This window comes from Paenibacillus antri, from assembly GCF_005765165.1.
Taxonomy (GTDB): Bacteria; Bacillota; Bacilli; order Paenibacillales; family YIM-B00363; genus Paenibacillus_AE; species Paenibacillus_AE antri.
Window position 1 is genome coordinate 1 of the sequence record NZ_VCIW01000027.1, and the last position, 57,387, is coordinate 57,387.

General features: G+C 56.7%; 59 protein-coding genes, 1 tRNA gene and 1 rRNA gene (1 of these 61 only partly in view). 39 read left to right on the forward strand and 22 right to left on the reverse strand.

Features of this window, described 5'->3' with window-relative positions; translation table 11 throughout:
- The 10 genes from FE782_RS28050 to dnaA form a co-directional block, all read right to left on the reverse strand.
- Nucleotides 1-287: ribosomal RNA gene (locus FE782_RS28050) — 16S ribosomal RNA — on the reverse strand; the annotation flags it as partial.
- 297 nt (nt 288-584) lie between these two features.
- Nucleotides 585-1,520, reverse strand: a complete 936-nt coding sequence (locus FE782_RS28055; protein WP_338016919.1) for an HD-GYP domain-containing protein — start codon at nt 1,518-1,520, stop codon at nt 585-587.
- 244 nt (nt 1,521-1,764) lie between these two features.
- The gene (gene gyrA, locus FE782_RS28060) at nt 1,765-4,245 is read right to left on the reverse strand and encodes a DNA gyrase subunit A (protein ID WP_138197670.1); all 2,481 of its coding nucleotides are present in this window, start codon (nt 4,243-4,245) and stop codon (nt 1,765-1,767) included.
- Nucleotides 4,246-4,481: 236 nt separating this feature from the next.
- Nucleotides 4,482-5,780 carry an arsenic transporter gene (locus tag FE782_RS28065; RefSeq protein WP_138197671.1) on the reverse strand — a complete coding sequence of 433 codons (1,299 nt, stop codon included), beginning with the start codon at nt 5,778-5,780 and terminating at the stop codon, nt 4,482-4,484.
- A gap of 127 nt (nt 5,781-5,907) precedes the next feature.
- Nucleotides 5,908-7,821, reverse strand: coding sequence for a DNA topoisomerase (ATP-hydrolyzing) subunit B (gene gyrB, locus FE782_RS28070; protein ID WP_138197672.1), 1,914 nt, complete (start codon nt 7,819-7,821; stop codon nt 5,908-5,910).
- Between the two features lie 88 nt (nt 7,822-7,909).
- Complete coding sequence (gene remB, locus FE782_RS28075) at nt 7,910-8,158, reverse strand: extracellular matrix regulator RemB (protein WP_138197673.1); 249 nt, start codon at nt 8,156-8,158, stop codon at nt 7,910-7,912.
- Nucleotides 8,159-8,188: 30 nt separating this feature from the next.
- On the reverse strand, nt 8,189-9,310 hold the full coding sequence (gene recF, locus FE782_RS28080) for a DNA replication/repair protein RecF (protein WP_138197674.1): 1,122 nt from the start codon (nt 9,308-9,310) through the stop codon (nt 8,189-8,191).
- Entirely contained in the window at nt 9,307-9,516 is a 210-nt protein-coding gene (gene yaaA / locus FE782_RS28085) for a S4 domain-containing protein YaaA (protein WP_138197675.1), read from the reverse strand. The genes recF and yaaA overlap by 4 nt, the downstream gene beginning before the upstream one ends.
- Before the next feature lie 28 nt (nt 9,517-9,544).
- Nucleotides 9,545-10,690 carry a DNA polymerase III subunit beta gene (dnaN, locus tag FE782_RS28090; RefSeq protein ID WP_138197676.1) on the reverse strand — a complete coding sequence of 382 codons (1,146 nt, stop codon included), beginning with the start codon at nt 10,688-10,690 and terminating at the stop codon, nt 9,545-9,547.
- Nucleotides 10,691-10,886: 196 nt separating this feature from the next.
- Nucleotides 10,887-12,248, reverse strand: a complete 1,362-nt coding sequence (gene dnaA / locus FE782_RS28095) for a chromosomal replication initiator protein DnaA (protein ID WP_138197677.1) — start codon at nt 12,246-12,248, stop codon at nt 10,887-10,889.
- A gap of 507 nt (nt 12,249-12,755) precedes the next feature.
- On the opposite strand from dnaA, the gene rpmH reads away from it, so the two are divergent.
- The 12 genes from rpmH to FE782_RS28155 all read left to right on the forward strand — a co-directional run bounded on the left by rpmH (nt 12,756) and on the right by FE782_RS28155 (nt 23,619).
- A complete protein-coding gene (gene rpmH / locus FE782_RS28100) occupies nt 12,756-12,890 on the forward strand; it encodes a 50S ribosomal protein L34 (RefSeq protein WP_138197678.1) in 135 nt (44 codons plus the stop codon).
- Nucleotides 12,891-12,991: 101 nt separating this feature from the next.
- Nucleotides 12,992-13,351, forward strand: coding sequence for a ribonuclease P protein component (gene rnpA, locus FE782_RS28105; protein ID WP_138197679.1), 360 nt, complete (start codon nt 12,992-12,994; stop codon nt 13,349-13,351).
- Between the two features lie 110 nt (nt 13,352-13,461).
- Nucleotides 13,462-14,265 (forward strand): YidC/Oxa1 family membrane protein insertase, encoded by an 804-nt coding sequence (locus FE782_RS28110; RefSeq protein WP_238392693.1) that lies wholly within the window; start codon nt 13,462-13,464, stop codon nt 14,263-14,265.
- Nucleotides 14,192-14,905, forward strand: a complete 714-nt coding sequence (gene jag, locus FE782_RS28115) for an RNA-binding cell elongation regulator Jag/EloR (protein WP_138197681.1) — start codon at nt 14,192-14,194, stop codon at nt 14,903-14,905. Before FE782_RS28110 ends, jag begins: the two co-directional genes overlap by 74 nt.
- An 84-nt stretch (nt 14,906-14,989) precedes the next feature.
- Nucleotides 14,990-16,366 (forward strand): tRNA uridine-5-carboxymethylaminomethyl(34) synthesis GTPase MnmE, encoded by a 1,377-nt coding sequence (gene mnmE / locus FE782_RS28120; protein WP_138197737.1) that lies wholly within the window; start codon nt 14,990-14,992, stop codon nt 16,364-16,366.
- A gap of 26 nt (nt 16,367-16,392) precedes the next feature.
- On the forward strand, nt 16,393-18,291 hold the full coding sequence (gene mnmG / locus FE782_RS28125) for a tRNA uridine-5-carboxymethylaminomethyl(34) synthesis enzyme MnmG (RefSeq protein WP_138197682.1): 1,899 nt from the start codon (nt 16,393-16,395) through the stop codon (nt 18,289-18,291).
- A 24-nt stretch (nt 18,292-18,315) separates the two neighbouring features.
- Nucleotides 18,316-19,047, forward strand: coding sequence for a 16S rRNA (guanine(527)-N(7))-methyltransferase RsmG (rsmG, locus tag FE782_RS28130; protein WP_138197683.1), 732 nt, complete (start codon nt 18,316-18,318; stop codon nt 19,045-19,047).
- Nucleotides 19,048-19,309: 262 nt separating this feature from the next.
- The gene (gene noc / locus FE782_RS28135; protein ID WP_138197684.1) at nt 19,310-20,134 is read left to right on the forward strand and encodes a nucleoid occlusion protein; all 825 of its coding nucleotides are present in this window, start codon (nt 19,310-19,312) and stop codon (nt 20,132-20,134) included.
- 108 nt (nt 20,135-20,242) lie between these two features.
- A complete protein-coding gene (locus FE782_RS28140) occupies nt 20,243-21,004 on the forward strand; it encodes a ParA family protein (RefSeq protein WP_138197685.1) in 762 nt (253 codons plus the stop codon).
- On the forward strand, nt 20,997-21,851 hold the full coding sequence (locus tag FE782_RS28145) for a ParB/RepB/Spo0J family partition protein (protein WP_138197686.1): 855 nt from the start codon (nt 20,997-20,999) through the stop codon (nt 21,849-21,851). Before FE782_RS28140 ends, FE782_RS28145 begins: the two co-directional genes overlap by 8 nt.
- Before the next feature lie 78 nt (nt 21,852-21,929).
- A complete protein-coding gene (locus tag FE782_RS28150; protein ID WP_138197687.1) occupies nt 21,930-23,093 on the forward strand; it encodes an aminotransferase class V-fold PLP-dependent enzyme in 1,164 nt (387 codons plus the stop codon).
- A 28-nt stretch (nt 23,094-23,121) separates the two neighbouring features.
- A complete protein-coding gene (locus tag FE782_RS28155) occupies nt 23,122-23,619 on the forward strand; it encodes a DUF4446 family protein (RefSeq protein ID WP_138197688.1) in 498 nt (165 codons plus the stop codon).
- Here the strand turns inward: FE782_RS28155 and yyaC are convergent.
- Nucleotides 23,594-24,211, reverse strand: a complete 618-nt coding sequence (gene yyaC / locus FE782_RS28160) for a spore protease YyaC (RefSeq protein ID WP_138197689.1) — start codon at nt 24,209-24,211, stop codon at nt 23,594-23,596. The genes FE782_RS28155 and yyaC overlap by 26 nt on opposite strands.
- A gap of 133 nt (nt 24,212-24,344) precedes the next feature.
- Between yyaC and FE782_RS28165 the strand changes: the two genes are divergently transcribed.
- From FE782_RS28165 to FE782_RS32460, 5 genes are all read left to right on the forward strand, one after another.
- Nucleotides 24,345-24,596 carry a putative Se/S carrier protein gene (locus FE782_RS28165; protein WP_138197690.1) on the forward strand — a complete coding sequence of 84 codons (252 nt, stop codon included), beginning with the start codon at nt 24,345-24,347 and terminating at the stop codon, nt 24,594-24,596.
- 18 nt (nt 24,597-24,614) lie between these two features.
- Nucleotides 24,615-25,493, forward strand: coding sequence for a mechanosensitive ion channel family protein (locus FE782_RS28170; protein ID WP_138197691.1), 879 nt, complete (start codon nt 24,615-24,617; stop codon nt 25,491-25,493).
- A 16-nt stretch (nt 25,494-25,509) separates the two neighbouring features.
- Nucleotides 25,510-25,734 carry a DUF951 domain-containing protein gene (locus FE782_RS28175; protein ID WP_138197692.1) on the forward strand — a complete coding sequence of 75 codons (225 nt, stop codon included), beginning with the start codon at nt 25,510-25,512 and terminating at the stop codon, nt 25,732-25,734.
- 64 nt (nt 25,735-25,798) lie between these two features.
- Nucleotides 25,799-25,889: transfer RNA gene (locus FE782_RS28180), tRNA-Ser, on the forward strand.
- A 139-nt stretch (nt 25,890-26,028) separates the two neighbouring features.
- A complete protein-coding gene (locus FE782_RS32460) occupies nt 26,029-26,178 on the forward strand; it encodes a hypothetical protein (protein WP_158299595.1) in 150 nt (49 codons plus the stop codon).
- Between the two features lie 281 nt (nt 26,179-26,459).
- Here the strand turns inward: FE782_RS32460 and FE782_RS28185 are convergent, their stop codons facing one another.
- Complete coding sequence (locus FE782_RS28185) at nt 26,460-26,654, reverse strand: YjzC family protein (protein ID WP_138197693.1); 195 nt, start codon at nt 26,652-26,654, stop codon at nt 26,460-26,462.
- A 195-nt stretch (nt 26,655-26,849) separates the two neighbouring features.
- On the opposite strand from FE782_RS28185, the gene rpsF reads away from it, so the two are divergent.
- The 16 genes from rpsF (at nt 26,850) to FE782_RS28265 (ending at nt 42,827) form a co-directional block, all read left to right on the forward strand.
- On the forward strand, nt 26,850-27,134 hold the full coding sequence (rpsF, locus tag FE782_RS28190) for a 30S ribosomal protein S6 (protein WP_138197694.1): 285 nt from the start codon (nt 26,850-26,852) through the stop codon (nt 27,132-27,134).
- A gap of 41 nt (nt 27,135-27,175) precedes the next feature.
- Nucleotides 27,176-27,679 (forward strand): single-stranded DNA-binding protein, encoded by a 504-nt coding sequence (gene ssb / locus FE782_RS28195; protein WP_138197695.1) that lies wholly within the window; start codon nt 27,176-27,178, stop codon nt 27,677-27,679.
- Nucleotides 27,680-27,740: 61 nt separating this feature from the next.
- Nucleotides 27,741-28,034 carry a 30S ribosomal protein S18 gene (gene rpsR / locus FE782_RS28200; RefSeq protein ID WP_138197696.1) on the forward strand — a complete coding sequence of 98 codons (294 nt, stop codon included), beginning with the start codon at nt 27,741-27,743 and terminating at the stop codon, nt 28,032-28,034.
- Nucleotides 28,035-28,189: 155 nt separating this feature from the next.
- Nucleotides 28,190-28,498 carry a MazG-like family protein gene (locus tag FE782_RS28205; protein ID WP_238392694.1) on the forward strand — a complete coding sequence of 103 codons (309 nt, stop codon included), beginning with the start codon at nt 28,190-28,192 and terminating at the stop codon, nt 28,496-28,498.
- On the forward strand, nt 28,499-29,431 hold the full coding sequence (locus FE782_RS28210) for a YybS family protein (protein WP_138197697.1): 933 nt from the start codon (nt 28,499-28,501) through the stop codon (nt 29,429-29,431).
- 23 nt (nt 29,432-29,454) lie between these two features.
- Nucleotides 29,455-31,422, forward strand: a complete 1,968-nt coding sequence (locus tag FE782_RS28215; protein WP_138197698.1) for a DHH family phosphoesterase — start codon at nt 29,455-29,457, stop codon at nt 31,420-31,422.
- Complete coding sequence (rplI, locus tag FE782_RS28220) at nt 31,419-31,865, forward strand: 50S ribosomal protein L9 (protein WP_138197699.1); 447 nt, start codon at nt 31,419-31,421, stop codon at nt 31,863-31,865. Before FE782_RS28215 ends, rplI begins: the two co-directional genes overlap by 4 nt.
- Nucleotides 31,866-31,870: 5 nt before the next feature.
- Nucleotides 31,871-33,244 (forward strand): replicative DNA helicase, encoded by a 1,374-nt coding sequence (dnaB, locus tag FE782_RS28225; protein ID WP_138197700.1) that lies wholly within the window; start codon nt 31,871-31,873, stop codon nt 33,242-33,244.
- 134 nt (nt 33,245-33,378) lie between these two features.
- Nucleotides 33,379-34,665, forward strand: coding sequence for an adenylosuccinate synthase (locus FE782_RS28230; protein WP_138197701.1), 1,287 nt, complete (start codon nt 33,379-33,381; stop codon nt 34,663-34,665).
- 122 nt (nt 34,666-34,787) lie between these two features.
- Nucleotides 34,788-35,378: a hypothetical protein gene (locus FE782_RS28235; RefSeq protein WP_138197702.1), complete on the forward strand. Its 591-nt coding sequence runs from the start codon at nt 34,788-34,790 to the stop codon at nt 35,376-35,378.
- Between the two features lie 225 nt (nt 35,379-35,603).
- Complete coding sequence (locus tag FE782_RS28240) at nt 35,604-37,181, forward strand: M23 family metallopeptidase (protein ID WP_138197703.1); 1,578 nt, start codon at nt 35,604-35,606, stop codon at nt 37,179-37,181.
- A 99-nt stretch (nt 37,182-37,280) separates the two neighbouring features.
- On the forward strand, nt 37,281-38,021 hold the full coding sequence (yycF, locus tag FE782_RS28245) for a response regulator YycF (RefSeq protein WP_138197704.1): 741 nt from the start codon (nt 37,281-37,283) through the stop codon (nt 38,019-38,021).
- Nucleotides 38,021-39,877, forward strand: coding sequence for a cell wall metabolism sensor histidine kinase WalK (walK, locus tag FE782_RS28250; RefSeq protein ID WP_138197705.1), 1,857 nt, complete (start codon nt 38,021-38,023; stop codon nt 39,875-39,877). Before yycF ends, walK begins: the two co-directional genes overlap by 1 nt.
- Entirely contained in the window at nt 39,874-41,181 is a 1,308-nt protein-coding gene (locus FE782_RS28255) for a YycH family regulatory protein (protein ID WP_138197706.1), read from the forward strand. The genes walK and FE782_RS28255 overlap by 4 nt, the downstream gene beginning before the upstream one ends.
- Nucleotide 41,182: 1 nt before the next feature.
- The gene (yycI, locus tag FE782_RS28260; protein ID WP_138197707.1) at nt 41,183-41,950 is read left to right on the forward strand and encodes a two-component system regulatory protein YycI; all 768 of its coding nucleotides are present in this window, start codon (nt 41,183-41,185) and stop codon (nt 41,948-41,950) included.
- A gap of 70 nt (nt 41,951-42,020) precedes the next feature.
- Nucleotides 42,021-42,827: an MBL fold metallo-hydrolase gene (locus FE782_RS28265; RefSeq protein ID WP_138197708.1), complete on the forward strand. Its 807-nt coding sequence runs from the start codon at nt 42,021-42,023 to the stop codon at nt 42,825-42,827.
- On the opposite strand, the gene FE782_RS28270 is transcribed toward FE782_RS28265, so the two are convergent.
- Nucleotides 42,785-43,033 (reverse strand): hypothetical protein, encoded by a 249-nt coding sequence (locus FE782_RS28270; RefSeq protein ID WP_138197709.1) that lies wholly within the window; start codon nt 43,031-43,033, stop codon nt 42,785-42,787. The two genes, FE782_RS28265 and FE782_RS28270, sit on opposite strands and share 43 nt — an antisense overlap.
- Nucleotides 43,034-43,223: 190 nt before the next feature.
- Between FE782_RS28270 and FE782_RS28275 the strand changes: the two genes are divergently transcribed.
- The 4 genes from FE782_RS28275 (at nt 43,224) to FE782_RS28290 (ending at nt 46,950) form a co-directional block, all read left to right on the forward strand.
- The gene (locus FE782_RS28275) at nt 43,224-44,468 is read left to right on the forward strand and encodes a S1C family serine protease (RefSeq protein WP_138197710.1); all 1,245 of its coding nucleotides are present in this window, start codon (nt 43,224-43,226) and stop codon (nt 44,466-44,468) included.
- 45 nt (nt 44,469-44,513) lie between these two features.
- Complete coding sequence (locus FE782_RS28280; RefSeq protein WP_138197711.1) at nt 44,514-44,681, forward strand: CxxH/CxxC protein; 168 nt, start codon at nt 44,514-44,516, stop codon at nt 44,679-44,681.
- Nucleotides 44,682-44,811: 130 nt separating this feature from the next.
- Entirely contained in the window at nt 44,812-45,291 is a 480-nt protein-coding gene (gene rlmH / locus FE782_RS28285; RefSeq protein WP_138197712.1) for a 23S rRNA (pseudouridine(1915)-N(3))-methyltransferase RlmH, read from the forward strand.
- A gap of 108 nt (nt 45,292-45,399) precedes the next feature.
- Nucleotides 45,400-46,950: an SAM-dependent methyltransferase gene (locus tag FE782_RS28290; protein WP_138197713.1), complete on the forward strand. Its 1,551-nt coding sequence runs from the start codon at nt 45,400-45,402 to the stop codon at nt 46,948-46,950.
- A 12-nt stretch (nt 46,951-46,962) separates the two neighbouring features.
- On the opposite strand, the gene FE782_RS28295 is transcribed toward FE782_RS28290, so the two are convergent.
- The 3 genes from FE782_RS28295 to FE782_RS28305 form a co-directional block, all read right to left on the reverse strand.
- Nucleotides 46,963-47,619, reverse strand: a complete 657-nt coding sequence (locus tag FE782_RS28295) for a hypothetical protein (RefSeq protein WP_138197714.1) — start codon at nt 47,617-47,619, stop codon at nt 46,963-46,965.
- Nucleotides 47,606-48,442: a hypothetical protein gene (locus FE782_RS28300; RefSeq protein WP_138197715.1), complete on the reverse strand. Its 837-nt coding sequence runs from the start codon at nt 48,440-48,442 to the stop codon at nt 47,606-47,608. Before FE782_RS28300 ends, FE782_RS28295 begins: the two co-directional genes overlap by 14 nt.
- 195 nt (nt 48,443-48,637) lie before the next feature.
- Nucleotides 48,638-49,012 carry an ATP-binding protein gene (locus FE782_RS28305; RefSeq protein WP_138197716.1) on the reverse strand — a complete coding sequence of 125 codons (375 nt, stop codon included), beginning with the start codon at nt 49,010-49,012 and terminating at the stop codon, nt 48,638-48,640.
- Between the two features lie 191 nt (nt 49,013-49,203).
- On the opposite strand from FE782_RS28305, the gene FE782_RS28310 reads away from it, so the two are divergent.
- Together FE782_RS28310 and FE782_RS28315 are read left to right on the forward strand one after the other, a co-directional pair.
- On the forward strand, nt 49,204-50,106 hold the full coding sequence (locus FE782_RS28310; protein ID WP_158299596.1) for an alpha/beta fold hydrolase: 903 nt from the start codon (nt 49,204-49,206) through the stop codon (nt 50,104-50,106).
- 182 nt (nt 50,107-50,288) lie between these two features.
- Entirely contained in the window at nt 50,289-51,848 is a 1,560-nt protein-coding gene (locus FE782_RS28315) for a glycine betaine uptake BCCT transporter (protein ID WP_138197718.1), read from the forward strand.
- Nucleotides 51,849-52,137: 289 nt separating this feature from the next.
- On the opposite strand, the gene FE782_RS28325 is transcribed toward FE782_RS28315, so the two are convergent.
- The 6 genes from FE782_RS28325 to FE782_RS28350 all read right to left on the reverse strand — a co-directional run.
- Nucleotides 52,138-52,827 (reverse strand): hypothetical protein, encoded by a 690-nt coding sequence (locus FE782_RS28325; protein WP_138197719.1) that lies wholly within the window; start codon nt 52,825-52,827, stop codon nt 52,138-52,140.
- 193 nt (nt 52,828-53,020) lie between these two features.
- Nucleotides 53,021-53,845, reverse strand: a complete 825-nt coding sequence (locus FE782_RS28330) for an ABC transporter ATP-binding protein (RefSeq protein WP_138197720.1) — start codon at nt 53,843-53,845, stop codon at nt 53,021-53,023.
- Complete coding sequence (locus FE782_RS28335; protein WP_138197721.1) at nt 53,845-54,876, reverse strand: FecCD family ABC transporter permease; 1,032 nt, start codon at nt 54,874-54,876, stop codon at nt 53,845-53,847. Before FE782_RS28335 ends, FE782_RS28330 begins: the two co-directional genes overlap by 1 nt.
- Nucleotides 54,873-55,913: a FecCD family ABC transporter permease gene (locus tag FE782_RS28340; RefSeq protein ID WP_138197722.1), complete on the reverse strand. Its 1,041-nt coding sequence runs from the start codon at nt 55,911-55,913 to the stop codon at nt 54,873-54,875. Before FE782_RS28340 ends, FE782_RS28335 begins: the two co-directional genes overlap by 4 nt.
- The gene (locus tag FE782_RS28345; RefSeq protein ID WP_238392695.1) at nt 55,906-57,018 is read right to left on the reverse strand and encodes an iron-siderophore ABC transporter substrate-binding protein; all 1,113 of its coding nucleotides are present in this window, start codon (nt 57,016-57,018) and stop codon (nt 55,906-55,908) included. Before FE782_RS28345 ends, FE782_RS28340 begins: the two co-directional genes overlap by 8 nt.
- Before the next feature lie 233 nt (nt 57,019-57,251).
- Nucleotides 57,252-57,387: the final stretch of an ABC transporter permease gene (locus FE782_RS28350; protein WP_138197724.1), read on the reverse strand. It continues 659 nt past the right edge of the window; 136 of the gene's 795 nt are visible here — the last part of the coding sequence; its start codon lies off the right edge, out of view; it ends in the stop codon at nt 57,252-57,254.

A 57,387-nucleotide genomic window follows, 5' to 3' on the forward strand; every position in this document is an offset into this window, starting at 1 on the left:
ACGCATCGTCGCCTTGGTGGGCCGTTACCCCGCCAACTAGCTAATGCGCCGCAGGCCCATCCACAAGCGATGCCGAAGCATCTTTCACGATTCGCTCAGGCGAGCGAATCGATTATCCGGTATTAGCAGGCGTTTCCGCCAGTTATCCCGGTCTTATGGGCAGGTTGCCTACGTGTTACTCACCCGTCCGCCGCTAAGTGAACCCCGAAGGGAACACTCCGCTCGACTTGCATGTATTAGGCACGCCGCCAGCGTTCGTCCTGAGCCAGGATCAAACTCTCCAAAAAGGGTAGTTCAATATACTGCGCTCATTACAAGCTAGCATTTCTTACTTAAGCATATGCGCTCATGTTCAGTTTTCAAGGAGCAAGCTTTTCTCGTTCATCGCCGTTTCAAATCAGCGACTTTCATATCCTATCACGTTCGCCCAACAAATGCAACAACTTTATTTCCTTGCCCGCCGCATTCGTTCGTTTCGACTGGCGGATGAATAATATATCACGTTTAAAACCGAGGGTAAAAAAACAATTTCTGGAAGCAGAAATAGAAGAAGGGCCCGGCCGAATCGCCGAACCCTTCGCAGCTTAATTCGAAATAACGTCCTGGATAAAACGGTCGCGCGCCACCGCCAAGTTGACGATCGTTCCGTTAATGTTGACCATCGGCCGCGTCGGATTGCTTCGATCGGTAAATACGATCTCCGCGACGGCTCCGTCGTTCAGGCGTACGACGGTCCCGTTATGGAACGACGTCAGCTTATTGATGAACGTCTGCACGAGCGTCGGCTCCAGACGGCCGAACGCTTCCTTCATGAGCTCCTCCAAGACGAGATAGGGGGAGGAGGCCTTTTTGTACTGCCGGCTCGTCGTCATCGCGTGAAATACGTCCGTGACGGCTACGAGCTTCGCATACGCGTGAATTTTGTCGCCTTTCACGCCGAGCGGGTATCCCGAACCGTCATGGCGTTCGTGATGCTGCAGCGCGCTCAGCTTGACGCCCTCGTTCAGACCCGCGATATTCTTCAGGATGTTGTACCCGATAATCGTGTGCTTCTTTAACTCCTCGAACTCCGCCGCCGTCAGCTTCGAAGGCTTCTGCAAGATCGCGTCGTCGATCCGCATCGTGCCGATATCGTGGAGAATGCCCGCGAATGCGATCGGAATCCAATCCTTCTGTTGATACCCTTGCCAACGGGCGAGCAGGTAGGAGGTGAGGCCGACCATAATCCCGTTATGAATTAAGTAATCGTCCGGACCGGACCTGCGCGCGGTGAACGTCAGCGGGTTATAGCAATCGATATATCCGAGCAATTGCTCCAACTGCGTCCGCATCTCGAGCAGCGGAAGCTTGTCGCTTCCCGCGCTGATGACGCGATACGCCTTCTTTAAAATTTGATAAAGTCCGTCGTACGCTTGATAAAATAAAGCCAATTCGTTCGAGACGAAATTGGAGGGAGGCGCATCGTCGGCCGATTCCTGACCGTTCTCGTCCAGCTTCGCTTCGATCGCAACGTATTTCACGAGAAATGCCTTTAATACTTCTAGGTCTCTAGTACTAATAACCTTTCCCTTTTCGAGCAAAAGGCCACCTAGCGACGTTCGAACTTCTTCCACTAGACGTTCTCCGGATTTCAGCACGGATACGGCTACCGTGACCATTAGACTTCCCTCGCTTGTTCCACCGACTTCAAGCCCCCGAAATTGGGGATGCACCCAATTATAAAGCAAAAAGGATTGGCATGAAAGCCCAATCCTTTAATAAATATTATTCTTCTGCCCCCGACATGCCAGTCTCGTCGAGATCTTGCTCGTCTTCGTCTTCGCCTCGTTCGACCTGCGTCACCGTTGCGACCTCGTCGTCCTCGCGCGTATGAATCAACCTTACGCCCTGAGTATTTCTACCCATGGTGGAGATCCCTTCCATACTCGTTCGAATGACGGTGCCGGATTCGGTAATAATCATCAAGTCCTGGTTTTCGCGTACGACCTTCAGACCGACGACCGTACCGTTCTTCGACGTGATGTTCAGCGTCTTGATGCCTTTGCCGCCGCGAGACTGGATACGATACTCGTTCATCGGCGTCCGCTTGCCGTAGCCCTTGGACGTAACGATCAACACGTCGTCATGCTCCTCGACGACGTCCATATCGATCACCTCGTCGTCTTCGGACAAGGTGATGCCCTTCACGCCGGTCGCGGCGCGCCCCATGGCGCGAACTTCCGCTTCCGGGAAGCGAATGGACATGCCTTGCTTCGTGCCCATGACGATCTGCCGTTCGCCGTCCGTCAGGCGCACGCCGACCAGCTCGTCGTCGTCGCGAAGCACAAGCGCGATGAGACCGACCTTCCGAATGTTCGAGAAGTCGCTGAGCGGCGTCTTCTTCACGATGCCGTGCTTCGTCGCGAAGAAGAGGTACTTATCGGACTCGCCGACGTCTTTGATCGGGATGACCGCGCTGACGCGTTCGCCTTGCTCGATCTGGATCAGATTGATGACCGGCGTGCCGCGGGCGGTGCGCCCGAGCTCCGGCACCTCGTACGCCTTCAGGCGATACGCCTTGCCCTTGTTCGTGACGAACAACAAGTAATTATGCGTATTCGTAACGAACAGATGCTCGACGAAGTCGTCGTCCTTCGTATCCATGCCGATGACGCCGCGGCCGCCGCGCTTCTGGCTGCGGTAGGCCGCTACCGGAATGCGCTTGATGTAGCCCGTATGCGAGATCGTGATCAGCACTTCGTCCTGCGGGATCAAGTCTTCGTCCAGAATCGCCTCTTCGCCGATCGTAATTTCGGTGCGGCGCTCGTCCGCGAACCGCTCCCGAATTTCGGTCAGCTCTTCCGCGATAATGTTCAGCACGAGCTGCTGGTCCGCCAGAATCGCCTCGTATTCGGCGATCTTCTTCACGAGCTCCGCGTATTCGTTCTCGATCTTCTCGCGCTCCAACCCCGTGAGGCGCTGGAGACGCATGTCGAGAATCGCCTGCGATTGCTCCTCGGACAAGCCGAAGCGCGACATCAACCCTTCGCGGGCTTCTTCCGTCGTACGGGAAGCGCGAATCAGGGCGATGACCTCGTCCAGATGATCGAGCGCGATGCGGAGACCTTCGAGAATGTGCGCCCTAGCGCGCGCCTTCTTGAGGTCGTACTCCGTCCGGCGGCGAATGACTTCGATCTGGTGCTGGATATAGTGATGCAGCGCGTCGCGAATGTTCAAGATCTTCGGTTCGCCGTTCACGAGCGCGAGCATGTTGATGCCGAAGTTCAGCTGCATCGACGTCTGCTTATACAAGTTGTTCAAGATGACTTTCGGATTGACGTCCTTGCGCAGCTCGATTACGATGCGCATGCCGTTGCGGTCCGATTCGTCGCGCAGGTCCGTGATGCCCTCGATGCGCTTCTCGCGCACGAGCTCCGCGATCTTCTCGATCAGCTTCGCCTTGATGACCTGGTACGGCAGCTCGCCGACGATGATGCGCGCCTTGCCGTTCACTTCCTCGATCTCGGCGCGCGCGCGCATCGTGACCGAGCCGCGGCCCGTCGCGTACGCCTGGCGAATGCCTTCTCGGCCCAAGATGAAACCGCCGGTAGGGAAGTCCGGGCCCTTGATGACGGACATCAAGTCCATCGGCGTCGCCTCCGGATTCCGGATGAGCATGAGCGCGCCGTCGATCACTTCGCCGAGATTATGCGGCGGGATGTTCGTCGCCATGCCGACCGCGATGCCGGACACCCCGTTGACGAGCAAGTTCGGGAACCGGGCGGGAAGCACCGTAGGCTCGATCTCCTCGCCGTCGTAGTTCGGCGCGAAGTCGATCGTCTCTTTATTGATATCGCGAAGCAGCTCCATCGCGATCTTCGACAGTCTGGCCTCCGTATACCGCATCGCAGCCGCCGCGTCGCCGTCGATCGAGCCGAAGTTGCCGTGGCCGTCGACGAGCATATAGCGAAGCGAGAAGTCCTGCGCCATGCGGACCATCGTCTCGTACACGGCGGAATCGCCGTGCGGGTGATACTTGCCGATGACTTCGCCGACGATCCGCGCGGATTTCTTGAACGGCTTGTCCGGCGACATGCCGAGCTCCGACATCGCGTACAGGATTCTTCTATGCACGGGCTTCAGCCCGTCTCGAACGTCAGGAAGGGCGCGGCTGACGATAATGCTCATCGCGTAGTCCATGAACGATGTGCGCATTTCCGTCCCGATATCGCGTTCTTGGATAGATTGTAATCTTTCGTCCGACATGCTGATCCTCCCGACACACTTTTCGCTTACTTAACCTATTTATTATAACATTACGTGAAACAATTTTCATAATTTTATGCCCGGGAAAATGAAAAAACGCGACTCGCCGCTTGTCGGCGAATCGCGGAACGACACGCTATTCGCCTTCTTGAACGAATCGGCGGATTCTCGCTTCGTAACGCGAGGATCGGAGATGACCGGAAATGTTTATGCCCGATTCGCGAATGACGAGCACTTTACCCGGAAATGAGCGCCAACCAAGCGTACAGCCCTAGCAGCGTTATCAATAACGTGGGCAAGGTGAGCAGGAATCCGACCTTGCAATAGTACACCCAGGAGATCGCGACGTCTTTCTTCGCGAGCACGTGCAGCCAGAGCAGCGTCGCAAGCGACCCGATCGGCGTGAACTTCGGCCCGAGGTCGGAGCCGATGACGTTCGCGTACACGAGCGCCTCCCGGATGACGCCGTCCGTCTCGGAAACTTGAATGGCGAGCGCGTCGATCATGACCGTCGGCAGGTTGTTCATGACGGAGGAGAGGAGAGCGGCGAGCACGCCCATCCCGACCGTCGCCGCGAGCAACCCGTAGCCGGCCATCCATTCGATCGCCCCCGCCAGCAGATCCATTAGCCCGGCGTTCCGCAGCCCATAGACGACTACATACATGCCTATGGAAAATACGACGATCGACCATGGCGCATTGTTCATGATTCGCATCGGGCGAACCGCTCGACTGCTTCGGGCCGCGATCAGAAATATCGCCGCCATCCCGCCGATGATGAGCGACGCGGGAAGACGAATGAATTCGCTGGCCAGGAATAATCCGAACAACGCGGCGAGAATGAACCATGACCAGTAGAATAAACGTTGATCCTTGATGGCGTCCGCCGGAGTCGTCAAGTCGTCGGCGTCGTAGGAGGGAGGAATCGACGTTCGGAAAAACAACACGAGCACGGCGAGGCTAGCCGCCAGCGAAACGAGATTGGGGACGAACATCCGACTCGCGTATTCGAGAAATCCGATGCCGAACACGTCCGCCGAGACGATGTTCACAAGATTGCTGATGATGAACGGCAGGGAAGTCGTATCGGAAATAAAACCGCTCGCCATGACGAACGGGATGACCATCTTCGCGTCGAATCGGAGCGCTCGCACCATCGCGAGCACGATCGGCGTCAAGATGAGCGCCGCGCCGTCGTTCGCGAAGAAGGCGGACACGGCAGCGCCCAACAAGACGATGTAGACGAACATGCGAAGCCCTCGGCCGCGCGCCAGCCGCGCCATGTGCAGGGCGGACCATTCGAAGAAGCCGACCTCGTCCAACAGCATCGAGATGACGATGATCGCGACGAACGCGAGCGTGGCGTTCCAGACGATGGCCGTCACTTCGCCTACGTCGCTCAGGCTGACGACGCCGGTCGCCAGGGCGAGCGCGGCTCCTCCCGCGGCGGACCATCCGATGCCAAGCCCTCTGGGCTGCCAGATGACGAAGAGAAGGGTGACTAGGAAAATAATAATTGCGGCAGCGGTAAGCATGCGGATTCGAAACCTCCGTTAATCGCAGCAAGCGGAATTTTGACGGCTTATTCATGGGGAGGATAACCGCAATAAAAAGGCCGCCTCCCGAAAGAATGCTCTTCGGGAAGCGACCTCGTCGATCAAGTTACACGTCCAAGTTCTTGACGTACTTCGCGTGCTGTTGGATGAAATCTCTGCGCGGTTCGACGGCGTCGCCCATCAGCGTATCGAAGATTTCGTCCGCGCGCGCGGCGTCCTGAATCGATACTTGCAGCAGCGTACGGCTGTCGGGATCCATCGTCGTCTCCCACAGCTGGCCCGGATTCATCTCGCCGAGACCCTTGTAGCGCTGCACGTTCGGCTTCGTGCCTTCGCCGAATTCGGCCAAAATTTGGTCCCGCTGCTTCTCGTTGTACGCGTAGCGGATCACTTTGTTTTTCTCGACCTTATACAGCGGCGGCTGCGCGATGTAGATGTAGCCGTTGTCGATGATCTGCCGCATGTACCGGTAGAAGAAGGTGAGCAGCAACGTTCGGATATGCGCGCCGTCGACGTCGGCGTCGGTCATGATGATGATCTTGTGGTACCGAGCTTTGGCGATGTCGAAATCTTCGCCGATGCCCGTGCCGAGCGCCGTTATGATCGCGCGGATTTCCGCGTTGCCGAGAATGCGGTCGAGCCGCGCCTTCTCGACGTTCAAGATTTTCCCGCGCAGCGGCAGGATCGCCTGGAAGTGCCGGTCCCGGCCCTGCTTCGCGGAGCCGCCGGCGGAGTCGCCCTCGACGATGTACAGCTCGGAGATGGAAGCGTCCTTCGACGAGCAGTCGGCGAGCTTGCCCGGCAGCGAGCTGACCTCGAGGGCTGATTTACGCCGCGTCAGCTCGCGCGCCTTGCGCGCCGCTTCGCGGGCGCGGGCCGCCTGCAGCGACTTCTCGACGACGCGCTTCGCCACGCTCGGGTTCTCGTTCATGAATTCGGTGAACTTCTCGGCGAACATCGATTCGACGATGCCGCGCACCTCGCTGTTGCCGAGCTTCGTCTTCGTCTGGCCTTCGAACTGCGGCTCCGGGATCTTCACGGAAATAATCGCCGTAATTCCTTCGCGCACGTCCTCGCCCGTCAGGTTCGACTCGCTCTCCTTCATGAGGCCCGTCCGGCGCGAATATTCGTTGATCACGCGCGTCAGGGCGCTCTTGAAGCCGGATTCGTGCGTCCCGCCCTCGTGCGTATTGATGTTGTTCGCGAACGAATACAACGTCTCGGTATAGCTGTCGTTATATTGCAGCGCGATCTCGACCTGAATCTGATCCTTGCGGCCTTCGACGAAGATCGGCACATGCAGCGGCTCCCGGTTGCGGTTGAGCCACTCGACGAACGTGGCGATGCCGCCTTCGGCATGGTACGTATTTTCGACGTCGGTCCGCTCGTCGCGCAGCACGATCTCGATGCCCGCGTTAAGGAACGCCAATTCTCTTAAACGAGATTGCAAGATATCGTACTCGTATTCCGTCGTCTCGGTGAAAATTTCCGGATCCGGCAAGAACGTAACGGTCGTGCCGTGCTCCTCGGTTTCCCCGATGACCTGCAGATCGTATTGCGGCACGCCTCTGCGGAACTCTTGGCGGTGGATTTTCCCTTCCCGCTTGGAGGTGACGATCACATGCGCCGACAACGCGTTCACGACGGAGATGCCGACGCCGTGAAGCCCGCCGGACACCTTATAACCGGAATCTTCCCCGCCGAATTTGCCGCCGGCGTGAAGCACGGTCAAGACGACCTCGAGCGTGGAGCGCTTCAGCTTCGGATGCTCGCCGACCGGAATGCCGCGGCCGTTGTCGATGACGGTAACGGAATTGTCCTTGTGGACGATGACCTCGATTTTATCGCAGACGCCGGCTAACGCCTCGTCGATACTGTTGTCGACGACTTCCCATACCAGATGGTGCAAACCGCGGCCGCTCGTCGAACCGATGTACATCCCCGGCCGCTTGCGCACCGCCTCCAAGCCCTCGAGCACCTGGATCTGGTTCTCGTCGTATGTGTGCTGGTTGACTGACATTGCTCATCACTCCATCGAGTTTGCTTCCGACGCAAAAGAGATATCTATATATGAATTCGATTGAATCGTAACGCTGCGGGACGGTTACCTATAACGCCAACGGCTGATGCGCCCGCTTCTTCAGCGTCGCGGAGGAGATAGGGGAATAGTAGACCTTGTCTACGGTGACGACGAGCGATTTCGGTTCTTCCTCGCCGATCGCTTCGGTCCGCTTGTCTTTCACGGCTTGCGCGACGAAGCCCTTGGAAATCTTAGAAGAAGCCTCGATCGACACGTCGAATATGGCGATCAGCTCCGAAGCGCGAATGATTTTCTCCCCGCCCAGATGAATGAACATCTCGTAACACCCCTCTCCCCAAGTAAACGACTAGCTCGGCTCCTCGCCGACGGCGCCCTCGCTCACATGGAACAGCTTGACGTCGTCCAGCGTCTCCATGCGAATGCCCTCGACGCCCGTCGTCGTGATGAACGTCTGCACCTTCGAGCGGAACGTCTCGATCAGCTGGGTCTGGCGATGACGGTCCAGCTCCGACAGTACGTCGTCAAGCAACAGCACCGGGTATTCTCCGGTTTCCTGTTGGATGAGCTCGATCTCCGCCAGCTTCAGGGACAAGGCCGTCGTTCGCTGCTGACCTTGCGATCCGAAGCTGTACGCGTCCTTCCCGTTAATGCGGAACGACAAATCGTCGCGATGAGGACCGACCAACGTCGCTCCCCTGCGCAGCTCCTGCTCCTTCGCCTGTGTTAACTTTATCATAAATCGATCGAATAAGACAGTTTCTTCTTCCATGCCCTGCATTTCCACGGAAGGCAAATACCCGATTTCGAGCCGCTCCGAGCCTCCGGTAATGCCCCGGTGGATCGATTCCGCCCACGTTTGGAGTTTTGCTATAAAGCCTTGCCTTCTTGTCATGATTTTAGAACCGTACGTCGCCAATTGTTCGTTCCACACGGCCATCAGCGGTTCGTTCGTCGACTTGTGCGCGTTGCCGCTCTTGAGGAAATTGTTCCGCTGCACCAACACTTTATGATATTGGTTCAGCGAATGGAGATAGGAGGGATGCACCTGAGCGATCTCCATATCTAGAAATCTTCTTCGAACGCCGGGGGAGCCTTTCACGATTTCCAAGTCTTCCGGCGCGAACAGCACGACGTTCAACGTGCCGATATATTCGCTCAGCTTCCGCTGCTCGAGCCCGTTCACGCGCGCCTTCTTGCCTTGGTTCGTAATATCGAGCTGAAGACGGCAATCGCCGTACTTGCGGACCGTCCCGGCCGAAAGCACGGCGTGAGTTTCGCCCCACCGGATCAGTTCCTTGTCCTTGGACGTCCGGTGGGATTTCGTCAGCGCGAGCATATAGATCGCTTCGAGCAGGTTGGTTTTGCCTTGGGCGTTCTGCCCGATGAAGACGTTCACGCGGTGATCGGTCGCGAGGTCCACCGCGGGATAATTCCGATAGTTCCGGAGGGAGAGGGTCGAAACCTTCATACGATTTCGAATTCCCCGTGCCCTTGGACGCGGACCCGATCGCCGCGGTACAGCTTTCGCCCGCGCCGGTTATCGGGTTCGCCGTTCACCAGAATGGTCGCCTCCGCGAGGAACGCTTTCGCCTGGCCGCCCGAGTCGATAATATCGCTCAGCTTCAGCATCTGCCCGAGCGTAATGTATTCCGTGCCGATCTGTACTTGTTTCATGTGCGGAAGATCTCCTCCGGATTTGCGATTAAGTCGTGGTGCGGTACGGCAGAATGAGGTGCAGAATGCCTCCGTCGTCCGCCGGACGCAAAATCATCGGGCTCATGGCGCCGGTAAAGCCGATCCGGATGGAATCGTCCTCGGTTACCTTGAGCACGTCGAGAATGTATTTCGAGTTGAACGAAATTTTGAGCGGTTCGCCGCTTAACGACTCCACCGGCAGCTGCTCGGTGACGCGTCCGAGCTCCGAAGAGCTCGATGAGATTTCGACCGAGCGCTCGTCTTCGGCCGTCGTCAATCGGACGATGTTCGTCTTCTCTTCGCGGGACAGCAAGTATGCGCGATCGATCGCGTCGGCGAGCGGCTTCGCGGCGAATACGGCCTCGGTCTTGTACGACTGAGGAATGATCTTCGACGTGTCCGGATACGTGCCGTCGAGAATCCGCGAGAAGAACAAGATGTTCCCGGTGCGGAACAGCACTTGGTTGTCCGCGACGACGATGTCGATGAGCGTGTTTTGCTCCGGCAAAATTTTGCCCAACTCGTTTAAGTTTTTTCCTGAAATCACAATATTATGAAATCTTAATTCCGGCGGGCAGTCGATCGGCCGTTCGATGCTGGACAAGCGGTGACGGTCCGTCGCGACGAACTTGAGCTTGCCCGAGTCGAGCGTCCACAGGACGCCTGTCAGCACAGGGGTCGCCTCGTTCGTCGATACGGCGAAGGCGACCTGTCGGATCATCGATCGGAGCACTTCGCTCGGCATCGACAACGTCTGGTTTTCCGCCAATCGCGGCAGCAGCGGATATTCTTCGGGATCCAGACCCGCCAATTGAATTTCGGTAGAACCGGATTGGATCACGATTTTGAATTGGTCGCCGACTTCCATGTGGACGTCCGAAGCCGGAAGCTTGCGAACGATGTCGACGAAAAACTTCGCCGGCACGACGACGCTGCCGGAACGCTCGATGGAGATGATGCGTTCTCCGTCGATTTCGGCAGGAATGAACGCCTGGATCGAAATATCGGTATCGCTGGCCGTCATCGTGACGCCGGTGGAGTTCGCTTCGATCTTGATGCCGGTCAGGATCGGAATCGTCGTCCGGCTGGATATGGCTTTACTAACGTCTTGAATCGATTCGTTCAGTTGTTGTTTTTGTATCGTGATTTTCAAAGGGGTTCACTCTCCAAAAAAGGGTACATAGTAGTAATAATATCTTTTTTTAAATCGTAGTCATAGTAGTAGGGGCCAAGAATATGTGGATAAGTCGAATATAAACGGAAATTGAAGCCTATCCACATGTGCATAAAGTGTGTATAGGCTTCAATCGTTTGTCGAAGTTATTCAGGGTTATGCGAATAAGCGCGAATTATGACGGATTTTTTATTTTCTCGCGAATCGATTGCAAAATTTTGAACAGCTCCTGATCCTGCTGCAGCATGCCCGAAATTTTATCGTGGGCGTGGATGACCGTCGTATGGTCGCGCCCGCCGAACGCCTCGCCGATCTTCGGCAGCGAGTGGTCGGTCAGCTCTCTGGACAAGTACATAGCGATCTGTCTCGGGAAGGCGACGTTTTTCGTCCGTTTCCTCGCTTTGAAATCCTCCGACTTCATACCGTAAAATTCCCCGACGCGCTGCTGAATGTCCTGAATCGTCACGACCCGGTTGCGGGAGTTCGGAATGATGTCCTTGAGCGCTTCCGCGGCCAGATGAACGCTAATGTCTTGATTGATCAAAGACGAGTAGGCGACGACGCGGATGAGCGCGCCTTCCAGCTCGCGGATGTTCGTATCGATCTGATTCGCGATATACATCATCGCTTCGTTCGGAATATCCAGGTTTTCGGCTTTGGCCTTCTTGCGAAGAATCGCGATTCGCGTCTCGAGATCCGGCGGCTGAATGTCGGTGATCAATCCCCATTCGAAGCGGGATCGGAGCCGTTCCTCCAGCGTCGGAATTTCCTTCGGAGGGCGGTCGCTCGAAATGACGATCTGCTTGCGCTCTTCGTGAAGTGCGTTGAACGTGTGGAAAAATTCTTCCTGCGTCTGTTCTTTCCCCGCCAAAAACTGAATATCGTCTATAAGAAGAATGTCGATATTTCGGTATTTATTGCGGAAGCTCTCGCCGCGGTTGTCGCGAATGGCGTTGATGAATTCGTTCGTGAACTTCTCGGACGAGATGTAAAGCACCCGTGCGCTAGGATTATGTTCCGCGATATAATGGCCGATCGCGTGCATCAAGTGCGTCTTGCCGAGGCCGACGCCGCCGTACAAAAACAGCGGATTGTACGCTTTCGCCGGCGCCTCGGCGACGGCGAGCGACGCGGCGTGGGCGAATCGATTGTTCGCGCCGATGACGAACGTATCGAACGTATACTTCGCGTTCAACATCGAGCCCCCGACCGACACCGGCTCGGCCGGCGGGGCGGGGCGCTTCGGAGGCTGCGGAGCCGGCGCCGCGGCGTTCGCCGCGTCGCGCTCCTCCTCCGTCACGATCCGAATTTCCACCTCTTGACCGGTGCATTCCAGGACGGCGGCCTGGATCAAACGGGTATATCGGTTCTCGAGCCATTCCCTCGCGAAGTTGTTCGGCGCGCAGATGGTCAGAGACGTCTCCGTCAAAGCGGCAGCCTTCGTCGATTTCAGCCACGTATCGAAGCTCGGGCGGCTCACTCTCGATTGCAACAATTGGAGAACGCTCTGCCATAATTGTGTGGGTTGGTTGTCCACAATCGATTCACTCCTTATAGGGCGGCGCATGATGACAAAAAAAAGACGGAAATCCCGTCGAATTATGTAGAAAGCATCGGATTCGCGTCGATGGTTTTCAACATAAGGTACATGTAGTCGGATAAACTTATCCTTAGCGGGGAAAAATGTTCACAATGTTATCCACACCATGTTGATAAATCGGAGGATAATTTGGGTTTATTCACAACGAAAACAATATCAATATAGCAAAAAGAGTGAAGGGTTTCAATGCGTTTCCGGGTGTTATCCACATTTTCACTATTTTCATTCATCTTTTATTTACAATCCTGCCTTCTGTTCGTATGTTGTTCACAATTCGACAAAATCGGACGAAAACGCGAAAAGGTTATGCACAAACTCGGATTTCGACGAATCGTGGCGCGGCTCCCGGGATTGTGGATTGTTCTTGACTTTGGGCGGGTCGGATGGTTAAATAGAAAAAGCGCTTTGTTTTTGGAGTGGAAAGGATCAAGGAGGTGTTGACCGATGGGACCGACATTTAAGCCGAACGTGAGCAAGCGGAAGAAAGTACACGGTTTCCGCAAGCGGATGGCGACGAAGAACGGACGTAAAGTCCTCGCCGCACGCCGTCTGAAGGGTAGAAAAGTAATCAGCGCATAAGCAACGCCTAGCCGGACCACTTTCATGTGGTCCTTTTTGTTTATTCCGGCCGGTTTGTGTCAAGGCTACATAAGTATGAAGAGTCAGGAGGCACGGCTTTCGTGCAGAAGAGGCTGCGACTTCGAAAAAAAGAAGACTTCGCGAAGGTGTTCAAACACGGCAAGGCGGCCGCGAATCATCAGTTCGTGGTGTACGTGAAGCATTCGCAGGCTGCGGAATCGTTCCGCTTCGGCGTGTCCGTAAGCAAGAAGGTCGGCAACGCGGTCGTGCGCAACCGGATGCGCCGGCGCGTCAAGGAGATCGTCCGCCGGATGGAGCCGCTGATGAAGCCTCGCGTCGATATCGTGTGCATCGTGCGCAAGCCCGCGTTGGAGCTTGATCATACGATGCTGAAGAAGAGCATTCATCATGTATTCAAGAGAGCGGACCTGCTGCAGACTCCGGTTCGGAAACAACCATGATTTTCAATGGTACGAAATGTATGATATAGTTTAGGATGATCCTTCGGACGCGCCTGGTGCGCCCGATACGATGGATATTTTCCTTATATATACGCTTGGGAGGGTTATCGTTGTTACTTCGACGTCATTGGAAATGGGCCTTACTCGCTCCGTTTTTGTTGCTTGCCGGTTGCAGCACGGGCACTACGTTAGACATCAATCGGGAAGGCTTCTGGGGCGGATACTTCGTCGGTCCCTTATCCGATGCGCTGGACTGGTTGGCCGCCGCGATGTTCGGCCAGTACGGACTCGCCATCATGGTCATCACGATCATCGTGCGGTTGATTATCCTGCCTCTCACGCTGAAACAGTATAAGTCTTCGAAGCAAATGCAAGCGATTCAACCGCAGCTGCAGGAACTCCGTCAGAAGTACGCGACAGATCCGAAGAAGCAGCAGGAAGAGACGATGAAGCTGTTCCAGCAGCACGGCGTCAACCCGCTCAGCGGCTGCTTCCCGCTGCTCATTCAGATGCCGGTCTTGATCGCGTTATACCAGTCGATCTTGGGCAACACGCATATCCGGGATAACACGTTCTTGTGGTTGCAGCTCGGCTCGCCGGACCCGATTTACGTGCTTCCGATTTTGGCGGCGCTCACGACGTTCCTCCAGCAGAAGATGATGCAAGCGCAGATGCCGCAAAACATGCAGATGCTCATGTTCATCTTCCCGATCTTGATTTTGGTCATGTCGTGGTCTTTCCCTTCGGCGCTCGTTCTGTACTGGGTATACAGCAACATCTTCACCATCGTGCAGTCGTACTTCATTTATAAACCTTCCTTTAGAGGCGAGGCGGTTAAAAATGTCGAAACGAGCGGACAACGAAAAAACCAAGGTGGTCAGCAGCGGAAAAACGGTAAGCGTCGCGGTAAATAAAGGACTTGCCGAGCTCGGCGCAACGGAGAAGGACGTCGAGATCGTCGTCTTGGAGCAGCCGTCCAAGGGATTGCTCGGACTGTTCGGAGCGAAGGACGCGAAGGTGGAGTTGACGCTTCGCAAGCCAGAGCCGGCGCCGCTCGCTCGGGACATCGCGCCGGCGGCGACCGACCCGGTCGCGAACGGAGAGGATCCGATCGAGCGATCCAAGTCGTATCTCGTCGTCGCGCTCCGGGAGATGGGGATCGACGCTTCGGTCGAATCGTCGACGGACGAAGACGGCAACATCGTCTTCCAGGTTACGGGGAAAGAGCTCGGCGCGCTCATCGGCCGCCGGGGACAGACGCTGGATGCGATGCAGACGCTGATTAACGTGTACGCGAATCGGTTGTCGGACGAACACGTTCGGATCGTGCTCGATGCGGAGCGATTTCGCGAGCGGCGGAAGAAGACGCTGGAAGACCTGTCGATGCGGCTCGCGAACCAAGTCGTCCGCACGCGGAAGGAAGTCGTCTTGGAGCCGATGTCTTCGCATGAACGGCGCATTATCCATTATAAGCTTCAACATCATCCTAAGGTGAAGACGTTCAGCAAGGGCGAAGAGCCGAATCGTAGAATCGTAATTGCATTGAAATCATAATGGGTCTTATTCCGGCAATGACTTGGTGTCTAAGTCATTGCTTTTTGTTTAGAGAGCTTTGTAGAGGCGGGTGAACTTATGTTGTTGGCGGAAGATACGATCGCGGCCATCGCGACGCCGCTCGGCGAAGGCGGCATCGCGGTCATTCGCGTGAGCGGACCGGATGCGGTCGGCGTCGTGGAGAAGGCGTTCCGGTCGAAGACGAAGCTGTCGCAGGTCGAATCCCATACGGTGCAATACGGACATGTCGTGAATCCGGCGGACGGCGAGCGGATCGAAGAAGCGTTGGTGACGGTCATGCGCGGTCCGCGTTCGTATACGGCGGAGGACGTCGTCGAAGTGAGCTGTCACGGAGGCATCGTCTCCGTGAAGAAAGTGTTGGACGTGCTGCTCGACGGCGGGGCGAGATTGGCCGAGCCGGGCGAATTCACGAAGCGCGCGTTCCTGAACGGCCGCATCGACTTGACGCAGGCCGAAGCGGTCATCGATCTGATTCGATCGAAGTCCGATCGCGCGTTCTCGATCGCGCTGAAGCAGGTCGACGGCGCGTTGTCGCGGAAGGTGAAGTCGCTTCGCCATACGTTAGTGGAGACGATGGCGCATATCGAGGTGAACATCGATTATCCGGAGCACGACGTCGAAGAACTGACGAACGCCTTCATTCGGGAGAAATGCGAATTCGCGCTCGGCGCGATCGACGAGATGCTTCGAACGGCAGAGCAAGGCAAGCTGCTTCGGGAAGGGATCGAGACGGCGATCGTCGGCAAGCCGAACGTGGGCAAGTCGTCGCTGCTCAATACGCTGGCACAGGACAATCGGGCGATCGTCACCGACATTCCCGGCACGACGCGCGACGTCATCGAGGAGTACGTGACGGTCGGCGGCATTCCGCTGAAGCTGCTCGATACGGCGGGCATCCGCGAGACGTCGGACGTCGTGGAACGCATCGGCGTGGAGAGGTCGCGGAGCGCGATCGCGTCCGCGGATTTGATCTTGTTCGTGGTGAACGGCAACGAACCGTTGTCCGACGAGGAAGAGAGTCTCCTGGAGGAGCTCAAGGATCGACAAACGATTCTGATTGTGAATAAAATGGACTTGGCGACGCATATTCAGATGGATGCGTTGTATCGACGCCTTCCCGCCGAACGGATCGTGCGTCTTTCGGCGAAAGAGGGAGAAGGACTGGAACGGCTCGAGAAGGCGATCGGCGCCTTGTTTTTCAGCGGGAAGATCGAATCGGGCGATATTACGTATGTCAGCAACGTGCGGCATATTCATTTATTGAAGAAAGCTAGGGCCTCCCTGCAGGAAGCGATCGAAGGCGTCGCGGCGCTCATGCCGATCGATATGGTGCAGATCGACGTGCGGAACGCGTGGGAACACCTAGGAGAGATGATCGGCGACGCGGTGAGCGATTCGTTGATCGATCAAATTTTTTCGCAATTTTGTTTGGGCAAGTAAGAAATTTTTCGAGGAGGGATAGGGTTATGACCACAGGTTATGCAGCGGGCGAATTCGACGTCATCGTGATCGGGGCCGGCCATGCGGGCTGCGAAGCGGCGCTCGCGTCCGCGCGGATGGGCTGCGATACGCTGCTGCTTACGATCAATCTCGATATGGTGGCTTTCATGCCATGCAATCCGTCGATCGGAGGTCCGGCCAAAGGGCATGTCGTTCGAGAGATCGACGCGCTCGGCGGCGAGATGGGACGCAACATCGATAAGACATATATTCAGATGCGGATGCTGAACACGGGGAAGGGTCCGGCGGTTCACGCGCTTCGCGCGCAGGCGGATAAGTTCCTATACCAGCATACGATGAAGGAAACGATCGAGAAGACGCCGAACTTGACGCTTCGTCAGGGCATGGCGGAGAAGCTCATCGTCGAAGACGGCGTATGCCGCGGCTGCGTGACGAAGACCGGCGCCGAATATCGGGCGAAAACCGTCGTCTTGACGACGGGCACGTATTTGCGCGGGAAGGTCATTATCGGGGAGTTGATGTACGAGAGCGGCCCGAACAATCAGCAGCCGTCCGTCGGACTGGCGAAGCATCTGAAAGAACTGGGCTTCGATCTCGTGCGGTTCAAGACCGGAACGCCGCCGCGTGTGCATAAGGATTCGATCGATTTCGAAAAGATGGAGATTCAACCGGGCGATAACGAGCCGAAGACTTTCTCGTACGACGACGTCAAACAACCGTCGGATCCGCAATTGCCGTGCTGGTTGACGTACACGTCGGGAGAGACGCACGAAATCATCAACTCCAATCTGCATCGGGCGCCGATGTTTTCGGGGGCGATCGAAGGTACGGGACCGAAATATTGCCCTTCGATCGAGGATAAGATCGTTCGATTCGCGGATAAGCCGAAGCATCAGTTGTTTCTGGAGCCGGAAGGCCGGTATACGTCCGAATATTACGTGCAGGGCTTGTCCACGAGCATGCCGGAGGACGTGCAGCTTCGGATTTTGCGTTCGATTCCCGGCATGGAGCGGGCGGAGATGATGCGGACCGGATACGCGATCGAATACGACGCCGTCGTACCGACGCAGCTGTGGCCGACGCTCGAGACGAAGCGTCTGCCGGGCTTGTTCACGGCGGGGCAAATCAACGGAACGTCCGGGTACGAGGAAGCTGCGGCGCAGGGCATTATGGCCGGCATCAACGCGGCTCGGAAGGTGCTCGGGAAGGATCCGGTCGTGTTGGATCGCTCGCAGGCGTACATCGGCGTATTGATCGACGATCTCGTCACGAAGGGAACGAGCGAACCGTACCGTCTGTTGACGTCGCGCGCGGAATATCGCCTTCTGCTTCGTCACGACAACGCCGATCTTCGATTGACAGATATCGGATACGAGATCGGATTGATTCCTCAGGAACGGTACGATCGATATTTGGCGAAGAAAGCGTTGGTCGAACAGGAGATCGATCGTCTCCATAAGACGAAGCTTCGTCCCGAAGAACACGTCCAAGCGGTGCTTGCGGAAGCGGGTTCGGTGCTGCTGAACAATTCGGTCGATGCCGCTTCCATCCTCAGACGACCGGAAATTTCGTACGCCCATATCGAACGGATGAGTCCGTCTCCGTACGAACTGGATGTCGAGATGAAGGAGCAGGTCGAGATCCAGTTGAAATATGTCGGGTATATCGAAAAGCAGCTGCAGCAGGTCGAACGGCTGAAGAAGATGGAGAAGAAAAAAATCCCGGAGGATATCGACTACTTCGCCGTTCATGGTCTCGCCACGGAGGCGAAGCATAACTTAAGTCGAATCCGTCCGATCTCGATCGGCCAAGCGTCCCGGATCGGCGGCGTAACGCCGGCGGATCTTTCGATCCTGCTCGTCTATTTGGAACAATACAATAAAGTGACCGCCGCAAGAGGATAACGCGAGGCGGGAGAGAGGTTAGCGATGTCCGACCCTAGAGAGACGTTCCGAGGTTTGCTTGCGGAGCGCGGCATAGCCGTCACGGAACGACAGCTGGAACAATTCGAGATCTATTACCGGGAACTGGTCGAGTGGAACGAGAAGATGAATTTAACGGGAATTACGGAGAAGGAGCAAGTGTACATCAAACACTTCTACGATTCGATTTCTCTGTCGTTCTTCCACCCGTTGGACGACGTTCGTTCGATCGCCGATATCGGCTCGGGCGCCGGGTTTCCCAGCATTCCGTTGAAAATCGCGTTTCCGCATTTGCGCGTGACGATCGTAGATTCGCTGCAGAAGCGGATCGGGTTTCTCCGACATCTAGTGGAGCGACTGGGCGTGAACGACGTCGATTGCGTTCACGCTCGCGCGGAGGATGCGGCGCGGCTCGAGGCGCATCGCGATCGATACGATGTCGTAACGGCTCGCGCCGTCGCCCGCCTGAATGTACTGTCGGAGTTTTGCCTTCCGTTCGTCCGTCCTCAGGGCGTATTCATCGCCATGAAGGGCTCCGACCCGGGGGAGGAGCTGAAGGAAGCGGCTTTCGCGTTCAAAGAGCTTGGTGGCGCCGTAGAGTCGGATTTCGCTTTCGAATTACCTATGGAGCAGTCTGGAAGACATGTGATCGTCGTTCGGAAGACGAAGGCGACGCCGGGCAAATATCCGCGCAAACCCGGCGTCCCGTTGAAGATGCCGCTTCTCGGCGCGCGATAACGGCGTAGATGTTTCACGTGGAACATTTTTATGTCCGAAATCTAATTTCTTTCCGACGCAGGAGCAGGAAATTCGACATGGGTATCGAATAAACAATATTACGGCAAAAACGTGACTTGTCTCCGTCCCTCCGGCGGAGGCTTGTTTTGCCTATTGTCGTGTTTTCGCGAGCGGTTTGAACGCAATACTCTCTATACGTGATCGCTGAATCGACCTTGCGCGTAATTTACGATCATTATTTCGAAAGTATGGTGCAACGTACATGAAGGAACAATTCAATCGGTTTTTTGGGCTGCAGGAGAAGACGACGAACGAAGAAGTGAAGATGATTCCGGTCGAATCGATCGTTCCGAGTCCTTATCAGCCAAGATCCGTATTTGACGACGAGCGCATCGAAGAATTGTGCCAGACGATTCGGACGCATGGCGTCATTCAACCGATCGTCGTTCGCGTTCGCGACGGCAGACATGAGCTGATCGCGGGGGAACGCCGTTGGAGAGCCGTACGGAAGCTGGAGTGGGACACCATCCCGGCGATCGTGCGCGAATTCAACGATTCGCAAGCGGCGTCGATATCATTGATCGAAAATCTGCAGCGCGAAGGGTTGACTTCGATCGAGGAAGCGATCGCGTACCAGAAGCTCATCGAAATTCATCAGCTTACGCAGGAAAGCTTGGCGCAGCGGCTGGGGAAGAGCCAATCGACAATCGCCAACAAAATTCGTCTGCTGCATCTGTCGGAGCCGGTGAAGCAAGCGCTGCTGGAGCGTCAGATTACGGAACGCCATGCAAGAGCGATGCTTGCGCTGCCGACGGAGGAGCTGCAGCTCAAGGTGTTGGAAGATATCGTCACGAAGGAATTGAACGTAAAGCAGACCGAGACGCGAATTCAATTCATCCTCGAGTCCATTCGCCAGAGCGTCGAGAAAAAGCCGAAGCGGATTTCCTTCTCGAAAGACGTCCGACTTGCGGTCAACACGATCCGACAATCCGTCGACATGGTCATGGGGACGGGGATGAACATCGTTAAAGACGAGCAAGACTACGAAGATCGATACGAAATCATCATTAAAATACCGAAGCGATAATTACGATACCAGCACCTGGTCGATAGCGGCGCAAGCCGCTTTTTTCTTCGCTCGTTCGCGCGAGGGTACGGTTATTGCGTTCGATTTCATGTTTTGAGGTGAACACGGTTGTCCAAAATCATTGCAATTACGAACCAAAAGGGCGGCGTCGGCAAGACGACGACCTCGGTCAACCTGGGAGCGTCGCTCGCTTCTTTGGGGAAGAGAGTGCTGTTGATCGATATCGATCCGCAGGGCAATTCGACGAGCGGGATCGGCGTCAACAAAGCGGACGTCCAATATTGTATCTACGACGTATTAATTAACGATATTCACCCGAAAGACGCGATCGTCGATACGAACATTCCGAATTTGAAAATGATTCCGGCCACCATCCAATTGGCCGGCGCCGAGATCGAGCTCGTGCCGACGATTTCCCGCGAGGTGCGGCTGAAGAAGTCGATCCAGCTCGTGCGGCATATGTTCGACTACATCTTGATCGATTGTCCTCCGTCGCTCGGCATCTTAACCGTAAATTCGCTCACGGCCTCCGATTCCGTCATCATTCCGATCCAATGCGAGTATTACGCGCTCGAAGGGTTAAGCCAACTGCTCAACACGATTCGCTTGGTGCAAAAGCATCTGAACACGTCGCTTCAGATCGAAGGCGTGCTGCTGACGATGTTCGACGCGAGAACGAATCTAGGCATCCAAGTCATCGAAGAGGTCAAGAAGTACTTCCAACACAAGGTGTATCAGACGATCATCCCGAGGAACGTTCGATTAAGCGAGGCGCCCAGCCATGGGCAGTCCATCATTACGTACGACCCGAGATCGAAGGGTGCAGAAGTCTACATGGAGCTTGCAAAGGAAGTGATCTCCATTGAATAAGAGATTGGGCAGAGGATTGGATGCGTTAATTCCGGCGCTAAACATCAAAGAAGACGATAAAATCCTCGAAATATCCGTCTCGCAGCTGCGGCCGAATCCGTATCAGCCGCGGAAGCACTTCGACGACGACAGCATCGCCGATTTGGCCGGCTCCATTAAGGAGCATGGCGTCATCCAACCGATCATCGTACGCGCCGTAGTGAAGGGGTACGAAATTATCGCCGGCGAACGCCGTTGGAGAGCGACGCAGCAGGCGGGCTTGGCGACGATTCCTGCGGTCGTCCGCAATTTTTCCGACCAACAAGTAATGGAGATCGCGCTGATCGAGAACTTGCAGCGCGAGGATCTGAACGCGATGGAAGTGGCGTTGGCGTATCAGAACTTGATCGACACGTTCTCGTTGACGCAGGAAGAATTGTCGGCGAAGGTCGGCAAGTCCAGATCGCACATCGCGAATTTTCTTCGGTTGCTTTCCTTGCCTGCGAAGGTGAAGGAATATGTTTCACGTGGAACATTGTCGATGGGACATGCGCGCGCAATCGCGGGCATGAAGGACGAGAAGGCGATCCTTGAATTGACGGAACGGACGATCGTCGAACAATGGAGCGTACGCGAGCTGGAAGAGGCGATTCGGAAGCTGGAGGATCAGCAGAAGAAGCAGCCGAAGCCGAAGAAGATCAAGCGGGACCCGTACATTCACGCGTTGGAAGAAGACTTGAGGGATTATTTGAAGACGACGGTGAAAATTAAGTCGAATAAGGAAAAAGGCAAGATCGAAATCCTATATTACTCGAACGACGACCTGCAGCGATTGTTAGAGATCATGCAAGGGAAATATACAGGATAAGCGAACAAAGCCATGCAGCATACCGACGAATCCGAGAGGATCGCAGGTATGCTGATTTCATGTTTGGAGGCGGATGGAATGGACGTGTACTATTTCGACAACGCCGCGTCGTCGTGGCCGAAGCCGCCGGGCGTCGCGGAAGCGATGGTCGAAGCGATGGCGGCATACGGCGCGAACCCGGGGAGAGGAAGCCACCGAATGGCGGTGGAGGCGAGCAAGTCGATGTTTCGGACGAGGAAGAAGCTGGCGACGTTGTTCGGCATTCGAAATCCGAACGATATCGCGTTCGCTTTAAATACGACGATGGCGCTCAATACCGCGATCCTCGGGTTCGTGAAGCCGGGGGATCACGTCGTATGCACGGCGGTGGAACATAATTCCGTTCGTCGTCCGCTCGAATGGCTGAAATCGGAGAAGGGCGTTCGAGTAACGTACGTAACCTTGTCGGAGGACGGAAGCCTGGATCCGATGGACGTGAAGAGAGCGATGGAGCCGAACACTCGACTGATCGTGGCGAATCACAGCTCCAACTTGCTCGGCAGCGTCTTGCCGATCGAGGACATCGGCGGCATCGCGAAGGCGCACGGCGCGGCGCTGCTCGTCGATGCCGCCCAAACGGCGGGCGTGCTCGAAATCGACGTCGCGCGGATGGGCATCGATATGCTGGCGTTCCCGGGGCATAAAGCGTTGTATGGTCCGCAAGGAACAGGAGGGTTGTACATCTCGCCGGAGCTGGAGGTCGATCCGATCATCGTCGGGGGGACGGGCAGTCAATCGGAGGCGATCGGACAACCGACGGTCCGTCCGGATCGGTACGAATCGGGTACGCAGAACGGTCCGGGAATTGCAGGATTGGGCGCCGGCTTGGACTTCGTCCTGCATGAGACGCCGGCAAACATCCATACTAAGGAATGGACGTTGACCCAGAGGCTCATGGAAGGATTGCTTCGCATGGGAGGCATGCGCGTGTTGGGGCCGAGCGTCGGAACGCAACGGACGGGAATCGTATCATTCGTTACGGAAGACATCGACAGCGCCGAGCTGTCGTTCATCCTGGACCAACATTTCCGAATCGCGGTCCGAGCCGGATATCATTGTACGCCGCTTGCCCATCGGACGGCCGGAACGGAAGCGACGGGAGCGGTGAGAGCGAGCGTCGGCGCGTTCTCGACGACGGAGCATGTGGAATATTTCCTTGAATCCATGAAGCAGATCTTGCAATCCTACCGGAACAAGGGCTAGAGACAAAGACGACGGGGGGAGAAGCGTCATGGGGGAAACAGTTGTGTTCGAAGTGCCGCTTGAGGGGTGGATTTCCGCCGGCACCGTACTAATTGTATTATTATTCGTATTATGGATCGCCGCTCTCGTTCGGATCGGCAGACTGAAGCGCCGCCTGCACGCGTTCGTGGACGGAAGCGGCATGCCCGATTTGGAATCCGTCATGCGACAGATGCATGAAAGGATGAACGCGCTGGCGTCGAAGACGGAAGCGCACGGGCACGCGATCGAGAAGCTGGAAGCGAAATCGGGTCGGATGAAATCCAACGTAGGGGTCGTTCGCTACAATCCGTTCGAAGATCGGGGGAGCGACCTGAGTTTCTCGGTTGCGTTCCTGGACGATCGCGAGGACGGCGTCGTGATCAGCGCGCTGCACAGCCGCGACGAAAGCCGCGTCTATGCGAAGCCGCTGGAGGCCGGGGCGTCAGGATATCCGTTGACGCCCGAGGAGAAGCGAGCGATCACTCAAGCGAAGCCGAAGCTCTAGAGGAGGAGAAGCGTTCCTCCGCCGCAAGCCGGATCGATTCGGAGATGACGTCCGCCATGTTGACGACCAGCGAGAGGCGCGTATTCTGAAGGACGAAATATTCCATGAATCCGCCGACGTTCACGATGCCCGTGACATGGTAATCGCCGACGGGAGGCAGCTCCTTGTTGACGCCGGCTCCCGGCTTTACGGGGCCGTCGCCCGCTTGAATGCAGCCGACGCTCGACAGTTGGCCGAGGCACGCGTCGATGGCTACGATGAACGGATTGCGGTGCGATCGCTGGATTTCTTCGAGCCGATCGGTTAAGTTGACGGCATGTACCGGCTCGTCCAAAGTGCCGTAGACCGGGATGTTCGAGTGCTTATGTAGCGAGCTGCCGACGAGCGGTCCCAGGGCGTCGCCCGTGGAACGGTCCGTGCCGACGCAGACGACGACGATCGGTTGATACGCCGGTACGGCGGCGAAGATGTGGCGAAGCCGGTCGCTTAATTGACCGACCGCGTCCGGATCCGTGTGCGGAAGCTTCAAGGGCGCCGGGGGCGCCGGTTTTTTGTTCGTCAAGAACGAGAAAGATCCGATAGAAAAGTTCATAGCACTCCCGCCTATCGCTTAGCATGATTGTAGTAGTAACAGTATACGGATGGCGGGCGTTTTTTATACGCGTCATAGGACGCGCTCATAGATTTTTCGATAGAGTCTTACATAGAAAAAGGGGGCCTCTGCGATGCCGGAGCAATACGTAATCGCCTTCGATTCCACGCAGCAGGCGATTCGGACGGAAATGCTGCTCGAATACGCCAATATCGAGATCGATACGCTGCCGACGCCGAAGGAAATCACGGCCGGATGCGCGCTGTCGATCGGATTCGGCGGGGCGGATTTGGGACGGGTGAAGACGATCCTTAGGGAAGAGCGGGTGGAGGTACGAGGCATCTACTTAAAAAAAGAATCCGGGTATGATACGATTGAATTCTAGACGCGAAGGAGGAATTCGATGAGCGAAGGCGTACCAGTCGTAGATTTTATAACCGAGACGACGGCGCTGCTGACCGATCCGGACGTGTGGATCGCGGTGTTGTGGGTCGTCGCGAAGATCGTGGTCTACTTCGTTGCGGGCCGCATCATCGTACGATACGTCGGTCGAGTGATCACCCATATGATGATCGAGCGGAAGACGGACGGAAGAGGGCCGGTGAAAATCGATCCCCGCCGGACGCAGACGATCGGCAGGCTCGTCAACAACGTCGTGTCGTATACCGTCAACTTCATCGTGCTTATGCTGATTTTATCGGAAATCGGCGTCGATCTCGCCCCGCTTCTCGCGGGCGCCGGAGTGATGGGGCTGGCGATCGGGTTCGGGGCGCAAAGTCTCGTGAAGGATGTGATCACGGGGTTTTTTATCATTTTCGAAGATCAATTCGCGGTGGGGGACGTCATCAAGACGGGCAACTTCCAAGGGACGGTTCAGGAAATCGGACTTCGGGTCACGCGGATCAAGAGCTGGAACGGCGAAGTGCATATTATCCCGAACGGGGCGATTCTCGAGGTGACGAACTTCTCGACCAACAACTCCGTCGGGGTGGCGGACGTCTCGATCGCGTACGAGTCGAATATCGAGAAGGCGACCGAGGTCATCCGACGCACCGCGCTCGAAGTGTTCGAGTCGAACGAAAATATGGTTAAAGAACCTGAGGTGCTCGGCGTGCAAGCGCTCGGCGCATCCGAAGTGGTCATTCGCGTTACGTTCGAGTGTAAACCGATGACGCACTTCGGCGTGGGGCGCCAAATGAACGCGGCGATTAAGGAGGCCCTCGAGAAGGAAGGAATCGAGATTCCTTATCCGCGGCTCGTAACGTTCCAAAGATCGGTGTGAAACGGGGGAGAGAGGGATGGCGGAAGCGAAGACGTACGGGCTGGGCGACGTCGTCTTAATGAAGAAGCCGCATCCGTGCGGCGCGAACGAGATGGAGATTATCCGGATGGGGATGGATATCCGCATCAAGTGCCGCGGATGCCAGCACAGCGTCTTGGTGCCGCGGGCGAAATTCGAGAAGCGGTTCAAGAAGGTACTGATCGCGGCGCCGAAGAAAGAGGACGAAGCGGCGACGGAATAACGAGTCGACAAGGTATTGCGAAAGCGGCCGAGCTGTGATAAGATAAGTCCTGTCGTCGCAAAACGGAGAGGTACCCAAGAGGCCCAAGGGGGTTGACTCGAAATCAACTAGGCGGCGCAAGCCGTGCGTGGGTTCGAATCCCACTCTCTCCGCCATACATAAGAAGCCAGTCGGTGCCATACAGGCGCCGGCTTTTTTTGTTGCCGATAGAAACTTTCGTATGCAGCACGCGCTCGAACTCGATTGCATGCCCGCCGCCCCCGATGGGGACCCTAATAGCAGGGGGTGAGCGACATGACAAGGAAACCGAACCGGACCTATAAGGAAAACGACGGCAACAAGTATGAGCATATTCCGAATTACGCCGAGCAGGTGATCAAGAAACGTACCGAACGTCATAACTCTTATAGGGAGCAACAGGAATTAATGATTAAAGACCGATAACCATTCACTTCTCCCGGCTCGCGCGAATACGATATCCCATTACGAAGGCTTTCGCCGAAGTCGGGAGGAGTCTGGAATGGAACGATCGGACTCGAGGCCGACAGCGAAGTGGGGACCTTGGTGGGAATCGTTTTTTTATTTTCTCGGCGCGTTCGCCGGCTGGTTGGCCCATTTCTGCTCCGGCCTTTAACCTTTACCTTTTTAACGTGCGTGAATGATGAAACGAAAAAAGAAGCATGCCCGGGAACGCGCGAGCGCCACGGCCATGCTTCTTTTTCGCCTTAGTGAGAATTGCGCTTCGTCTCCATGACCCAGACGCGATCGCCGTTTTCGTTATCCGGCAGTTTATCGCCTTTCTTCAGCTCGACGCGCTTCGGGTTTTCGACCCCCATGTGCACGGCGTTCTCCCCGACTTCGATGTAGATACCGTTATTCGGCGCCTTGTCGCCTGGATGAAACCGAGTCCGTTCGCCCATCGTCATCACCCCCGTCTATTAGGGTATCCACCGGCGTCCGAAACATGTTTCCCGGAATGTGCCAGCGGGGGAGGGAAATAGGCGCTTGCCCCGCGTTGTCGAATTTGGTATATTAGAGCTTAGTGTGAGTTTATAGCTCTCGCTCCTTGCTCCGCGTTCGTGCGGGGCCATAGACCAAGAGGAGGTGAATTATCGATGCGCAAGTACGAGATTATGTACATTGTCCGTTCCGACGTGGAAGAAGCGGCGGTCCAAGCGATCGTGGAACGGTTCCAAGGCATTATCAATAACGGCGGCGAAGTGACGAAGACCAACGTGATGGGCAAGCGCCGTCTTGCGTACGAGATCAACAAGAACCGCGACGGAATCTACGTGCTGGTGAATTTCACAGCTACGCCGGAAATCGTCAAGGAACTGGATCGCGTGATGCGGATTACGGACGAAGTGATCCGTTTCATGATCGTACAAGACGTAGCGTAAAGCGCCGCAAGGCGTAAAGGTCCGTTACAGGAGGGATTGCGTTGCTGAACCGCGTCATATTAATCGGCCGATTGACGAAGGACCCCGAGCTGCGGTACACGCCGGCCGGCGTGGCCGTCGCGCAATTTACGCTGGCGGTCGACCGACCGTTCTCGAGCCAAGGCGGCGAGAGAGAGGCGGACTTCATTCCCGTCGTGGTATGGAGACAGCTGGCGGAGACGTGCGCGAATTATCTGCGCAAGGGCCGGTTGGCCGCCGTGGAAGGGCGGATCCAAGTTCGCAATTACGACAATAACGAAGGCAAGCGCGTCTACGTTACGGAAGTCATTGCGGACAACGTGAGATTCTTGGAGCGCCCGAACCGCGAAGGTGACGAAGGGGCGCGCGAACCGCAAGGCGGCGGAGGTTACCAAGGCGGAGGCGGCGGCTATCAAGGCGGCGGCCGAAGCGGCGGCGGCGGCGGCCAACGGGGCGGCGGAAACTTCGACCCGTTCGCCGACGACGGCAAGCCGGTGGACATCTCCGACGACGATTTGCCGTTCTAACGTGAACCTTAAGGCAATGCGAAGATAGAACATTTTCCGACGAAAGGAGTTTGAACCGAACATGGCAGAGCAACAAGAGCGTCCGGAACGCGGCGAGCGCCCGGAGCGCGGCGAGCGTAAATTCGGCGGCCGCGGCAAGCGCGGAGGCAAGCGCCGGAAGGTGTGCTTCTTCACGGTCAACAAGATCAAGCACATCGACTATAAGGATGTAGACTTGCTGAAGAAGTTCATCAGCGAGCGCGGCAAGATTTTGCCGCGGCGCGTGACGGGTACTTCCGCGAAGTACCAGCGCGCATTGACCGTTGCGATCAAGCGTTCGCGCCAGATGGCGTTGATCCCTTACACAACGGAATAGGATGTAAATCCGAGGAGCCGTTCCGACAGTCAGATGCGACTGGGGACGGCTTCTTTTCGTGTTCGGAGCGACGCGAGCGAGCGAAAGCGAATGCGATTTGTGTTATAATGCAAACAGTAGCGGCTGAACGAAAGCCGGCGGTAAGGAGCAGGACCATGACGAACGGCAAAGAAATGGACGTCGCCCGCAAGGCGAAGATCATCGAATGGCTGAAAACCGAAATGCTGGACGAAATGGCGCAGCTGTTCCGCGGCTTGTGGGAAGGGCGCCAGGCGAAGATCGTCGACGGATTGGCGAGCTTGATCGTATCTTCTTATCTACTGGCTCGACGTCTTGGCGTCAGCTACCGGGAACTGGACGATACCGTTCTCGAGAAATTAAAAACACATAAACGAGATCATCACCAATTGGAAGAATGGTATGGGGACTTGTCTTCCTTGGAGAAACATCTGGATGGAAGGTGAATGCGGTTGTCCGCTGAACAAGCGTCACTGAAGAAGCATGCCCTCGTCTGGGGAATCGTGTTATTCCTCGTACATCTTTCGTTACTAACGCCGCTGCTCATTATTACGGTCTGGTTCGCAGCGGTACCGGCCGTGCTCTTATACGTGAAGTCGAACCGGGCTTGGTTCGCCGGCGTCTCGGCCGTCTCGTTGATCGTCGGGGCGGCGTTGTCCGGCTCGCTGGCGATCGCGTACCTCGGCATCGCATTGACGACGCTCGTTCCGGGCATCGCGCTCGGGGAGGCGTACCGCCGAAGATGGACCGCCCGGAAATCGATCACGGCCGGCGTCGTCGCCTATCTGGCCGTCTATTTGCTGACGATTCTGATCGCTACGATGATGGGCGTCAACCTGACGACGACGATCGCGGACACGATCCGCGACGGCATGGCGTATTTCCCGGAAAATGTTAGCTCGATTATCACCGACGAGACGCTGCACGAGTTCATTCAGCTAAGCGTGATGATGATTCCGTTCTATCTCATCGCGACGTCGACGTTCCTGACGGTGCTGACGCATACGATCGCAAGAAGAATCGCGAATCGGACCCGCGGCGCGTCGATTCCTCAGCTTCCCCCGATCCGAGATTGGAAGCTGCCGCGTTCGTTCGTCTGGTATTACTTGATCGCGCTGTTCGCCGAGCTGTTCGTCCCGGTCGATCCGGGGTCGTTCCTGTCCACGATCGTCGTAAACATCGTTCCGATTTTGATGCTAGCGTTCGTCGTGCAAGGCGTCTCGTTCTTGTTTTTCATCGGTCATGCGAAGCGGAAAATGTGGATCCCATGGCTCGGCGTCGTCGCCGTCGTATTGTTCAACCCTCTGTTCATGCCGTTCAGCTTGCTCGGCGTCTTCGATACGGCGTTCCCGCTCAGGGATCGGTTCCGTAAATCCTAACGAGTAGGGAGGAGGACGGCGTCATGCCGAAATGGTTGCAAGCTCGATGGATGCGTCTGCACGCGACGATTCCGTTGGCTTTGTCCCTCGCGCTGTCTCTGGCGCTGCTCGGATTTTCCTGGGTCGTCGGCGCGCTGGCGTTAATCGTCGTGGCGGCTGCGACGGTATACGTCCTCCAGGCCGAACGCAAGAGCCGCGAAGAGATGAACGCGTACATCTCCACGATCACGCACCGCGTGAAGAAGGCCGCGAGCGACGTCATCTCCGAGATGCCGATCGGCATCGTGCTCTATGGGGAAGACCGGCAGGTGGAATGGCATAACGGCTCGATCGCGAAGGCGATGGACCGGGAATCGCTCGTCGGCGAGTCGATCACGGCGTTATGGCCCGCGCTGAAGTCGTTGAAGGAGAAGGATAAGGAAGCGACGATCGAACTGACGTTCAACAAGCGATCGTTCCAAGCAAGGGTTCGCCCCGAGGAGCGGCTGCTCTATTTTACCGACGTGACGCAGTATGCGACGCTTGCCAAAAAATACGAGGAAGAACGCATTGCATTCGGGCTGCTCGTACTGGATAATGTGGACGAAGTGACGCAAGGCATGGACGATCAAGCCCGCAGCCTGACGATGGCCACCGTGACGACGGTGCTCAACGAATGGGCCGTCCGCCACCGCTTGTATATGCGACGGACCTCGTCGGACCGATATTTCTTATTGCTGAACCAGAAGGAGCTCGCGACGCTGGAACAAAGCCGCTTCGATGTTTTGGACGAAGTGAAGGACGCGACCGCGCACCTGAAGCTGCCGATGACGATCAGCATCGGCGTGGCCGCCGGAGCGGCGGGGTTGCTCGAGCTCGGGCAGATAGCGCAGACGAGCTTGGACATCGCGCTCGGCCGCGGCGGCGATCAAGTCGCCGTGAAGGTAGGCGACCGCGTAAGCTTCTACGGCGGCAAATCGAACGCGGTGGAGAAGCGCACGCGAGTGCGCGCGCGCGTCATCTCGCACGCGCTGCGCGACTTGATGAAGGAAAGCGATAGGATCGTCGTCATGGGGCATAAGATCCCCGATATGGACGCCGTCGGCGCCGCGATCGGCGTGCTGAAGGCGGCCGAGACGTTCGGCAAGCCGGCGTTCATCGTGCTCGAAGGCGTCAATCCGTCGATCCACCGGATGATGGAGATGATCTACGAGGACGAGGAGCTCACGAGCAAGTTCGTCTCTCCGGAGGACGCGTACCATCTCATTACGCCGAAGACGCTGGCGGTCGTCGTCGACACGCATAAGGCGTCGCTCGTCGCCGAGCCGAAGCTGCTTGGGCTGACGAAGCGTCTCGTCGTCATCGATCATCACCGCCGCGGCGAAGAGTTCATCGGGGAAGCGACGCTCGTGTATATGGAGCCGTACGCGTCGTCGACGTGCGAGCTGGTGACGGAGCTGTTGCAGTACATCCACGACGGGCTGGCGCTCGGCGTGCTCGAGGCGACGTCGATGCTCGCGGGCATCGTAACCGACACGAAGAGCTTCTCGGTGCGCACGGGCTCGCGGACGTTCGAGGCGGCCTCGTTCCTGCGCCGCAACGGAGCGGACTCTTCGCTTATACAGCGGCTGCTGAAGGACGACTTGCCCGGTTACTTGATGAAGGCGGACATTATCCGGCATGCGCGCATCGTGCATAAGCACTTCGCCGTGGCGGTCACGCAGCCGGGGCAGCGTTATCCGCAGCTGCTCATCGCGCAGGTCGCCGATACGCTGTTGAATATGCAAGGCATCGTCGCGTCGTTCGTCGTCTGCGAACGGCCGGACGGCTTGATCGGCATCAGCGCCCGCTCGATGGGCCAGGTGAACGTGCAGCTCATTATGGAGCGTCTCGGCGGCGGAGGCCATCTGACGAACGCGGCGACGCAGCTGGAAGGCTCGATTAAAGACGCGGAAGAACGTCTATTGACGTTATTGAATAGCTACGAAGACAGGGAGGGGCTCTTGGAATGAAAGTAATTTTCCTGCAAGACGTGAAGGCGCAAGGGAAGAAAGGTCAGATTAAAGAGGTTTCCGAAGGATACGCTTTGAACTTCCTCATTCCGCGCGGGCTGGCGAAGCCCGCGTCGGAAGGCAACGTGAAGACGCTCGAGAATCAGAAGCAAGCCGAGCTTCGCCGCAAGGAACAAGAGAAGATCGATGCGCAGGAGCTCGCGAAGCAGCTGGAGGGCATCACGGTCGTGCTGACGTCGAAGGCGGGCGAGGGCGGCCGGTTGTTCGGTTCCATCACGAACAAGCAAGTCGCCGAAGAGCTGGAGAAGATGAAGATCAAGCTGGATAAACGGAAGATCGTGATGGACGAGCCGATCCGCACGCTCGGCGTGACGCAGGTGCCGGTGAAGCTGCATCCGGAAGTGACCGGCACGCTCAAGGTACAAGTCAAGGAAGGAAGTTAAGCGCGATGAACGGGAATGGAGAAACACCGGTTTTCGATCGGATTCCGCCGCAAAATCTGGAGGCGGAGCAAGCGGTGCTAGGCGCCATCTTGCTCGACAGCGTCGCCATCATTACGGTTATGGAGACGCTCAAGGCCGAGGATTTCTACCGCCAGGCCCATCAATATATTTTCGAAGCGATGATCGATCTGAACGGCGACAACGAGCCGATCGATCTGATCACGTTGACGACGCGGCTGCAGGCGAAGCAGCAGCTCGGCGAGATCGGCGGCATTCAATATTTGACCGAGCTCGCGAGCGCCGTGCCGACGGCCGCGAACGTTACGTACTATGCGAAGATCGTCGAAGAAAAGTCGATGCTGCGCCGCCTCATTCGGACCGCGACGGAGATCGTCACGAACGGCTACGCGGCGGCGGACGACGTCGGAAGCCTGCTCAGCGAAGCGGAGATGCGCATCCTCGAAATCTCGAACCGGAAGTCGAGCACCGGCTTCATCTCGATCAAGGACGTCCTGATGGAAGTGTTCGAGAAGGTCGAGAAGCTGTACAACGATCGGGGGAAGACGACGGGCATTCCTTCCGGCTTCCCCGACCTCGACAAGATGACGGCAGGCTTCCAGCGAAGCGACCTGATTATCGTCGCCGCGCGTCCGTCCGTCGGCAAGACCGCCTTCTCGCTGAACGTCGCGCAGAACGTCGCCGTGCGCGCGAAGGAGACGGTGGCCATCTTCTCGCTCGAGATGTCGGCCGCGCAGCTCGTCCAGCGGATTATTTGCGCAGAGGCGAACGTCGACGCGGGACGGATTCGGACGGGGACGCTCGAAGGCGACGACTGGGAGAAGCTGACGATGGCGATCGGCACGCTGTCCGAGGCGGAAATCTATATCGACGATACGCCGGCCATTACCGTCGCCGACATTCGCGCGAAGTGCCGCCGCCTCAAGAAGGAGAAGGGGCTCGGCATGATTCTGATCGATTACCTGCAGCTGATCGCGGGCCGCGGCAAAGCCGGGGAAAACCGGCAGCAGGAAGTATCGGAAATTTCCCGAACGCTCAAGCAGATCGCGCGGGAGCTCGAAGTGCCGGTCATCGCGCTGTCGCAGCTGAGCCGGGGCGTCGAGCAGCGGCAGGATAAGCGTCCGATGATGTCCGACCTTCGGGAATCCGGTTCGATCGAGCAGGACGCCGACATCGTAGCGTTCCTATACCGGGACGACTACTACGATAAAGAATCCGAGAAGAAAAACATTATCGAAATCATTATCGCGAAACAGCGGAACGGGCCGGTCGGCACCGTCGAGCTCGTCTTCCTTAAGAATTTCAATAAATTCGTATCGTTGGATAAATCGCATAGCGATTCGCTTCCTGCGGCAATATAATGTTAGGAATCATCGTTGCTGATCCGAATGTTTTCGAATCCCGAATCGAAAACGTTCGGATTTTTCATTGACTTCCATTCCGAGGGATTGTTACACTAAGAATGCTGAAATTTTGACCCAGAGGGGGTAAGCTCATGTCGACGGTCGTTGTGGTAGGTACGCAATGGGGAGACGAGGGCAAAGGAAAGATCACCGACTATCTCGCGGAAACCGCCGAGGTCGTGGCCCGTTATCAAGGCGGCAATAACGCAGGACATACGATCATGATCAAAAATCACAAATATAAGCTGACGATGATTCCGTCGGGCATCTTCTATCATGAGAAGCTGTGCGTCATCGGCAACGGCATGGTCCTCAATCCGAAGGCGCTGCTTGAAGAGATCCAGTACATTCAAGACAACGGCTTCTCTACGAAAAACTTGAAAATCAGCGACCGCGCGCATCTGATCATGCCGTACCATCTGCTGTTGGACGGTCTCGAGGAAGAGCGCAAAGGCGCCGACAAGATCGGCACGACCCGCAAGGGGATCGGTCCGGCGTATATGGATAAGGCGGCGCGCAGCGGCATCCGGATTTCGGACCTGATGTACGCCGACGAATTCGAGCGCAAGCTGCGCCGCATCATGGAAGACAAGAACCGGTTGATCGAGCAAGTCTACGGCTCCAAGGGCCTCGAAGTGGAACCGATCCTTCAAGAGTACTTGTCTTACGCCGATCAGCTGCGTCCGTACGTCACGGATACGTCGATCGTCTTGAACGACGCGATCGACGAAGGCCGCCGCGTCCTGTTCGAAGGCGCGCAAGGCGTCATGCTCGACATCGACCACGGCACGTACCCGTTCGTCACGTCGTCGAATCCGTCCGCGGGCGGCGTCTGCATCGGCTCCGGCGTCGGGCCGACGAAGATTCACCAAATCATCGGCGTCGCGAAGGCGTATACGACCCGCGTCGGCGACGGACCGTTCCCGACCGAGCTGCACGACGACATCGGCGCCTACATCCGCGAGACGGGGCACGAGTACGGCACGGTCACCGGCCGTCCGCGCCGCGTCGGCTGGTTCGACAGCGTCGTCGTCCGTCACGCGCGCCGCGTCAGCGGCATTACGGGCCTGTCGCTCAACTCGATCGACGTATTGACCGGCCTCGAGTCGGTGAAAATTTGCACGGCGTATCGCTACAAGGGCGAGACGATCGACTACTATCCGTCCAACCTGCAGATGCTGGCGGAATGCGAAGCCGTCTACGAAGAGCTGCCGGGCTGGACCGAAGACGTGTCCGGCGTCGGATCCCTCGACGAGCTGCCGGCGAACGCGCGCCATTACGTCGAGCGCGTCGCGCAGCTGACGGGCATCCCGATCTCGATCTTCTCGGTCGGCCGCAACCGCGAGCAGACGCATCTCGTTCGCCCCGTGTACGCTTAAGAATGCTATTCGTGCCTCCGGACTCGTTCTATGAACGAGTTCCGGGGGCGTTTCTTGTTTTAGAATGTTCTTCCAACGTCCATACTTGTAGGGAGCCCTATACGGACGGAGGAAAGACGCGAATGAAAATGATGGCATGGCTGGCGAAGACGATCCTCGCGACGGCGATCGTGACCGGCGTATCCGTAGCGACCACTTGGGCCGTGGTCAACGCTTATGTGCAGCAGCTGCTCGGGCAATACGGCATGCAAGGCGCGGCGGGACCGGTCGGGCTCATGGATACGCTGACGGCGCTCGGCGGGGGACGCGGCGTACAAGGCGAGGCGGCGCCCGCTTCGGCGAACGTGTCGCCGGGGGAAGACGACGCGGCCGTCGAGACGCCTTCCGGGACGACGCCGGAAGAGGAGTACCCGGTGCCGGACAATGCGCTTCCGGTGATGGGACAAGCGACCCAGTCGACGGGAACGGAAGACGAATTGTATATCTCGATGGACGACTTGAACGAGAAAAAGGATAATATTTCCGACGAGGACCGGATGGCCATATTCGCGATGCTGGTCACGAAGCTGCCGCCAGAAGAGGTGCAGGCGATCTCGGCGCTGCTCGAGGACGGCTTCACCGGGGATGAAATGGAGCAGGCGTCGGCGATTTTGCAGCAATATTTAACGCCGGAAGAATACGCGAAATTGCTGGAAATCCTACAGAAATATTAAGTTATCGAGAAGCCGGCGCCTGCCCGAAAGGGGGGCGCCGGCCTCGTTTCCGTTCACAAAATCGTTGCAAAACCGCGAAATTACGCGAAAAAAGTTGCCCCACCGGAATTTTCTATGGTAAAGTAATGGAGAAAGCGGAAAACGCTTATTTTCATTCGTTTTCATCGTTTTTATGCAAATTTATGAAAAGGGCTTGTGCAACAGACGAGCGTGAAGGAGGCGAGCATGACCCAGTTCAGAGGTAGACTTCCGTTCGACCGGGCTTCGGAGAAGCTGAAGGACGCATTACTGAACATTAAGTCTAAAGGCCTATACACGAAGCTTAAGATTCGTTCGAAGGACGGAGTCAGAGATTCGAAAGATTGGCTTTATACATATAGGATTCATCTGGCAGGCACCGTTGGAGCGGTAGCATTGGTCGCGAGCTTGGCTTACGCGGGGAATGCGTACGTGAATGCGAATATGAACGACGTATACGAGGTATACGTCGGCGATACGTTGATCGGGGAAGTCAGCTCCCCGGACGTCGTCGAGCAGGCGCTCGCGGCGGAGCTGGCGGAGATGGAGAAGCTGCATCCCGAGGTGAAGTGGGAGCTCGAAGAAGAAGAAGTACGCATCGAGAAGGAGACGATCTTCAAGGGCGAAGGCGAAGATCCGGAGACGACGGAGGCGCTGCGCTCCGCGCTGGAGGCGAGAGCCGTCGGCGTCGAGGTGATCGTGAACGGGGAAGCCGTCGCCATCGTCAAGGACGAAGCGACCGCGAATCGCATCTTGGAGACGGTGAAGGCGACGTTCGCGTCGGCGACGCCGCCGGAAGGGCTGACGGTGTTGTCCGCCGCGCCGGTCGAGGAGCGCGACGACGATATTATCGCCGAAGGCACGCCGCAGCTGTTGTCGTCCCGGATCGTCGAGCCGGTCGACCTGTTGAAGCGGGAGATCCAACCGAACGACGTCATGGACGAACAAGCGGTTATCGACATGCTGATCCAAGGCGACACGAAGCCGACGCAATACATCGTGCAGGAAGGCGATACGCCGTCGGGCATCGCGGAGAAGCTGGGCGTTCCGATCGAGCTCATTTACTCCAAGAACCAAGACCACAAGGATTTGATCGAACGCGATCTCATTCGGCCGGGCGACGCGCTCGATCTGACGATGCTGCAGCCGGGCGTGACGATCGAGTCGATCGAGAAAGTAACGGACACGATCGCGGTCCAATACGAGACGATCTACGAGGAAGACGCCTCGATGCGCAAGGGCGAGACGAAGACCGTGCGCGACGGGAAGAAGGGCGTCAAGAAGGTTACATACCAGCTTACCAAGGTGAACGGCCTCTTGATGGAGGAGCAGGTGACCGACGAAGTCGTCGTCGAGGAGCCGCTCGCGGCCGTCGTGAAGCGGGGCACCAAGGTCGTTCTAGGCGAAGGGACCGGGAAGTTCAGCTGGCCGGTCGCCTCGGCGAGCGTATCGAGCGGCTACGGCAGACGTTGGGGCCGCCAGCACAAGGGCATCGACCTGACGTCTTCGAACAAGTCCATTCTCGCGGCGGACAACGGCAAGGTCGTGTACACCGGCAAGACGAGCGATTACGGCAATCATATTATTATCGATCATAAGAACGGCTACGAGACGTTATACGCGCATCTGAGCAAGATCAGCGTCAAGGAAGGCGACATCGTCGAGAAGGGCGACAAGATCGGCGTTATGGGCAATACGGGCCGCTCAACCGGTGTCCACCTTCATTTCGAAGTGATCGTGAACGGCGTCGAGAAAAATCCGATGAGCTACTTGCGCAAGAAATAGAGCGCGAATCCCAGGGGGCATCGACAAGGGGGAAACCTTTGTCGGATGCCCCTTTTTTTACGTTTGTGGTAAGATAATGAGAAGGTGGTGACCGCGTCGATGCAAGGGAAAATATTAGTGGTGGACGATGAAAAACCGATCGCCGAAATATTGAAATTCAACCTCGAGAAGGAAGGGTACGAGGTCGTGTGCGCGTTCGACGGCCAAGAGGCGGTGGACCTCGCTTTCTCCACCGATCCGGACCTGATTTTGCTCGATTTGATGCTTCCGGTGAAGGACGGCATGGACGTCTGCCGCGAGGTGCGGGCGAAGCTGACGACGCCGATCATCATGCTCACGGCGAAGGACACGGAGTTGGACAAGGTGCTGGGGCTCGAACTGGGGGCGGACGACTACGTGACGAAGCCGTTCTCGAATCGGGAGCTGCTCGCGCGCGTGAAGGCGCATCTGCGCCGGCAGGCGTCGCTTGCGAGCGCGGCGGCGGACGCGGAAGAAGGGCCGGCGCAGCCGAGCCTCAATCAATTGAAAATTTTCAACCTGACGATCGACAGCGATATGTATGTCTTATATAAAGACGGCGTCCCGATCGACTTGACGCACCGCGAGTTCGAACTGATCCATTATCTCGCCAAGAACAACGGCAAGGTGATGACGCGGGAGCATCTGCTGCAAGCGGTATGGGGCTTCGAATATTTCGGAGACGTGCGGACGGTCGACGTGACGGTTCGCCGGCTGCGGGAGAAGATCGAGGACGATCCGAGCAAGCCGGAATACATCTTGACGCGGCGGGGGCTCGGTTATTTGATGCGCAACCCGAAAATGGGGGGCTTCGCCGGATAATGCTGGGCTTCCGTTCGCTGCAGACGATTCAGCTGCGGCTTATCGTCATTTACGTTTTGCTGATCCTGATCGCGATGCAGCTGATCGGCGTATACTTCATCCGCACGCTGGAGGATTCGTTCTACGGCAACTTCAACGAGAACGTCGACAACGAAGCGTACCTGCTCGCGGATTATGTGAAGGATTACCTCGACGCGAATTTGTCCGGCTCGTCGGGCGAGGAACAGAAGACGTACGAAGATCTTACGATTTTTATTAGAAACCTGTTCGCCACGAACGATACGGAAATTCAAATCATCGACGCCAACGGCATCGTCGTCAGCGCCTCGGGACAGCTGCAGGAAGGCATCGTCGGGCAGAAAAACACGCAAACCGAGGTGAGCCGGGCGCTGCAGGGCATCCGCGGCAACGAGCGGACGATGATCGACGCGGACGGCAAGCGCAAGCGCGCCGTCGCCATGCCGGTGCAGAGCGACGGCAAGGTGATCGGCGCCGTGTACGTCGTGGCCTCCATGGAAGGCCTGTTCGACACGATGAACCGGATCAAGCAGTTCCTGTTCACGGGGACGGTTATCGCGCTGGGGCTTACGGCGATCCTCGGCATCATTCTCGCGAACATGATTACGGCGCCGATCAAGGAAATTACGCGGAAGGCGGCGGCGATGGCGGTCGGCAACCTGAATCAGCGGGTGAACGTGCTCGCGAACGACGAGATCGGGCAGCTGGGCAACGCGTTCAACGATATGACGTACCGGCTGAAGGACGCGCTGTCGTCGATCGAGGAGGAGAAGGAGAAGCTCGCTTCGATTCTCTCGAACATGAGCGACGGCGTCATCGCGACGGACGAGCACGGGCGGACGGTCGTCATGAACCGGATGGCGCGCGCGATGCTCGGCTTGTCCGACGACGAGCCCGCCGACGGGCGGGACGTGCTCGAGCTGCTCGGGCTCGAGCGCGCCGAAGTCGGGGAGGCGGCGTGGACCGACGGGGAATCGCTGGGCGTCGTGCTGCATCCGGACGAGGGCGGGGAGCCGCTCGCGGTGCGGGCGACGTTCTCCCCGATCCATCGCCGGGACCACGGCGTCTCCGGGACGGTCGTGCTGCTGCACGACGTCACCGAACAAGAGAAGCTCGAGGCGTCGCGCAAGGAGTTCGTCGCGAACGTGTCGCATGAGCTGCGTACGCCGCTGACGACGATCAAGAGCTATCTCGAGGCGCTCGACGAAGGCGCCCTGGAGGACCGCGCCCTCGCGGAGCGGTTCATCGGCGTCACGCGGAACGAGACCGAGCGGATGATTCGGCTCGTCAACGACCTGCTGCATCTGTCCCGGTTCGATTCTAGGCAGAAGTCGCTGTCGTTGGAGCGCGTAGAGATGTACGAGCTGCTCGAGGAAGTGACCGACCGGTTCGCGTTCCAGGCACGGCAGCGCGGCATGGCGCTGTCCGTCGACATCGAGAGCGGCGTGCAGCCGGCGCTGGTGGATCGGGACGCGGTCGATCAGGTGCTGGACAATCTCGTGTCCAACGCGATCAAGTACAGCCCCGACGGAGGGCTCGTCTCGTTGTCGGCGCGCCGGTTGACGGGCGAGCCCGGCGCCGCCGCCCGGGTGGAAGTGACGGTGCGGGATCAAGGCATCGGCATCCCGAAGAAGGATTTGGGCCGCATCTTCGAGCGGTTTTACCGCGTGGACAAGGCGCGGTCCCGGAATATGGGCGGCACGGGGCTCGGCCTCAGCATCGCGCTCGAGATCGTGAAGGCACATGGCGGAACGATCCGGATCGATTCCGAACCGGGCAAGGGCACGGCGGTCGTGTTCACGCTGCCGGCCGCGGGAGAGGAGCGTGAGGACGGATGATGGAGAGCGCGAAGACGCTGCTTCTCGTGGTCCTCGTCGCGGCGAGTTTGGCGCAGAGTTATCTGCTCGCCTACAGCTCGCCGAAATTCGATACGATCGTTCCGACCGACTATGTGGAATCGAAGCTGGAGGGCACGCAAGCCGAGCTCTCGGCCTTGGTGTTCCCGAAGGATATCGTCCTCCGCTTCCCGAGCGGGGAGTATACGGTGCTGTATCCGCGGATGATTTTCTATACCATGATTCTCGAGGTGGTCGAGCAGCGCACGTTCGACGGTCTGCGCGCGGCGACGGGCGTCGTCGACCTGACGGAAGCGGGAGGGGACGGCGCGCAGGGCGTCGAGATCCGGTTCGCGGAGGAGCTGCCGATGTCCGTTCTGCAGCAGACGATGAATTTGCAGGGCGAGGCGCTCGCGGAGGCGAAGGCGGTCGACCGCATTCATATCTACACGCAGCCGGAGCGGGAAGAGGTTCGCGTGTTCTTCGTCGGCAGCCGCAGCGGGGCGATCTACGAGGCGACGCGCGCCGACTTGACGGTGAAGGACGTGGAGCGGTTCGTCGGCTTCGGCGAGACGCGGACGCGATATACGGCGCTGCAGGGCGGCCATTACCTCCCTACAGAGCCGCTGCCGATGGTGGAGTATCAATATGCGTACCGCCGCTTTACGGCCGATCAGCTGCAGCGCAGTTTGTTCCCCGACCCGTTCAGCACGCGGAACTTGACGGAGCGGGACGGTTCGGAAATTTACACCGACGGGAAGCGGGGCTTGCAGCTGTCGAACGAGCAGCTCTGGATGAGTTATACCGACCCGGCGGCGCCGGCGGAGGGCGTCCAGTCGCCGCTCGATACGGCGCTGTCGGCGGTGCAGTTCGTGAACCGGCACGGCGGCTGGAACGGCGATTACATGCTGGAGGGTCTCCGGCAAGAGGCGAACGGCACCGAGCAGCGTGCCGTGTTCCGCCATTACGTAGGCACGTATCCCGGGGCGTATCCGATCGCGGGGACGCGGGACGGCACGCCGTTCGGGCCGATCGAGCTCGCGCTGCGCAACCGGGTCGTGACGAACTACGACCGCTCTACGGTGCAGCTGGAGACGAACGTGCTCGAACGCCGATCCTTGCAGCTGCCAGGAGGCGAGAGCTTGATCGCGCTGTGGGACGCCTTCGAGGAGAAGGCGCTCGTCCGCTCGATCTATCCGGCGTACCGGGCGATGCTGACCGAAGACAACGTCGTGCTCGAGCCGATCTGGGCGCTCACGATGGAAGACGGCACAGTGCGGGCGCTGCCCGGAGGGGGGGCGTACTGAGATGGATTGGAGCCGCGCGAAGACGGTGCTGATCTGGGCGTTCCTGCTGCTGAACGTTCTGCTCGGGTATCAGCTGTGGATGGATGAATTGAATTTGACGACCTTCGCGGAAAATGCGACCCGCCGCGACGAAATGAACCGGCTGCTCGAACAAAAAGACGTACGGCTTGCAACGGCCATCCCGGAGGGCACGCCGTCGCTTCGCGAAATTACGGTGCGGCTGCAATCGGGCGAACGCTCCGAGGAGCCGACGCCGCTGTCCGCGCCGTTCCCGCGAAGCCGGCTGAACGACGCTTCGCTCGTGCGCGAGTCGCTCGCGGTCGACGTGCCGAATCTGGACGCCTACGAGCCGGATCCGTATGCGTCCAAGCCGGGCGATATGAGGTACGTGATGCATCAGCTGCACGGCGGTCTGCCGATGTTCGAGATGCGGCTCGAGCTGTACGGCGAAGGAGATACGATCGACCGGTATCGGGTCATCTACTCCGAGGTCGAGACGCCTTCGCCGCTGGAGGCGCCGCCGCCGCAAGGGCAGGAAGTGTTATCGGCGTACGTCGTCGTGGGCAGTCTTGCGGAGAACTATTTGCCGCGCGGCGCCGTCGTCGCGGATGTGCGGCTCGGCTATCACGGACCGATCTTCGAATCGGAGACGCAGGTGCTCGCGCCGTACTGGCGCATCGTGCTGAATACGGGGGAGACGTATTACGTGCACGCGGTGAACGGGGCGGTCGAAGGACCGTCCGCCGAGACGGTTCGGGCCGCGAGGTAGCGAAGTCCGAAGTGCGAAGCGCGAAGTGCGAAGGGCAAAGGAAACTTATGGGGAAACAGGGGAAAACGGAATGGGCTTTCGATTTACGATTCTATCGAGCGGGTCGACCGGCAACGCGACGCTTATCGAGTACGGAGAACATCGCGTGCTGCTCGACGCGGGGCTGAGCGCGAAGCGGATCGAGCAGCTGCTGCTCGAGCGCGGCGTGGCGCCGGATGGGCTGAAGTGCATCTTCGTGACGCACGAGCACTCGGATCATGTCAAAGGGCTCGGCGCGATGGCCCGGAAATACAAGCTTCCGGTGTACGCGAACATGAACACGTGGAACGAGCTGGACCGCGCGGTCGGCGACCTGTCCGACGATCAGCGCGTCGCCTTCAAGACGGGCGACGTGCTGACGTTCGGCGATCTGGCGGTGGAGTCGTTCCCGATCTCGCACGACGCGGCCGAGCCGGTGGCGTATAACTTCCAGGTCGGGAACGTGAAGCTCAGCATCGCCACCGACATCGGGTATATGAGTCCGGTCGTGAGGGAGAAGGTGCGGGACGCCAACGTGCTGGTGCTCGAATCGAATCACGACGTCGATATGCTTCGCGTCGGCAAGTACCCGTGGAACGTCAAGCGCCGGATTCTGAGCGACGTCGGACACTTGTCCAACGACGCCGCGGGAGAGGCGTTGTGCGAGCTCGTCACGGAGCGGACGAAGCGCGTATACTTGGCGCATCTGAGCCGGGATCACAACCAGTTGGATTTAGCCAAGCTTACGGTGAATAGTATATTGTGTGAGTCCGGCGTGTCGACCGAAGAGCGTCCGGTGCGTCTGATGGACACCTATTACGACCGATCGACGGAATGGGATACGGTCGAGGAGTCGTAGCGGCGCATGTCCGCGTAGACTTCGTCTTCCCGTTCGAGACCCGCCGTTTTCCGGTGGAAATCTTCCGGGGCGAGGATCCCCTTTTCCACCAACAACTCGATTAATGCGCTGAGCGCGAGCGTATTGCGGTAGAGCGATTCTTTCAGGTCGGCGATTTGCGCCATCGTCTGCACTTGGTCCCATGCGGCGGAGCGGGTCGGTTTCATCGGCGTATCTTCCTTTCGGCGAGTGGTAGATTCGGGAGGTTCGCTTGCTAGATGCTAGATTGTTACTATTGTAGGTAAGCGGACGCGAAAACATTCCTCTTATTTTTGTGAACGACCGTTTTTTTGGGTATGATATAGGAAAGCGTATGGAACACGGGGGAAATGCGGCGGTTCGGGGGAGGGCGCGGTCATGAGTTTGTTCGACGACGATTTTTATTCGCCCAAGGTGTCCCCGCGGGAACGCAGAAGGCTGACGAGTCAAGAGAACGATCGTTGGCCCGGGCGGCGGCGTCTGCCGGCGTTCCGGCGGCCTCTGGCGGTCGCCGTCGCCGGCGCGGCGGGTTTGGTGGTCGCGTTGGTGCTGATCTCTTCGCTCTGGGGAGGGCGCGGCGGCGAGGCCGTCTTGGAAGGCGCGGCGCCGCAAGGGGCGGCCGCTCCGGACGGGACGCAGCCCGTCAGCGTCGTAGACGTCGTGCAGCGGATGAAGCCGGCGATCGTCAGCGTCATCAGCTTGCAAAGCTTCTCCTTCGATGGGGAAGAGGAGACGGAGCAGCAGACCGGCATCGGGTCGGGGATCGTGTATAAGAAGGAAGGCAACGTCGCGTGGGTCGTCACGAATCATCACGTGATCGAGGGCGCGTCCTCGCTCGAAGTCGTCTCGGCAGACGGCCAGCGCATGGCCGGCACGCTCGTCGGCTCCGACCCGCTGACCGACCTCGCGGTGCTGAAGATCGATGCGCGCGAGGTGGACGGCGTCGCGTCGTTCGGCGACTCGGACGCGCTGCGGGAGGGCGAAGCGGCGATCGCGGTCGGGCACCCGTACGGGCTCGGCTATTCGCCGACGTTCACGCTCGGCATCATCTCGTCGCTGCATCGGATCATCCCGATCTCGCTCGCGATGGACGGTACGATCGACTGGGAGATGGAGCTGCTGCAGACCGACGCGGCGATCAACCACGGCAACAGCGGCGGCGCGCTCGTCAATCAAGACGGCATGGTCATCGGCATCAACTCGATGAAGGTGGCGGAATCGGGCGTCGAAGGTCTCGGGTTCGCGATTCCGAGCAACGCGGCGGTGCCGATCATCGCCGAGCTCGAGGAGTATGGCAAGGTGCGACGGCCGTATCTCGGCGTGGCGACGGTAGATCTGCGGCAGTACCGGGTGACCGACGAGGAAGAGGAAGCGGTCGAGCTGCCGGCGGAGGTCAAGGACGGCATTATCGTGCTCGAGGCGTACGGACCGGCGTCGGAAGCGGGAATACGCACGAACGACGTCATCGTGGCGTTGGACGGCCGGCCGATCGCGAGCACGCTGGAGCTTCGGAAATATTTGTACGCCAACAAGCAAATCGGCGACCCGATTCGGGTAGACTATTACCGAGACGGCAAGAAGGATTCCGTCACCGCGAAGCTGACGGAGACGCCGGAATCGTAACCGTCCGCCGCGACGGCGGATGATAAAGGGGCACGGAGACAGCGCATGTATGTCGTATGCGAAGAACATCTGGAGCTGGCGTTGGACCGGTTCGTGGACGAATACGAGGATGCGCCGGACGTCGTAGACTTACGCGCGACGACGTTCCCGGCTTGGGAGCCGCCCGCCACGTGCGAGGAATGTTCCCGGACCGCGCGTTACCTCGTGGTGTAATTGGATGCCCGCGGCGTCCGTTCGATGGTTTCGTCGACGGGGTCTGCGGGCTTTTTCGCGGGCGGAGTTGCGGTTGGTTAGGGCGATTAGTCCATTTTCTTTCTTAGAATACAGTTTGGAGGCTCGCCGCATGCACATTCAGATCGTCGCCGTCGGCAAATTGAAGGAGAAATATCTCGTCCAGGGGATCGCGGAATACGCGAAGCGGCTCGGGGCGTACGCGAAGCTCGACATCGTCGAGGTGCCGGACGAGCAGGCTCCGGAATCGATGAGCGCAGCCGACGAGGAGCGCGTGAAGACAAAGGAAGGAGAGCGCATCCTCGCCAAAATCAAAGACGGCTCCCACGTCATCGTGATGGCCATCGACGGTCAAATGTGGACCTCCGAGCAGTTGTCCTCTCACATCGCAGACCTCGGTACGTACGGGAAGAGCCACGTCACGTTCATCATCGGGGGCAGCAACGGCCTCTCCGCCGACGTCATGCGCCGCGCCGACACGAAAATCTCCTTCGGGCGCATCACGTACCCGCACCAGCTGATCCGCTTGATCCTCGTGGAGCAGGTGTATCGGGCGTTTAAGATAATGCGGGGAGAACCTTACCATAAATAATGGATAATCTTATCGTAGGTCAGGACAACCTTCCGGTGGGTGCCCTGCGATTCCTCCAAGATGATTCGCTAAGCATTGCGTATAACTTTCAGAGAGCAGGATCGTTACATGACAGGGATTAAAAAGGAACGTTACCGCTTCAGTGAAGCGCCGATTTGGGATATCCAGCGAAAATATTATGAAGAAAAAGGAACAACGGCCTGGAACAGAGGCCAAGTTCCTCAATACATCACGAGTAATCCGATGATCGCTGGCGCATATGCAGAGATGATCTTTGCGTTTCTTCAAGATCGGGCAATGAAGGAAGGTCGTTCAGAGCCTGTTTTCATTGTGGAGCTTGGAGCGGGAGCGGGACGTCTTGCTTATCATGTGTTGCATGAGCTGCGCCAGTTGAGAGACTATGCGGGTATACCGCTGCCTCCGTTCCGGTATATCATGACGGATTTGGCGATGAACAATGTCGAGGCGTGGAAGAAGCATCCCGCTCTACAATCTTTTATTGCCGAGGGGCTGCTGGATTTTGCGCAATTCGATGCAGTGCATGATACCGTATTGAGCCTCGTTGGATCAGGCGTAACCATTAGCGAAGGGGAGCTGACACAACCGTTAGTCATCGTTGCCAACTACTTTTTCGACAGTATTCCGCAAGACTTGATATATGTTGGCGACGGGCAAATTTATGAAGCGGATGTTGAAATCGAATATCCCGAACATCATGAAACCCTTACACACTCGGAATGGTTAGAGCGAATCGCTTTACGCTACGAGTACCGGCGGGCGCCCGAATACGAACAAGGAACCTATCCATACCGTGACGTCATTTCCGTATATCGGGAACAACTGGAAGACTCGCATATTTTATTTCCTAGCGCAGGGATCGCTTGTTTGGATCGATTAAATCAATTAACTCAGGCGGGATTTCTATTGATCACTGCGGACAAGGGAGACCATTTACTGGACAGCTGGACATTCGCGGAGCCACCGGAGTTGGTCCTACATGGAAGTTTTTCTTTAACGGCAAATTACCATGCGATTCGGCATGTCTTTGAACAAAGAGGAGCCGCGGCGTTATTCCCCCCGCATCATTATAAAAATATCAATGTCGGCTGTATTCTTCATTTGGATCAACCCATGGATTACCCGAATACGAGGTTAGCTTATCGTCGGCGTATCGAACGCTTTGGTCCGGACGAATTTTTTAGTATGAAGGAATGGGTTGACCGCAATCAAGATAGCATGGGACTACAGCAAATGTTAAGTTTTTGGCGTTTGGGCGGTTATGACGCGGAATTTCTCATTCAGAACGCGAAGCGGATCGCCAGTCTGCTGTCGGATGCCAACGATGAAGAAAAGCAGGACATGTTGAGAGGCATACAGCTGATGTGGTCGTCCTACTACGCTATGGAGCAGCGTTATGATCTGGCGCTTAATGCCGGATTTTTACTGTTTGAGATGGGCATGTACGAACACTCCAAGCCGTTTTTGGAAATGCCGGTAAATCAAGACCAAGATGAGGTCTTATCAACCGTATATTATTGCCTTGCCATTTGTTGTTTCGAGTTGGAGTTAGCCGAAGATGCCTTAAGGTACATAAGAAAATTATTAGAGATTGAGCCTGATCATGAAGAGGCATTGGCGTGGATACGCCGTTTCGAGTAACGGGAATCAAGCTCATCGCGCATCGACCGGTTTGGCCAGGAAATCGTACAATTGCTCCAATGCTTTATTCAAGTGTCGGTAATAAGTGGCCATAGACAGATTCAATCTCTCAGCGACTCGTGCATGCGGGCGAATCCCTTGAATGTACACATAATGCAGCAATTTTCCCCAAACCGCTTCGGGGTCGTCTCCCGTCGATAGGCGTTGGATCGCATGTGTTATGTCTTGCTGAATAGTAGGTCCCGAACTTTCACTAGACCCGTCAACGGTCAATCGATGCGGAAACAACCGACCGTACAGCTGGGCCATAGCCGGATTACGCGGGAGGTTAGGCAAATCTTTCAATAGTTGTTTTAACGCGTTCATGTCTCGTAACGGTTCGGATTGAAAAGAATCCCCTCCAACGGAGTGTTTCGTTAACAACCGATCAAGCTTCGTCAGGAAATCTTCTTGCGCGAGATCCAGTGAAAAACCGCGGTATTCCGTTCCATGTACGGTTATCGTATCGGCCCACGACGCCCGTTCGAATCCACACAATTCAAACAGGGGAAACCACTCTTTCAAGCAGGTAAGCGTCAGAATCCATTCCGCTGCGGAATAGTGGTCGAACATTGCATTTAGGATGAAAGCGCGCGCGTTCGTCTCAAGTTCCGGTTCAAGCCCGACCATACATGACAAGTAAGCCTTCGGAGCTCGTCTCCACCCCTGTAAGGAAGGGATGGAACAGCGGCGCGTCCGACAGTACGGACAACATACGATCATGCAACGGAAACATGCCGTAAAATGCAATCAGTTCATTTTGTCGCCAGATCGTGATGAAGGATGACGGGTCTGTCAGCCAAACCGAACGAATGATTCCTTCCATATGACGCTCCTCCGGGACCGAAGGAGCGATGAAATTCAAGTAGCGGATATACAAAGATTGGATAGCCGGTATGTCGCATTCCCGGCATTCACGCAGCTCTACGCCATCCGCTGGTCCTAAAAAACAAGTGCTTCGAACGAGCGGATGCTCGTGCAAATATAACTTATCCATACGTAATTTGGAACGCAAACGAGGATGCAACCGTTCTTCCGACCGAATTTGTTCCAGTGCTTTCCACCGCATTTGTTCATAGGTTTGCGGTTTTCGCCGGATCAAATCCTGTTGGGTCCAAGTCCTCACCGCATCATGGAGCATCCAGTAATCGCCCGCCAAAGTGATGAACGGCAATCGGACGAGCGAGCGGAAAGTTTCCGTCTCGATATCATCGTCGACAATGGAAGTAAGTCTGTCTTCGTTGAACCGCCACAGAACCGAAGCCGCTTCGAGTAACCGTTGTACGGAAGGCGGCAATCCCTGAATCAGTTCTTCGATTAACACAGTGATTAACTGGGTTTGTTCCCCGTGATCGAACCGCTCGAAGTTTCCCCGCAATAACACTTCCGCAGCCATCGTCATGGCAAGAGGAATACCCCCGGAAAATCGGAGTAACCGGAACTGCGTTTCCATGTCAAGGATTCCTCGTTTGCGAGCATATCCCTCTACCTCTACAGGCAGCAGGGACGGTAATGCGACGGAATATATCAGACTCGCCCAACCGGAACGCAGCCATGCTCCCATGAGAGGATACCGTCCTGCCGTGACGATGCGCACGGTGGATTTCAATTTACGCAGCCATTGCGAGAGCCACTCCTCGGTGTGACGCTATTCTTCGAATGCATCGATCAACAGGACGAAGTTGCAACCTGACCCACGGGAAAGCTGATTCAACCGCTCAACAATGACGTCCGGATCCGAATCGAAGTGATCGAATGTACCTATTTCCCCGAGTTGTACGGCCAACTTTTCCAATGCATCTTCCTTATTTCTGCCCCCATCTAAACTAAAACAAGGCATTCCTTCTAATTCCGAACGGAATCGCCTAAGCAGTGCGGACTTGCCTATGCCCCCCTGGCCATGGATGTGCAGCCACTGCCAATTCCAGTCGCCGGCGGCGTGGCTGAGCATGATCCTAAGTTCCTCGGTTCGTCCCACAAAACAAGCTGACTCGACATCCTTCAATTGTTCGTCCAGCCGCATTCGTCACAACCCTTTGGAAATAGAATACTTCCATTATATATGGATCGCCGCCCTTCCGATTCGTTTTTTTGAGAGTCTCATGAGATTGTTTTTGAGCGGTTCTATCGAGTACATTAATTTCTGAAACGACCCCGCGGTTAAACATGGAGGTATTCATGATAAAGAGGGATGTTTGGGGAAGGAGGAGTAATATGTCCGTTCATGAGGTAGAGCTGTCTTTGGATGGTTACCGTTATTTCGCTCGGCAGATCGACTGCGAGAAGGGCGAACAAGAGCCCATACTATTCCTAAGCGGAGCGTTTCAGAACATGGATGCCTGGGATAAGTTCGTACGCTACTTTAAGGATAAATGCGCTATGGTATTGATCGATCTCCCCGGAGTCGGCAAGTCCGATCTGCTCCCCGAAGAGTACGGACTGGACTACTTAGTGAGAGGGGTTGTCCAGCTTCTTGACCACCTGCGTATTGATCGGGTAAAAATTCTTTCGGCATCCTATGGCACGCCGATCGCCTACGAATTCGCGAAAAAGCGAACGAATCGGGTATCCCGCCTCATATTGGCCGGCATCATGAAGGAAATTCCGCCGGATTCGAGAGATAACGTCATAAGGACGGTAGAGCATCTACAACACGGCAGAACCGAGATGTTCGCCGACGAAGTGATTAACGGGTTAATGAACACCGATCCTTCGATCGAGATTAACCGGCGCAAGCTCGTTATCAAGCTCTTCAGAAGCCAACTGCTGCAGCTGACCCCCGATCTCGTCGAAAAGTACATTGCAAATACTAGACGGCTGCTGAATCACCCTCCGCTCCGCATCGATAACTCGCCCGACGTGCCCGCTCTGATTTTTACGGGAGAGCATGACCCGTTCACCAAACCGGAGTATTGCCGGGAAATCGCTGATTCATTCCGAAATTCTGCCTTCACTACGATCCGCCAAGCCGATCACATCTTTCATCTTGAGCAATTCGACACGGTCATCCAATTGTGCGATCGCTTTTTCTTTAAGAATGCGCTTGACGGTCTTCCCGGATGCAACTCGATGGAATACCGAGGAATATTAGGTGATGGGGGAGGCTCGTTTGACTGAGGAGCATGCGCAATCGAGCGGCGGCAAGGTAAGGTCGGTGGTCCGGATCGCATGGAAAACCGTGCGGGATTACTTGATTCCGGCGCTTTCCGAATCCTCATTCGGTTTAGCCCCGCCCAATGTACATACATTCGGGAAATAGCGGAATAGTAACCTCATAACACCATTATGGGGGAAACTGTATGCACCAAGGCAAAGTTGGAGTAGTGTTTTACGTATCTGTAGCAGTAGCGTCCTTATTTGTACTGTGGGGATTTTTGATGCCGGACCAACTGGCCGAGGTCGCCGCGAATGCGCTGGCCTTCATTACGAAAACCTTCGGTTGGTATTATCTTATAACGACTTTTTTGTTTCTCGTGTTTGCGCTTATACTGGCCTTTAGCCGTTACGGAAACATCAGGCTGGGCCAAGATGACGATGAGCCGGAATATCCTTATTTCACATGGTTGGCTATGTTGTTTTCTGCGGGAATGGGCATCGGACTTGTATTTTGGGGTGTGGCCGAACCGGTGTTCCATTATTTATCTCCCCCCGAAGAGGTTGAAGGCAGCACCCCGTTGGCTGCCCAGACCGCGTTACGCTACTCCTTTTTTCATTGGGGACTGCAACCGTGGGCGATTTATACAGTGAGCGCTTTAGGTTTGGCTTATGCCAGCTTTCGCAAGGGACGCTCAAATCTGATCAGCGCCACGCTGTACCCGTTACTCGGGGATCGGATCGACGGAGGACTAGGCAAGGCGATCGATAGCTTCGCCGTCATTGCGACAGTGTTCGGAGTAGCGACTTCTTTGGGACTTGGGGCTATGCAAATCAACGGCGGCCTTCATTTTTTGGTCGGCGTGCCGCAGACGATCCGCAGTCAGCTCCTGATCATTCTGATCGTCACGGTGCTGTTCCTGATCTCTGCATCGACGGGTCTCGATAAAGGAATTAAGTATCTGAGTAATCTTAACCTAGGTTTCGCCTCCTTGTTGCTGCTCTTCGTCATCGCGACGGGACCGACCTCCTTTATTATCGAAGCTTTAACGACGACGATCGGATCCTACGTTGGGAATTTGATTCCGATGAGCTTCCGGATGACTCCGTTTACGCAGCGTACCTTCGTAGGCGCATGGACCATTTTCTATTGGGCATGGTGGGTTTTATGGGCCCCTTTCGTAGGAAGCTTCATTGCTCGAGTCTCGAAGGGGAGAACGATCCGCGAATTCGTGACGGGCGTCTTGTTCGTACCGACGCTACTCAGCATGATTTGGTTTTCCACGTTTGGCGGGGCAGCCTTGCATCATGAAATGTTCGAGGGGCATAACATCTCGGAAGCCGTAAACGAGGACATGACTTCCGCGTTATTTGTTTTGCTTGAGCAACTGCCGTTAAGTTTGATTATGGTGATCCTTGCGACGCTTCTGATTATTACGTTTTTCATTACATCGGCCGATTCCGCCACCTTTGTATTAGGCATGTTGACCTCTAACGGTTCCAACAACCCGAAGCGGTCCATCAAGTTTATCTGGGGCATTCTCGTTTCCGCGATCGCCTCGGTTCTTCTGCTGAGCGGGGGTTTGAACGGCGTGCAGACGGCTTCCATCGTCTTGGCGCTTCCCTTCTCCGTGATCATGATTCTAATGATCGTCTCGATCAATAAGGCGCTTAAGGAGGAGGTTAAGGAGATGGAACGGAAGGAGAAAAGAAGGCTTCGGCGAATCGAGAAATGGATCGAGGAGGAGGGAGATCTGAGACAATAGTTTTCGGTCGTATTGGCCGGAAAGAGTTTCGATGATTGACCTTGTATCGTCATCGTAAACCGCCAGGTTTCCCCCTCGATGAAAGTTCTGGACGCCTGCAGGGATTCCGCGGCATCGTGGATGTTGGCATACGTGACGGTGTCGCCGTCAATCCAACGGTTAGGGGAATCGGCAAGGAAAGAAGAGGGCTGAAAACCTATCGATTAATCGGCGTACCAGTTCGACAGTAATTTCGACTATTTTCCTCACCTCTTCCTTTCACCTAAACCACCTCGAAGCGTAGGTTTCCTTATTTATTTCGCCAAATACCCGCTGCAACCCAGAGGCATCCAACGGCAAGAATCACCCCATGAGCGACTCGGATCGGCTGAGTTCCCAGAAACTGCGGAAGGTACATGAGAAAGCCGAAAGCGAAGGGGACGCCGCTCCATTGCGGCATTGTCCGAGATTTCCAAATGGCCATTGCAGCGATCACGGAACCGACGCCCACTAAAATGAGCCCTCCTAGGATCATGTAGAAACCAGGACCGAAGCGGATAACATTGGCGAGACTCATCAACTCGAGTTTATGCTGATGGATGACCTCCCGACCGATGGCGTTCAGTCCAAAAACCTCAGCCCCATAAAACGGAAGCGTCAAACCTGTCCCGATCATCGTTAGCACAAAACCGCGAAGCGCGAGTTTTTCTACAGAGGTGTCTTGCAGCGAAACGTAAAGACCAAACATCCCTAGCGTCATCAGTACGAAGGCTAGAATGGCCAACGTGTGCGATACGATCCATTCCGTTGAAGCGAACGCTGCAGCTCCGAACAGAGAGGTTTCGTCGGAAAAGGGGCGAAGGGAGGGATAGACGACAAATAGGATCCCTGAGATAGCTAGAGCGATAGCAGCCCTTCGAATAAAGAAAGGATTTGCCGTACGTCTTGAAACGGGTGGATAAAGGGCGGAGCTCTTTTCGGTACTAAGATGGATTTTCATGTAAATGCCTCCTCCAAAATAAACTAATTTGATTAGTATTATAACAAATCAAATTAGTTTTTCAACAGACCTCCTTATTATTTTTCTGTAAAGAATGAAAGATACCGTCGACGAATCGCTACGCAGGCAAATCGCCGACGATTGCCGCTTCCTGTCCGAACGAGGAAGTGTGATGCAGCGCCCGGCCTTCCTTCTACACCGGCTGTAATGATTTCTCGCGGTTCACATGATATCGCCCGATAGGCACCACGGAAGGCGAGCCCGAGACCGGATCTTCGATCACCGTGCAATCCAGTCCGAAAATGTCTTTAATCAGGCCGCTTGTAATTACCCTCTTCGGCTCGCCCTCGGCCACGAGCTTTCCTTGATGCAACGCGAAAATATAGTCTGCGTAACGCGCGGATAAGTTGATGTCGTGAAGCACCATCACGATCGTTGTCCCGCGTTTGCGGTTCAGATCCGTGAGCAGGTCGAGAATTTCCACCTGATAGGTGATATCCAAGAAGGTGGTCGGTTCATCGAGAAATAAGATGTCGGTTTGCTGCGCCAACGCCATGGCGATCCAGACGCGCTGCCGCTGACCGCCCGAGAGCTCGTCGATGCTCCGGTTGGCGAGCTCGGTAATATGCATGATTTCCATCGCCTCGGCGACGGCCTCGTAGTCTTTCTTCGTCCATCCGCCAAACAACGATTGGTGCGGGAACCGGCCGCGCCCGACCAAATCCGCGACGGAAATTCCCTCCGGCACGATGGGGGATTGCGGAAGCAGCCCTAAGATGCGAGCCAAGGCCTTCGGCGGAATCTTGCCGAGCGGCTCTCCGTCGAGGGCGATGCTCCCGGACGTGGGCTTGATCAGCCGGGCCAGCGTCTTAAGAAGCGTAGACTTGCCGCAAGCGTTCGCTCCGAGAATGATACTGATCTTATTGCTAGGGATCGTAAGGCTGATGCCATGGATCACCGTCTTCTGATCATAGCCCGCAACGATGTGCTGGGCCTCAAACCGATGCATCGGCTTCATTATAAATCTCCCTTTCGATTCATTCGGATGAGCAAGTAGATCAAATACGGCGCTCCCAGAATGCCGGTGATGACGCCAACGGGAAACCTGACCTCGAAAGCGAACTGACCGACGAGATCCGCCGCCAGCACCAACACGACGCCGACGAGTCCGGCCGGAATGGCGTTGGAGAAGCCGACGCCGACGAGTCGCTTCGCGATCGGTCCCGAGAGGAAAGCGACGAAGGCGATCGGTCCCGTGGTCGCCGTAGCGATCGCGATCATGCAGACGGAACTGAAGATCAGCGCGATTCTTGTCTTATCCGTACTCACGCCGAGAGAGGCGGCCGATTGCTCGCCGAGCTCCAGGATGCTGAGATGTTTCCCTAAGGCGACGACGATCGGCGCGAAGATCAATATCGTAATCATCAGCGTCGGAAGCTCGTGCATCTGGGAGCCGTTAAGACTTCCGCTCAGCCATCGGAGCGCGGCGGGAATATCCTGTTCCGCGCTGACCAGCAACAGATAAGAGATTACGGCGTTCAACATGGCCTGGATGCCGATCCCGACAAGAATTAATCGACCGATCGAAAAGGTTCTCCCCCTCGATAACGCATAGATGAGGAGGACGGTAATGAGCCCGGCGACGACGGATGCGACGGAGACGAACGTATCGCTCGTATGAAGAACGACGATACAGAAGACGGCCGCCGCGCTCGAGCCGGTCGTAATGCCGATCACGTTCGGGTTCGCGAGAGGGTTCCGCAGCATCGTCTGGAATGTGTTGCCGGCGATGCCGAAGGCGAACCCGGCGAAGAGACCCGCCAGCACTCTCGGAAGACGAATGGTTTCGATCGCGAAGCTCACGCCTTTGATCTGTTCGCCCGTAAGGGCTCGAACGATATCCTTCACCGGATAGACGGTGTTCCCAAGGTAAAGCATCGCGCAACAAAGCGCGCAAGTAAGTAAGCTAAGAATGCCGGTAACAAGCATCCAGCGGAGGCGTCTTTGACGTCTGCCCTCCATAATAAACGCAATCGTATCTGTTTTCATAATGAGCGCACTTTCGCTTTCATCGCTAATAGGATCAATAACGGCGCTCCGACGAACGCCGTAACGACGCCGACTTCAAGCTCTCCGGGACTGCCGAGGAGCCTGCCGATTACATCCGATAGCGTCAGAATGGCAGCTCCCGCGATCGCCGACATCGGAATAATGTAACGCAGGTCCGGACCGAGCATCAGGCGTACGAGGTGGGTGGAGAGAAGACCGACGAAGCCGATCGGTCCAGCCAAGGCCGTCGCCGCTCCGCATAAGAGAACGCCCGCGACGGCGGCAAACAATCTTAACACTCCCGTTCGAACGCCTAGCCCGGTCGCCGCTTCGTCGCCTAAGGCCAACGCATTGAGGGCCGGGGCGGTAAGGAACGCGATCGCGATGCCGACGGTAAGGAACGGGAGGAACGTGGCGATTCCGCTCCAGTCCGCCGAGCCGACGCTCCCCACTTGCCAGAACCGGAACTGATCCATGACGTAGGAGCGCGGGATCAGGATGGCGGTGACGAGGGAAGAGAGGGCTGCGCTCGTCGCCGCGCCCGCCAAGACGAGCTTAAGGGGCGTGGCGCCGCCACGCCCCATAGAGCCGATTCCGAATACGAACACCGCGGTAATCATTGCCCCGGCTAACGCTAGCCAAATGTATTGATTGGCGGTGCCGATGTTCAAAAATGCGATGCCGCACACAACGAACAGGGCTGCGCCGGTGTTCACGCCCAGAATGCTCGGGTCCGCGATCGGGTTGCGAGTGACCGCTTGCATGAGCGCGCCGGACGCGCCGAGCGCCGCACCGCAGCATAAGCTGAAGACGGTGCGCGAAATTCGCTTGCGGACGACGTCCGCCCCATAAGATTCTACTTCTGGGGAAAACAACCCCGCCACGAGATCGTCGAACCGCACCGGTCGGGAGCCGAAGACTAGAGACGCAACCGCGCACACGCCGAGCATGACCAAACAAAGGGCCAGTACGGCCGGGAAATGTCTCGGGATGTGGAGGCGCGGCTGCTTATGTTCCGAAACCGACCAACTATTCATTGAGCTTCTCGATAGCTCCTCCGATTAATTCCAAATACTCGTCGATCGTATACGCGATCGAGAGCGGATTCGGGTTGCCGGACGCCGCGAGCGGCGTGCCGTTGCCGATAAATACGACGGAGCCTCTTTGGATCGCCGGAATTTTGCCGAGCAGCGGATCCGCTTTAACGGCTTCGTATAAGCTGTCGTCCCCATACCCGATCAAAATATCGGCATCGTACAAGATGTCGGCGTTCTCCGCGCTGATCCGCAAGTTATAGCCGTTGGGATCCTCTATGGCGTTCAGCACGCTCTCGGGATATACCATGCCGAGCTCGATCAGGAACGCGCCGCGAGGGTCCGTATGCGTATAGATGTTGATTTTCGACATATCTTTCGCCGAGAAATTGGCGAAGGCGACTTTCTTGCCTTGCAGCTCCGGGTAGGCGCTCGCCTTTTCCTTAATCAGATTCTCGGTATCCTTAATGAGCTGTTCGCCTTCCGCCTTCATCCCCATGCCCGTTGCATTGAAGAGGACTTGCTCGCGCCACGTCGTGACCCAAGGGCTGGTTTGGTAAGCGACGACCGGAGCGATCTGGCTCAGAATATCGTAGTCTTCTTGCGTGATGCCGGAGTAGGCCGCGAGAATGACATCCGGATCGGCATCGGAAATCGCCTCGAAGTCAAGACCGTCCGTATCTTGGAAAATGTTAGGGTCGCTTGCGCCTAGCTCCTCTAGCTTCGCGGCCGTCCAAGGCAGCAGTCCGCTGTCGTCCTGAACGCCGTAATTCGCCGCCGAGAAGCCTACAGGTACGACGCCGAGAGCGAGAGCGACGTCATGATTCGCCCACTGAACGGTAACGACGCGTTCCGGCTTGCTTTCGATGACGGCTTCGCCGAAAGCATGCTTGATCACGATCGGATATTCAGAAGTTGCCTCTTCGGAAGCGGGGGGTTCCGTTGCCGGCTTTTCCGAGTTCGTCGTTTCCGTGCTGGCCGGAGCCGCCGCAGTCGGCGTCGCTTCAGGCGTCGAACTCGTCTGCGTGGCCGAGCAGCCAACGAGCAGCGCCATAGTTACGACCGAGATCAGTAATGTACGTAGAGAGAAGCTTCTTTTTCCATTCATTTGCAGACCCATCCTTATCTCAATTTGATTTTATAACTTCGAGCTTCGCCAACGAATGATAATCATTATCATTGATAATGATAATCATCCTCTTCCGGGTTGTCAACGAAAAAGTTTCTTCAAATTACCAGAGGAGGAGGAGGCGTTGCCTTGCCTCGGCAACTGGAGGGAATAAAATAAAGCGGCCGGGTTTCCGGCCGCTTCACGATATCTCTCGAACGAACTTCAGCGCATCAAACGTTCAGCTCCCGATTCAGGTACAGCATGTAAGTGGAAGCGGCCAATACCGCCGCCAGCCCGATGGAACCCAGGGCGATCCCCACGTGAATGCCATTGCCTTCTACGATGCGCGAATAGCTGAAATACTTG

Coding starts and splice junctions, on each gene's coding strand:
- FE782_RS32460 (WP_158299595.1), top strand. CDS start 26,029: ATGACAAGGAAACCGAACCGGACCTATAAGGAAAACGACGGCAACAAG.
- FE782_RS28310 (WP_158299596.1), top strand. CDS start 49,204: ATGTCCGTTCATGAGGTAGAGCTGTCTTTGGATGGTTACCGTTATTTC.
- FE782_RS28305 (WP_138197716.1), bottom strand. CDS start 49,012: ATGCGGCTGGACGAACAATTGAAGGATGTCGAGTCAGCTTGTTTTGTG.
- recF (WP_138197674.1), bottom strand. CDS start 9,310: ATGAAGGTTTCGACCCTCTCCCTCCGGAACTATCGGAATTATCCCGCG.
- rlmH (WP_138197712.1), top strand. CDS start 44,812: ATGCACATTCAGATCGTCGCCGTCGGCAAATTGAAGGAGAAATATCTC.
- yycF (WP_138197704.1), top strand. CDS start 37,281: ATGCAAGGGAAAATATTAGTGGTGGACGATGAAAAACCGATCGCCGAA.
- FE782_RS28265 (WP_138197708.1), top strand. CDS start 42,021: ATGGGCTTTCGATTTACGATTCTATCGAGCGGGTCGACCGGCAACGCG.
- FE782_RS28230 (WP_138197701.1), top strand. CDS start 33,379: ATGTCGACGGTCGTTGTGGTAGGTACGCAATGGGGAGACGAGGGCAAA.
- rpsR (WP_138197696.1), top strand. CDS start 27,741: ATGGCAGAGCAACAAGAGCGTCCGGAACGCGGCGAGCGCCCGGAGCGC.
- FE782_RS28065 (WP_138197671.1), bottom strand. CDS start 5,780: ATGCTTACCGCTGCCGCAATTATTATTTTCCTAGTCACCCTTCTCTTC.
- FE782_RS28240 (WP_138197703.1), top strand. CDS start 35,604: ATGACCCAGTTCAGAGGTAGACTTCCGTTCGACCGGGCTTCGGAGAAG.
- FE782_RS28290 (WP_138197713.1), top strand. CDS start 45,400: ATGACAGGGATTAAAAAGGAACGTTACCGCTTCAGTGAAGCGCCGATT.
- FE782_RS28345 (WP_238392695.1), bottom strand. CDS start 57,018: ATGAATGGAAAAAGAAGCTTCTCTCTACGTACATTACTGATCTCGGTC.
- dnaB (WP_138197700.1), top strand. CDS start 31,871: ATGAACGGGAATGGAGAAACACCGGTTTTCGATCGGATTCCGCCGCAA.
- gyrB (WP_138197672.1), bottom strand. CDS start 7,821: ATGTCAGTCAACCAGCACACATACGACGAGAACCAGATCCAGGTGCTC.
- yaaA (WP_138197675.1), bottom strand. CDS start 9,516: ATGAAACAAGTACAGATCGGCACGGAATACATTACGCTCGGGCAGATG.
- FE782_RS28215 (WP_138197698.1), top strand. CDS start 29,455: ATGCCGAAATGGTTGCAAGCTCGATGGATGCGTCTGCACGCGACGATT.
- FE782_RS28315 (WP_138197718.1), top strand. CDS start 50,289: ATGCACCAAGGCAAAGTTGGAGTAGTGTTTTACGTATCTGTAGCAGTA.
- yycI (WP_138197707.1), top strand. CDS start 41,183: ATGGATTGGAGCCGCGCGAAGACGGTGCTGATCTGGGCGTTCCTGCTG.
- FE782_RS28280 (WP_138197711.1), top strand. CDS start 44,514: ATGTATGTCGTATGCGAAGAACATCTGGAGCTGGCGTTGGACCGGTTC.
- FE782_RS28275 (WP_138197710.1), top strand. CDS start 43,224: ATGAGTTTGTTCGACGACGATTTTTATTCGCCCAAGGTGTCCCCGCGG.
- FE782_RS28340 (WP_138197722.1), bottom strand. CDS start 55,913: ATGAATAGTTGGTCGGTTTCGGAACATAAGCAGCCGCGCCTCCACATC.
- gyrA (WP_138197670.1), bottom strand. CDS start 4,245: ATGTCGGACGAAAGATTACAATCTATCCAAGAACGCGATATCGGGACG.
- mnmG (WP_138197682.1), top strand. CDS start 16,393: ATGACCACAGGTTATGCAGCGGGCGAATTCGACGTCATCGTGATCGGG.
- FE782_RS28295 (WP_138197714.1), bottom strand. CDS start 47,619: ATGGTCGGGCTTGAACCGGAACTTGAGACGAACGCGCGCGCTTTCATC.
- FE782_RS28170 (WP_138197691.1), top strand. CDS start 24,615: ATGAGCGAAGGCGTACCAGTCGTAGATTTTATAACCGAGACGACGGCG.
- FE782_RS28330 (WP_138197720.1), bottom strand. CDS start 53,845: ATGAAGCCGATGCATCGGTTTGAGGCCCAGCACATCGTTGCGGGCTAT.
- FE782_RS28300 (WP_138197715.1), bottom strand. CDS start 48,442: ATGGAAACGCAGTTCCGGTTACTCCGATTTTCCGGGGGTATTCCTCTT.
- rplI (WP_138197699.1), top strand. CDS start 31,419: ATGAAAGTAATTTTCCTGCAAGACGTGAAGGCGCAAGGGAAGAAAGGT.
- FE782_RS28335 (WP_138197721.1), bottom strand. CDS start 54,876: ATGAAAACAGATACGATTGCGTTTATTATGGAGGGCAGACGTCAAAGA.
- FE782_RS28255 (WP_138197706.1), top strand. CDS start 39,874: ATGATGGAGAGCGCGAAGACGCTGCTTCTCGTGGTCCTCGTCGCGGCG.
- jag (WP_138197681.1), top strand. CDS start 14,192: ATGTCGAAACGAGCGGACAACGAAAAAACCAAGGTGGTCAGCAGCGGA.
- rpmH (WP_138197678.1), top strand. CDS start 12,756: ATGGGACCGACATTTAAGCCGAACGTGAGCAAGCGGAAGAAAGTACAC.
- rpsF (WP_138197694.1), top strand. CDS start 26,850: ATGCGCAAGTACGAGATTATGTACATTGTCCGTTCCGACGTGGAAGAA.
- FE782_RS28185 (WP_138197693.1), bottom strand. CDS start 26,654: ATGGGCGAACGGACTCGGTTTCATCCAGGCGACAAGGCGCCGAATAAC.
- FE782_RS28325 (WP_138197719.1), bottom strand. CDS start 52,827: ATGAAAATCCATCTTAGTACCGAAAAGAGCTCCGCCCTTTATCCACCC.
- FE782_RS28235 (WP_138197702.1), top strand. CDS start 34,788: ATGAAAATGATGGCATGGCTGGCGAAGACGATCCTCGCGACGGCGATC.
- FE782_RS28165 (WP_138197690.1), top strand. CDS start 24,345: ATGCCGGAGCAATACGTAATCGCCTTCGATTCCACGCAGCAGGCGATT.
- FE782_RS28150 (WP_138197687.1), top strand. CDS start 21,930: ATGGACGTGTACTATTTCGACAACGCCGCGTCGTCGTGGCCGAAGCCG.
- rsmG (WP_138197683.1), top strand. CDS start 18,316: ATGTCCGACCCTAGAGAGACGTTCCGAGGTTTGCTTGCGGAGCGCGGC.
- FE782_RS28155 (WP_138197688.1), top strand. CDS start 23,122: ATGGGGGAAACAGTTGTGTTCGAAGTGCCGCTTGAGGGGTGGATTTCC.
- walK (WP_138197705.1), top strand. CDS start 38,021: ATGCTGGGCTTCCGTTCGCTGCAGACGATTCAGCTGCGGCTTATCGTC.
- FE782_RS28270 (WP_138197709.1), bottom strand. CDS start 43,033: ATGAAACCGACCCGCTCCGCCGCATGGGACCAAGTGCAGACGATGGCG.
- yyaC (WP_138197689.1), bottom strand. CDS start 24,211: ATGAACTTTTCTATCGGATCTTTCTCGTTCTTGACGAACAAAAAACCG.
- FE782_RS28175 (WP_138197692.1), top strand. CDS start 25,510: ATGGCGGAAGCGAAGACGTACGGGCTGGGCGACGTCGTCTTAATGAAG.
- FE782_RS28205 (WP_238392694.1), top strand. CDS start 28,190: ATGACGAACGGCAAAGAAATGGACGTCGCCCGCAAGGCGAAGATCATC.
- FE782_RS28210 (WP_138197697.1), top strand. CDS start 28,499: ATGCGGTTGTCCGCTGAACAAGCGTCACTGAAGAAGCATGCCCTCGTC.
- remB (WP_138197673.1), bottom strand. CDS start 8,158: ATGTTCATTCATCTGGGCGGGGAGAAAATCATTCGCGCTTCGGAGCTG.
- noc (WP_138197684.1), top strand. CDS start 19,310: ATGAAGGAACAATTCAATCGGTTTTTTGGGCTGCAGGAGAAGACGACG.